Here is a 57,671-nt window from a genome sequence, read left to right as displayed (position 1 = left end):
GGCTCTCAAGTCGCTTAATTTACCCTTTCACGTATCACTGTCACATGCTAAGGCATACTTACGCAACGCACATGCTGAAAGGAATGTTAGAGCATAAAAGCAGTAAGTTTGAACCCTTGATGTACCTACAAGCTCGGCTTGGACATTCGAGTATCACAACCACGATGAAATATTTGCACTTGGTTAATGATTTAGTCGATGACCTGTCAATTGAGTATCAGCAACAAATTGATGCGATTGTGTAGGTGAAGCATGGCGAAACACCGAAAAAATCTGACAGTTAACAAAGATAAACTCAAGAAAACATCTGTAGTTGAACAAACAATTGACGCAACTCAGAGCCAAGAGATTATCCGTCCAATCAACCCTGTTGTGAACTATCCCAATATTGGCTCAAAAGGTGGTAATGGTTCTAACGTTAATTTTTCTCGTTTCTATGGCAAAGGTTATGACGACATAACAAATCGAGTGTACTACACCGCAAAAGCTCTGCTGAAAAACACCGATGCCCTTAGCGAGGAAACTCAAAAAAGTTATTTTAAAAATGGTTTTTACCATTTCGCTGAATACCTTAAATTATTTAGGCATTCAGCGGGTGAGGACTTAACACAAGCAGATATTACGCCAGAGTTGATCGAGCAGTATTTGCTGCACCTTAAAGGTTGTGAGTTAGGGTATAACACCCAAAAAGGTTACTACACTCATCTCAAGTCAATGCTGATACATATGAAAGACAAGGGCTATTGGTCAGTCATTGGTGATATCAACCTAAACAGTGATTTCTTTCCTAAGAACCCATTTCCAAATTCAAGCAAACGAGTGAAGGGTGAGAAACCACTTACTCCCCATGAAAAAAGGCAGGTGGTGGTTGCGCTAAAACAAGCGATTAAGCCGATTTATCAAAAGACCGAACCATTGACAGGTTATGAATTAGTGGTTTGCTTATTAGCTGTGGCAATCCAAACGGGCATCAATACATCTCCACTTCTCAATATGACTACCGACTCATTGAGTGACCACCCACTTAAAGATTGCCGCAAGCTGTTAACCGTATTCAAAAAAAGAGGCAGCTCAACGCAATTGCACAATTTGCGAAAATCAGAGGAACTTGAAGTGGTGCAAGGGATAAAGCTTGATGTGGCTTATCTTATTGAGGCTATCATTGAACGCAATACCCAAGAGAGAAAGTCTATCGACACAGACTTGGTATTTGTCTATGAGCCTATAATAGCTCGCAAAGGTGCAGAGAGAGGTGCGGCCACCTCTCTATCAGAGAGGCTGCTTCAATATAACATCAAAAATTTCATCAAAGAGTACGACCTAAGAGATGAAGATGGTCGCACGATAAAACTTAATGTAAGCCGTTTTCGCAAGACGTTTATTAATGACATCTACGAGCTAAGTGGTGAGAGTTTGCTGATTGCCGCGCAGCAAGCCAAACACAACGGGACGGGAACGCTTGACCATTATTTACAAGCCCCTGAGCAATCAAAGCGTAATTTAGGCTTGATGGGCGAGATACGAGTTAAAGAGCTAACGAGTACAGAGTCAAGCGTCCCTGTAGGGCATTGTAAAGACCCTAAAAATGGTGATAAAGCACCGAAAAATGGCACATTCTGTAATGACTTTTTAGGTTGCTTCCGTTGTAAGAGCTTCGTTATTACAGGTGATGATTTGTATAAACTCTTTAGTTTTTATTGGGCAATTATTCGCAACCGTGATGAGTTTGGTCGCAAAGACTGGAAGCGTCATTTAAAGAATGTTCTAAGAATCGTGGATGAAGAAGTTATCCCTGAATTTGCAAAGCTTGATCAGTTGCAGCGTGTAGAGGCTGAAAAAGAGCGAGCAAGAACCAATCCACATCCGTACTGGCAAAATCTTGATATGTTAAAGGTGACGCAATGAGTTCAATTGAGTTAATACTCTCGCAAGCTGAGTTTGCGATTCAGCAATGCCCAAAGCCAAGCACCAGTGCGCTTGAGCAAGTCATTGGTGGCTCTCTAACGGGTATCGTGACCTACATTAAACTCGCCAATGGTGAATACCAAACGCTATCTCGATTTGAGGAAGATGTATGGGTGTTTCCTGCTAGTAAAGGTACGAAAGCAACTATAGCAAGTGCATTAAACCTTACTTTTTCCACCATTTCGGACACTCAAATGAAACGCATGGCAAAGTGGGTAATCTGGAGTAAAATGAAAAAGGGTTTAGCGCTTGGCTCTTTGGGAAAAATACTGGCCAAGTTGAAAATTTATTTTCAGTGGGTTTTAAGGTCAGATACTACAGCGACACATGGGCTTACGGCTTTTACCTCAAATGCCTACGTTAGGCACGTAAACACTCTGCTCTCAAAACGAAAAGGCGAAACTAAACCACTGACAGCAATCACTAAAGTGGATAGATTTCGCATTCTAGAAGACCTTTATTACCACTGCAAAGAGTTTGATTTTGTCAAAGAGCATCCCTGGTCTGAATCAAGCGCTAATGAGCAAGCTGGGTATGTTGGTGAAGTGTATCGGGAAGCCATTATCAAAGGCAAGACCCCCATTATTCCAGATAAAGTGCTAATTCCGCTGTGTCAGCTTACTAAATCATGCCTAGATAGAGCTGATGAAATTCTGGCATCATCAAAAAAGAAAGAAACATTACTACTGCGAGATAGCTGTATCTTCTGGCTGCTACTCACAACGGGTATGCGTATCCATGAAATATTAGGCATTAAGCGTGATGCGTATCGCTCTGAAACGAAAGATGACACCACTTACTACTACATCGAAACTGTCTCTGAGAAAACACATACTGGGTTAGCTGAGTGGATTGCGCCAAAGATAGCCACTGAAGCGATTGATATTCTTGGTCGTTTTAGTGCTTCACTTCAAGAGCAGCTTGAGTGTGATTTACTAAAAGCGAAAGCAAGCAATGACCATGTGGAAGTACATCGACTTGAGGAAATCTCAGACCACATTTGTCTATCGAAAAACCTCGGAAAAGGAAACGCAATTTACCTATTGTCAGGGGTGGCCATAACTAACACTAGGTTGCCAAACTTATGTAAACAGATAGCGAATGATTGGAACCTATCAGCGCACCAATTCAGACGTACCTTTGCTAATTATGCGGTTCATTCTGAATTAGGCGACTTGAGAGCATTGAAAGACCACTTTAAACATTGGTCTATTACCATGACCGCTTTGTATGCCTTTAATGATGATTTTGATGCGGAATTGTTTGAAGAAATGCTCCGAGAGAAATATCTGGTTGAAGAAGAAATTAAGCAAGATTGGTTTGAACTAGATGTGCCTATCACGGGTGGTGATATAGCTCAAAACATCAAGAAAGTCCGTGAGGATAAAGAGTTAATCAAATTTTTTGGCTCTCTTAGTGCTATGGCAGAGGCATACTCTAGCTCCATACCAATTCGCTCAACAGGTATTGGGTGGTGTACCAATGATGATGAGTGTAAGTGTGGTAAGCCTGATAGCTGTGAAAGTGGCATTGTAGATAAGCGACACCTGCCTTATTGGGAGGGAATGCTAGTGCAGCAAATGAAACTGATGCAATTAGATGATATTGGTGAAGCTGGTAGAGCGGCGGTCAAAAAAGGCATGAAGCGCTGTGAAAAGGTTCTGGCGGCATTGGGGATTGATGTTGAAGCTATGAAGCAAGAGATTAACGAAAGAGAGCATATCGAGGTGATAAATGTCTAACCAGAAAGAAAAAGCGACACACAAAGCGGTTCGACTTGCCATTATTCGTATCGAAAAGGGTCGCCCTAATGTTGTCTCTTATAAACGCAAAATGAGTGTCGCTGCTGTTGCCGAAGAAGCTGGCGTAAGTCGAGCATTGATTCACCGTGATTGCCCTGACCTATTAGAACGCATTAAAGGCGGTGTAAATAAGGGCATTCGACAGCAACGTGATGCAAAACAAACTGAACTTAATGAATACAAAGACCGCAATCGAGAGCTGCGGTCTGAGGTGGCGGAATTAAAAGCTATGCTCGCTAAAGTTCAATCACAAAATGCTACGTTAATACGAAAAAACATGGCGCTGAGTAATGCTCATGCGGATAATAGCAATGTAACGCAATTAATATATAGCTAATTATCTGAATTTAAAGGCAATAAATTAAAATTAAGGTTGTTTTTGAGATGGTTAAAAGCATCCAAAAGTGCAACCTTAAAGAAGGTTATATAAAACAGAAGGTTAGCTACAGTTACATGTAACAAACTATTTATAATTATTGTTCGCTGACACTTTTGTCATGGTAGAAAACCTTTTTCTTATCTCATGTTGATTTCTTTTGTATACATCAATGACCAATTCTATGAAGGAAAATGAAAATAAAAGAGTTGTTCAAGTTAGGAAACTGAAAATGCCAAGGGTAAAGTGTCTTTTTAGAAAAAAAAGGCCCCGCTCCAATGCAGGGCAACTTTTATTATTGTTAAGTCGAAGCCTATCCCCAGGTTATCCGACTTTTCACCACACGTAACTGTCACCACACAGCACGCCAAAGAAGACTGAGGCAATCTGCTTAGGTGTGCTGTGTGACGGTTGCTACACGCGATGAGGGATCAGTGAAAAATACATTTTCAATAAATTCAGTCGAGGACTGGTATGATCAACGGGACATATCACCCGACTAATAAGGGAACTACCGGATAGTGGCAGAGAACTTAGAAGATTTTGAGAACTGAAGTAATTATAATAATGGTGTGTGGTTTTGTATAGTTTATATGCAAACCGGCTGGCTTAACTTTGAACTTGGTGGAGCCGCTGGTGGTTGGCTTGTGGCACAATAACGACAGGCTATAGCAATATAGTGACTAGCTTGTGGCACTATAAGTAAAAAAAACCCCCGAAGAACGGGGGAGTATGTGTGGTGATTTCGTAGTTATGCCTTACTACTTATAGTTAGTCTGCTCCACTCCCTCCTTGGAGTGACTTTGCAGGGCCATACGAGTAAATACCTCCACACCAATATACGATGCTTCCTATTTACTAACTGCCTGCCTATTAGTTTGGTTTACCAGTTGGCTATACTGAAGGTTCACTTCTTCGATCATCTGTTGACGACTGATTAGGCCCCCAAACTTTTTTTCACCAATATAAAAAGTTGGAGTTCCAGTAAGTTTCAGATCTCTAAAAAGTGTATTATTTTTATTTAAAATAGCACTTACTTGTGACGAATTCGCAGTCTTTTTGATAAGCGTACTGTCTAGCCCCATCAGTTCAGCAAGCTCGTATGCCTTCTGTGGGATGGACTGCTGCATTGAAAGAAGCTCTTTGTGGAATGCTGGATACGCATTGGGAGAGATCTGATTTACAGCAATGGCTATCTTTGCTAATTCAGTGGAATTAGCACCTAAAATGGACACATCTTTATACACGAATCGGATGCGTTTGTCTTTACCTAAAAGGGGAGCCAACTCCGTTGCACCCCTTTTACATACTCCACATGCGTAGTCAAAAAACTCCACCACAGTGATCTCTCCAGCTTCATTAAGAACCGGCGTATCTTCATCATAATACAAAGATTTTGAAAACATTTGTTTATGCTTCATTGTTTGGTATGTCCTCACGGATTCCACTCCTGCGATTAAGAGTTCAGGGTTTGATTGGAACGCTTTCATAAGCATCGAGTTGAATTGTTGTTGTGACATTTCAACTTCAGAAGCTGATGCGGTAGCTGCAGAACCAATTGCCAAAATTGTAAATAAAGTCGTCGCTGTCTTCTTGAACAAAGGTGCCATCATTAGATTCCTCGATTTGAGTGGTCGTAACATAGTGCTCGATGAACAACGTTATGTTTTCAATTAAGAGAACTTTTTTTCGAGATAGATTGAAACGGGGGGAGAAAATTGACGCGATGATCGGGGAAAACCATAATGAGTTTACCCACCCCAGTTATGAAAAAATGTATGGAGCGTTACTATGGACCCGATCAGTAGAATGAATTCCCTCATCACAGAAAGCTTTAATTCTGTAAAAGAATCGCAATCAGAAGTGCTTGAAACATTGGCCACTACAACAAGGAAGGTGTTCAAAGAAATTACTCAAACAACACCGAATTGGAGGCAGAAGCTTTCAGAAATTGCCAATGATGCAACTTGCGCCAATTATGTTGGCCACGTTGTCTCTAACAAACACACTCCAGCAGAGCTACTTCAGTCACAGGCAACTGACGACTTTGTTCTTAACGAATTACAAGTGACAGCGTTCGTGGTTTACGAAATGGTGGAACGAGGTTGCCCTGAGCCGACTCAGCTCAAAGATCTGAATACTGCTATCCAGAACGTAACGCTGAAGTCATTAAACAGTTTACGCAAGTTACTACGCCGCCATAACTATGATATCGACTATCTTTCAGATCGTGTACAAGAGGCTGCCTTGGAAACGATTCGTGCTGCACGCTGCTATAAGCATACGGGTATAGCGAGCTTTGATACTTACGCGAGCGCTCGCGTTAAGACCGTTGTATCAAGAAAAGAGCTCCACCATACACTGATGGTGAAAGTATCAGACCGGGACATTTCAGGCGCTTATTCAAAAGCAATTGAAATTAATTCCGAGAAAACCAACAACAAGCTGACCCCAGGTTCCAGTGCATCATCGTACTTACCCAAACCATTGTATGACTTTGATCAAGGTTCGAACGACAATCGATATGGGGTAACTAGTGGATGTAACGACAATGTGGTGTCGGATTTGACGCATCTTAAGTTGAGACAGCACTTGATTGCCCAGTTAAAGACCCTCAATGCGAACGAGAAAATTGTGATCATGAATGAGATGGGATTAGTAGCCGGTACATTGAATCGAAACGACTTGGTTGAATCTCTCGGTTTCTCCTCGTCTCGATATACCCAAGTTAAGACAAGCGCCTTACAAAAGCTAGGCGCACATAAGTCACTTTCTAAGTCATGGGAACGTGCGCTTGCTTAGTTGATGAACTCAATTCCACTCCCATTGGGACTGTTGTTTGGCAGAGTATCGTTAGTTTCGGTATTCTGCTTTTTGTTGTCGGTCCTTTGGTATTGATCAGCAATAGGTGACGCAGCTGGTGGTGCGCTTTGCGTGTAATTGAAGGAATCTTTAATTTGAGCGTATTTTCCAATGAAGGTTGTTTTTGCAGAGCCTATAGCTGATTTACGAGCTTTGCTAATAATCAAATGAGCGACACCAGGTTCATTTTGAGGATCATACATTTCCGGTCGATAAATAAAGCAGATGATATCCGCATCTTGCTCTAGCGAACCTGACTCTCGTAAGTCGGAATTCACTGGGCGTTTATCAGCACGCTTCTCGATATCGCGAGACAATTGGGATAGTGCTATAACAGGTACTTGTAACTCTTTCCCCAACGCTTTGAGCTGTCGTGATATTTCTGAGACTTCTAAGTTTCTATTATCAGTTTTGTATTTTTCACTGGTTAGCAACTGAATGTAGTCCACACCAATACCAGAAATCTTTCCATTATGCTGCCGATAAAAGCGACGTGCGCGACGACACAACTCCTCGACGGTCATTGAACCGTCATCCATCTCAATATTGTAATCACCGGATCTACCTAGCGCAGATGAACAATCAGCCCATTGAGTATCACTCATGCTGGCGTTTCGAATATTACTCAGTGGTACGCTTGCCAAGTTAGATAGCAAATTCTCTCCAATCGATTCAGAGCTCATTTCAAGGGAGAAAAATAAGAATGGTGCATCGTTTTGATAACTTGAGTTTTTGATAACGTTCAGGAGTAAGGTGGTTTTGCCATGAGATGGACGGCCTGCAAGGATGATGAAATCTGCAGGTCGGAATCCACCAAGTGCTTCAAAGCATGCAAAGCCCGACTTAAATGCATTAAATTCCCCTTTGCTTCTGCGCTCCATGTTGTCCAGCGTTGCAGCAAAGGCATCTTTCAATGAAATTGGGCCTTGCTCATTGTCCTTTTCCACTTCGTCATAAGACTCAACAACAGAATGCATCGAACCTATGATTTCATCGGTCGTCTTGTTTGACGAACATTGTGTTAATAGCTTTTGAAGCTCCACCTGAAGTGTTCGTTTGTTGTTAGTGTCGTTGATTTGCGAAACATAGTCAGAAAGAGCATTTATGTTTGCTGGTTGCGCTAGTGACTCCATGGCAACTGTAGTAATCGCGTCGACTCCCTCTTGCCCATACTCAGCGTATACACGCGCTTTAATCGTGTTTAAATCGATTGATTGTTTATCTTCATGCAATTTGAAGCAGGTATCGATGAGAACCCGTGTCGCTGTATCACTGACAACGTTAGTTTCTAGGTCGAGTTCGTCAATAACGCCATCATGGGAGAGGATGAGGTTAATCACAGGGTGGTATAAATTAAACTTTAACATGGTAATGCCCATCGGATACTAGGACATAGTTGATACAACTTTTGAGAGTGAATTTAGAGAATTGAGTGGGGGAGGTGGTAGGGAAACCCAAAAAGTTAACAACGGAGTGGGTTCAATCGCAACAATCAAACGATTGGATTTTTGGGTTTCCCAAATTACTAAAGCGAGGCGTCGATGCCTCCCTCATAATCAAATTCGACGGACTCTGTGGGAGAGCTAATCCATGCGTCGATGATGTTATTGCGTCGTGTCGTGTGGTATTTGCCTGACGGAAGTTTTTGCATAAATCCATCGGTGACCTGGTTGATGTCCAACGAGTAGCCCAGCTTCGAAATCTCGCCATGAAGTTTAAACATCACGTTATCCGAGATGTAGTGATAAGCGGTACTGCGCGAGATGTTGGCGTAGGTTCGATAGAGCTCTTCACATGGTTCCATTTTGAACTCATCTTCCAAAAGACTTGAGCTGCATTGAGAAAATAACAAGTTTACTCGTGCATCTAAGTAATCGGTGCGGCTGGGTGTGAGCATATACACGGCCAAACACGCGAAGGCGACAATTAAGCACGCAGCGGTTCTGACAGGGACACACTTAGTATTCATTTCCATAACGTTTTCCAGTTCCATTCATCTAGACAACCCAATATCAGAAATATGGCATAGACAGTCATGCCGAAATGAAATTAGTGGAACGATTTTTAGTGTTTCCCCCGTTTTGAATAGAAAACAGTGACCTCCTCTCGTTTAAGACGATGCCTAATGATGTGATGGAATCGAGTTCCTTTGTCAAATAAGGGGCTTAAATGGACTCGCTAATTCGTAAACCCAAGTGATTAGACGTGTATAACTGACCGTCAGAGTCTAAATCTTTTTTGACTTGGGGATTTTTTAATGAAAGTCATCGAGAATAACACCCTGCGCGAGTGTGTAGTCTGTAAACAACCCACACTAACAATGGTAGAAAATGGACACCAGGCAAAACGATACTCTTTATGTGAGAAGCACCACTCACAAATTGAGTACGTGAGAGTTATACAAGTAATACAGCAATCTAAATTCAAGCGAGATGGAAAAACTCGAAAAAATGTCAAAATTGTAGATCCAAGAAAGAGCTTGGTTCGCTTTGATTTTTATTTTCGAGAATTAGCAGTGGAAGATTGTGGTAATTATATCTGGCTAGGCGCTAAAAATGGGCCATCTGTACAGGCTGTTCATGTGTACCCTGACAAAAGTGATGTTACCGACTACTTACTGGCAAACCCACCTTTTAACGCAAAAGGAATCCAGTACCGAACAATACGCAAGATAAACGTATGGGATCGAGGGGATAGAAACGAAATCCACTTATCCAACATACCAGAACATCACTACACGAAGAAAGGCATGTCTCTCAACGATGCATACGCACTACTTGTGAAACGTAAGACTGTAGTAATTCAGAAAGTTGGAGCAAAAAAAGTAGTGACCAAATCAGCGTAATAGAATTGAACGGAGAAGCTAAATGGATTGGTTTGAACGATTAAGCTTGGATTGGTTTGAACGATTAAGCTACGGGCCACAGGTTGATGATCTTGTGGTCAGCTTTTTTAATGGATGGGTTACTTGGGTGCATGGCCTTAGTCTGAATCAGCGTTTGGCTTTTGCTATGTCAACTATAGTGGCTCTCTTTGTCGTTAATTGGCTGTTTAAAATGATATTTCGTATTTTTGTAACCGTTAGGCGATGGCTGCGTAGAAGGTGTATCCCCAAAAAAATCAACCTTCATCTAGATAGGGAGCAAGATCAGCACATAGAGACGGATAAGCTTTTATTGGGCGGCTTTCGTGGTCTATTAGTGACGCTCTTATTTATTGGGATAGTAGGAGGTGTAGGTGTCAAAATAATGAAGAGTGATAGTATCAATGACAAGCCTGATATCGGTACAGGTGTTTTGCACCGCGACATTGTTAAGCATTATGACCAAAACACATTAACTGTCGAGCAAATAGAAAAGTGCTTGGCTATAAGGCACTATCAAGACCAAAATCAGTCGCAAGCATTCGATTTACGCGCTCAGTTAGAAGAAAGGAAGCTCTACATCCAAAGCATAGATCACCCTACAAACTCAGATGTTCAAGCTTACAACGTCCTAATTGAACAATACCAAATTCTTGCTGAGAAGCTTGATGCGGTAAGCCTTGAATGGAACAGTATCTGTGCTAATAAGCGTTACTATTTAGAAGATTATAATCATAGCCAATTCACAAATACCGATACCGTAGATATGTAAGCCACTTAAGAGGCAAAGCTTTGTGTCGAGTCTCAATGCTTAAAGCTAAGAAATGCGCCTTCGCTAGTCGAAACAGCAAGGTAGGATTGCACTTTCTCGGGTAATTTCCTCATCAACAATTTCCGCTCAACGAATGAAGAATAAAGATGAAGAGAAAAGGTGTATCACCACAGGAACATACTTAGTCAGCACTTATGAAAAGCGTGTTTGCACTGACTTTCAATCATTGGCCACGAAAAGGAGAATCACCATGTTTTTCTTGCCAGATATCCATGACACCAAATTAGATACTGTTGCTTTATCAAACGCGAGTAGATGCAGCATTGTTGCTGAAGTCGCAGGAGAGAAGTATGTCCCGAGAGACTTTCTTAACTTACTTGTGGTTGGCGAGGGGGGCAAAATCGGCAGTAAAGTAAAAAATACTAACGATTCCTATGACTTGGGTCCCGCTCAGGTGAATACAATCCATTCCAAATACATCTTACGAAACTACCCTAATAAGTCTTGGGTAGATGTTGCCACTGACCCTGTTCTCAATATCCGTATCAGTGCAGATATATTCAAAGGATGCCTTACCTACGCTAAGGGTCATGTTTGGGAAGCCGTCGGTTGCTATAACTCAAAGACAGTCAACATCAAGACCAATTATCTAATCAGAACAATGAAAACTTGGGATTACATTCTGAAACGACCATCATTGAACTGCTCGGAGTATTGGTATCAGGATTAGAGCTAACTTCGACTCCCCAAATATCAAATAGCAGCTCAAATTCCCCTCGCTATTTAGCAAAATCGACTTCTACCACAAGTAATATGGGGTTCTCATGTTTATAGGAATTCATTATGTCGATACGTATAAATCGAAAGACACTGACCCTATGTGGCGTACTCGTACTGTCTGGTGTTCTGGTTCTAAAGTTCTCTTCTGTTTTCTTCGATGATTCTCATGCCTATGTTGGCCAGTGGAGCTCTGTATCGTCAGACGGCGCTGCAGAATTCAACGTCGGAGCTGACTACATTGAGGCGTTTGGGAAACGATTACCCGTTGACGTGATTGTTAATGATGACGGCTCTGTTTTGGCTCAGTCTCCAAACCAAAACTTTAGAATAACCAAAACCACCAGCGGTGTTGAGTTAACTGTTACACGTAGGTACATCGAAGAACCGGTCGAGAAGGTTTATGAGCTGACTCTAAAGCAGTAAGCGTTCGTAAAGACGTTCTAAATCAACTTCATATTACTGAGAGCCATCGTAACTAAATGATAGTGCTCAGACGTGTATAACTACTGCATTATTGAATCAGAATGAAACGCGAGAATGCTGGATATAAAGTACATCAAAGACACATTTAAAGTTCCTGTTTGGCAAGTGTTGTTGCGGTTACCTGAATCGTTTGTGGACACGAGACAAGTGGTGTCTGACTTTTCCTATCTTACGGACAGTGACTGTGTGGTTATTCAAGGGACAGTGACTTCTATTTCTGAATCATACAATCGAACGACTGTCATTAATGGCAGCATTGTTGACTCCCGAAACGTCGCTCAACGTTTTTCTCATTTTGCCAAATTAGACAGTGAATACGGCCAACAATTGGCAAGTCGACTTAATGATCGAGGTTATTACTTGTGCAAAGTGAAACAAGTCGGAACCGCGCTGTTTATCAACCACCCGCAGCCATTGAATGAAAAATTCATTGGTAAAATCACTCCGGTCTATAAAGTCAAAAGTAAGCAACTCAAAGGGTTGAAGTATGCTGAGTTTTTGGAGCAGCATATTGATGAACTGATCCCATTGACGGCAAGAAAGATACGAGAAGAATTAGCGAAATTAAATCTAAGCAACGGGAAAATTAGACGGTTGTTAGAAGCGCACTCGCTGTGTTTAGAAGAGGTTTTGAGATTTGTGCATTTCCCAAATTCATTGGAAGAAAGTGAACAATGCAACGCTATACTACAAAGAATAGCAGCTACTTTGTTGTTCTCAGAAGTGGAAGGCGAACCAAATTTAACTCACCCATTTCAGCTCGACAAAGACGATACCTATTTCAATGATGTCGTCCCGTTTCAACTGACGGATGAACAATTGGATGCCGTGAGCGGTATCAAAGCCGCGATTAACAACAGAGCCCCACGAAGTGTCTTATTCGGGGATGTGGGGACGGGGAAAACCGTCATTGGCGCGATACTGACACGTCATGTTGTTGATGCTGGTGGTTGTGTCGTCATTATGGTTCCCAACCTAATATTAGGAGCCCAAATCTATAAAGAGATCGACAACTGCTGGCCAGATATTGGCATCGAGTTTTTATTGTCTGAGAGTGAGCATGACAACTTCGTAGGTAAAGGCTATCGATGCATCAACGAGATGACAGAAGACACCCGTGTCGTGATTGGTACGACGGCTTTGCTCCATCATCACAACAATATGCCTATCGACCTACTGTGGATCGACGAAGAGCAAAAAATGGGGCTTGAACAAAAAGAATCCACATTAATAACTCATGGCCGGACACATCTGTTGTTGTCGAGTGCGACGTGCATTCCTAGAACGCAAGCGATGATGAGTTTTGGCATGCTGCCGTACTTCAAATTAACCAAGTACCACACACCTAGAGAAGTGATCACTACCCGTTACGAGCATACCCAAATCGATGAGGTTATCTGTCGAGTTGAAGAACGCATCAATCGTGGTGACAAGGTGTTAATCATTAGCACCATGAAAGGTGAATCCAAAGCTCAAGCTGTTTCACACAGAGCCAGTGCTGAACAACTCTTTGATGACTGGAAAGCGATGTATGGTGACATCGTTAAATTGTCCCATGGTGGGTTGTCTAAACAAGACAATGAGACTGCCATAAATGCAATGAAGTCGGGTGAGGGGAAAATATTGATTGCGACCACATTGATTGAGGTTGGGATCACAATACCAAAACTGAACTATGTCGTTGTGCTGAACCCTGAAAATCTTGGTGTGGTTACGCTGCACCAGATCCGAGGTCGCGTAGCGCGGGAAGGAGGTATCGGGCATTGTGACCTACTGCCTACTACCCAACTCAAAACGCCATCCATAGACCGACTGGATTTGTTGGTCAATCACTCTGATGGGTTCAGTTTGGCAGAGGCTGACTTGCAATTACGGGGTATGGGGGACTTAAAGAATGGCAACAATCAGTCAGGAACGTCGAAATGCATCTTGGTCGACCAACAATTATCGCTTGGTCTGCTAACCGATACCTTAGAAAGACTGACAGGAAAGGGATCAGAAACCTAAACGAATTAATTTCTGAAACTGACATCACGCTCAATAAATGACAGTCAGGCATGAGCAATTTACGGAGAGCACCATTATGCTAATTAAATACAAAAATTATTCTGATCTGGATGATTCTACTTTAGAGCATATGGATAAATTGAAGTACTCTGATTTATTCCATCAATTGAAAATTCAATTTGAAACAATGTGCGGATCTACTTACAGTTTCGGGGATATTTTCAATACACAAATTAATCAAACTGAGATTGTAGAACATAACTGGATGGTTTCAATACCAATTCAAAACCAACTATTCACTCTTGATAGTGTAAGAGAGTCGATACCGGAAAGCGAGAAAGGGATTAATGTACGTTGTTTTCTTGACCCGAATCTCTATGAGCTCATTTTCTTTGTCGACCCTAGAAACCCAAAAGAATTGATCGGGTTTTGCAGCTTAAGTAAGTTTGAACATAACGATGATGGGTACTATTCGATTAGAGTCGTTTTGGAAATGGTCTACGTTAAGCCCAAGTATAGAAATGGCATTCGAGGTCAGATAATGGCCTATGAAACGGGTCGCTTGATATCTAGGCAAAAAGTGTTTGATGAATTTAACAACGAATATCGATATGTGGACGTCGAAGTTGCTGGTCAAGGAACTAACGCAGGAGGTCGAGCATGTTTAGAGCGGTTTTACCTCGGAATCAATTTCCACCTCGGCGGCATAAGTATTGAAGATAAAGATGGTTGTGACATTGAAATACCATCTAACGTTATTTTGTGCGATGAATATTAGCGATTTGTTCTTGCTTTAATACAAGCTCTAAAGGCGGAGTTAAACAACACTATACCTTGCGATAGTTAGTTGTGGGAAAGTGAACCTCATCCCCTGATTATCGTTAATTTAAATACCTTTTCTGATGTAACACTTCACCTTTGTCACCAATAAAATTCAATTAAGCCGTGAAATAAGGCTCACTAATTTAAATTATGCAGATCTAAGTTTGGCAAACTCTTGGTACTAACTAGGAGTGTTGCTATGAAATGGTCAAACAAAATTCAAGGTATGTTGGGCTTAGGGTTGCTTGCCAGCCTTCAAGTCGCAGCTGAACCCCCAACGCAAGATTTCCTCAATGCCGACATCAATGTGGTTTCAAGTTATGAAATTGAAACCGACAAGCTAATTATGATGGAGCTGGATACCGGTGAAATGTTACTGGCCACCGGTGATGGAAAATTTCTTATCAAGGGCGGTTCATTATTCTCAACCGTTCACACCAAATTCGTAAACTCCCCACAAGAGCTTTACGCGGCATCCCATGTCGACTTGAAGAAAATGAAAATCAACCCAGAAGAAGATTTTGCGGGGTTTAACTTAAACCCATTAGCCAAAGTTTTTGGTGGGACCCTCTTTATTGCACCAACGGGTTGTAAGCATTGCGGTGACTTCGTAGAGATCCTTGAGAAGCAGCACCCTGATAAAAGATTCCGCATAGCAATCGTGCCTGTCTTCGATGATAAGGAGTATGAAAATACGTTGTTAGCCCAATGTTCCGATGATCCGGACAAAGCGCTGCACGCCTTATATGAAGGCACTTGGTCTGAAGCTAAATACCCCCGCCCACCAAATAGCCAGTGTAAAGAAGCCATTACCAAAGTGAATTCAACTTACGCGTCTCTACAGATAATGAGTCCGGGCCGTGTTGGGCTTCCTGCATTTTTCAACAACAAAACATCTTCCATTATCGGGCTGCCAACGAGTAAGGCTCAACTCACGTCCATTATCGTAGAAGGAATCGACCTATGATTAAACAATCCATATTTATCTCATTTGCGCTGCTTACTTTAGCCGGTTGTTCTGTCGTAGGCGAAGAAGAGGGCGTGTGTCCAGGCGCGAAAAGTGGTGTAGCGTGTGCGTCCGTCCGAGAAGTTTATGAGCTAACCAATGTCTATAACAATGCTGAAGACTATGCGAAGGCGACAGGTGACGAACGTGTCATGGTCACAGACGAAGATGGCGAAACCATCACAGGGAAAGAATACAAAGAAAAATACGGAACGGACATTGAGGCTGACTCAGCATCAGTGAATGAAACCCAACAACACGCAAACTTTTCTCAAGCTCCAGCGTTAGCTTCACCCGAAGCGGCATATCAGCATTTACTTCTTCCGGCTCCAGAACCCCTAGCCATGCGAAAGCCTGCCGATATTGTTCGTACATTGGTGCGTCCATATACAGACAAAGAAACCTTACAGATCCCTGGTTATGGATTCATCGAAGCAACACAGCGAACTTGGGTCGTCGATAGAAGCGCTAAGACCAATGATTCTCAATACGTCAACTTCCATGTCAGAAAGGAAAGCCAAGAGCAAAACTACGATGTGAATGATGATGGTCAGATTGGCGTCGAGTCACGCAATGCAAGACCGGCTATCAGCGACTCTGAGTTAAGAGAGAATGCGAGAAGTAATGCGAACTCGCTAATCGATCAACTGCGTCAATAAGGGGGCATATATCATGGGTGCGATTTCACGATTTTTTAAGCAATTCGAAAACTCCAAATTTGGCGATCTTCTCCCTGTCTTGGACTACAACCGAAAGCACAAATATTTCGAGCTCGAAGACAGTTACATTGGCTTAATGTACAAGATTGAAACGGTGCCAGCCGTTAACGATGAGTTACAGGAGCTATTAGAACAAATCTATAAGGCCGATTGGCCGGAAGACACGTTTATTCAGGTCTTGTTTTGGGCGAATGATAATTTAAGCCCTTTCACCAATAGCTTTTCTATGTACCACGGAGGTCGACAAACAGGTGAGGCAAACGACAGACTGAATTCGATTTCAAAGGGGCTGATTAACCACTTCCAGCAATCATCACAATCAGGGTTTGGTGATAGCGACTGTCGAGCTCGCATGTTTGATTGTTACTTCGTAGTGAAGGTTCCAATCAAAGGCAACTTTGGCGTGCCTACCAAAAAGGAACTTAAACACTTCAATAATCTACGTACTGATACAGAAGAGTCATTGAACAAGGTCGGCTTGTTCTGTACCCCGATGGATCAGTGGGGCTGGCTACACTTCATGCAAAGGCTCATGAACAGAAAGGACTCGTCAACTTGGCGCAAAGGAGACGTTAATAAAAACGAAGCCTACATGCCCCGAGATCAAGTTCAGGAGCAGGGCGGTAAAATCGAGTTTACCGATTCGAAGGTCATCATTGATGAGCGGCCTATATCGATGCTTACTCCCAAAGAATACCCAAAAACACTGGGCTTTGGTGACATGCTGAATGTCTTTAGTGATTGGCGATATGGGCATTCTACAGCATGGTCGAACTTCATGATTGTATTGAATGTCCATTACCCTAACTCTAAAAAAGAAGAGGGTAAGATTAAGCGTCGCCGTAAATACATGACAATGCAGGCAAACAACAAATTAGTAAATTGGAATGATACTGTTCGTTGGCAGCGAGCTGACTTTGATGAAGCTTTTACCAAAATTGAGCAAAAGAAGTCGAAGATGGTGAATGCGTATCTTCAGTTTATGATTTTTGGTGATGATGAGGAGCATTTAGAGACGGAGATTGCACGCTTCAAGAAAGTAGCTTCAACCCCTGCAGGATTCGAATTGGAAGAAGACAAGTACATGACTCCACCTATGTTCCTGCATTCATTACCTTTCGCACCAGACCCTGTGACTCGCAAAAGATTAGACCGCTATAACTTAGTACCGTCTGATGTCTGCGCGTTCATGAGCCCGATAATTTCCAGTTCATCTGGCAACTCACCAAGTAAACCTGTGATCCCCTTTGTAACCAGAGACATGTCGATGTTTGGGTTTAATCCTTTTGAAACCGATGGCTCAATGAACGGTATCGTTGTCGCGGAGTCGGGCTCGGGCAAGTCGGTTCTCGTCCAATACATTGTGACGTGCATATTGGGGTCAGGCAAGATGCCAAGCCAGCATCTATGGAACATGATGAATTTACCCAAGTCAGAAATCGATAAGCTGATGAAGACCGCTCAACATATTGCTGAAGCCAAGCGCGATGGTGGTATGGCAATGATTATCGATGTGGGTCGAAGCTACTACCGTTTGTGTGAAGCGTTGAATGGTCAATTTATCAGTTTCGGTCAAGATATGAAGTTCTCACTCAACCCTTTCCCGTCCATTGTTGAGTTCAGTGGTAAGGAAGGGCAGGCTGGTATGATTTTGGAAATGCTGTCGGTGATGGCAGAGCCCAATGGTACGCTCACGACGTTGCAGAAGCGTGGTATGACGACCATTTTGAAATTGATGTGGGATAAGCATGGTCGCGACTCAAGTGTCACGATCTTCGCTGATATGTGTTCTGCGAGCTCTCGTCAAGAGCTGAATGACATTGGTGAACAGTTAAAACCATTCCGTGAAGGCGAAATGTTTGGCGATATGTTTACGGTCAATAAGCCGCCCCCAACGCTGGACAACCCATTCATTGTCTGTGAATTAGAAGAGCTGAAGTCGCAACCGGAATTGCAGGTAATTGCCTTAATGCAGATCATCAACCTGTGTTACCAACATTTCTTCTTGGGTGATGCTCAAGCCGGTTCTCAGCGTCGTTCGAAAGCCTTCATTGTGGATGAGTGTTGGGAGTTCCTTCAAGAAAAGCAAGGGTCCACAGGTGCTAACCCAGTATCATCGTTCCTTGAGAGTGCCTTTAGGCGTTTTAGGAAGGTGGATGCTAGTGCTTGGATTATCACCCAATTGTTGAGTGACTTGTATGGTTCATCTGTAGGTAAAGCCATAGCCGCCAACTGTGTATATCGTTGCTTCCTGTATCAGAAATCAGACACGATTAATCAAGTTAAAAATGACAAGCTGGTGGCATTGTCAGACCAAGAATTCGAAATTCTCAAATCGATTAGGACCCGTAAAAATAGGTACTCAGAAATCTTCTTCCAAATTGGTGATGACATCAAAGAGGTTGTGCGTTTTTACGCGCCTCCTGCAATGCTGCTGATGTACTCCACGGACCCGAAAGACAAAATGGAATTAGCGGCTCTGATGGAACGGGGGTACACCCAAGACCAAGCCATCGATAAAATTTTAGAGACGCGTCGGGTCGAGTCATTTGCGACTGACATGGATGACTTGGAAAATGAAGACGAAGAACAAGTCGAAAACGCCGCATAACAATGTCCTTTCTTTGAAAGAAAATAAGTTATGCAAATGATCTCCCAAATAGGCAAGCAGGCTCCAAAACCTGCTTGTCAATTTAAAGTCCAAATTACCTTCCTTGTTTGAAAAACTTATTTCTACCGCTCCTTACAATGAAAATCACACCCCAACAATGGTCACTATGCAATGAAAATTCTAACTATGGTTTTAAGCACTTTGGTCTTCATGAGTTCAGCTATGGCTAACACCAGTGACGACATAATCAGTCGTTACAAAGAAGCGTGTGGAACGGAGTGTGGGGACACCATCGCCTATTTGTCACGCTATGCTTCCGCCCAATGTAACATTCCTTATGATTCAGTCGTAGAAACGTCTGTGGAGCTTACTGGGCTTCAATTTGTGGCGATCTCCATTGCAGTCCAACACCCACTTGCTCACTCATTGCAAAATTATGCTTTGAAGAGTCTTGATTGTTCGGACTTACATAAGTGGTCTAAGTCCATCGAAGACTATTCGTTCGTGCTAGAGGCAAACAACGGACTCCAAGGCTCCAATGTCTCAAGTAGCAATTAGAATGAGTGAGGTTATGGATGTTGAGTACTAACCAATGTAATGAAAAATCAGGCAAAAACGTGAAGGTGACATGGCTTCTGGTGTGTGGACTTGTGGCCTTAATCACTATTGTTACCGTGATGATGTGGACAACGAGAGCGAATCGATTCAGTGATTACACGATGATGGAAAAATCATCACGCGAGTATATTTTAAACCTGTATGCAATGGACAACTCAACACTAGATTCAAAGGCGATTCAGTGGCCTGATTTTGCTGTCGCTCATGGTGGGGTGCAGTCAGTGAATTTGGTAACAAAAGTTTGTAAGTCTGAGGCGTCAAATGCCACCTGCTTTTTTGCGTATCAAACTTCCTTTAAAGACCAAAGCCATACCATGACATATGGAGTCAGGGCGACAAATGATGAAAGTGAACCGCTGAATATTGAATTGCTCAATGCAACTGGGGGGCGGTTGTTGCTTTCCATGCCAGATCCCTTTGTGAATAGTCCTGTGGTGGAGGTATTGGAATGAAGACGCTAAATTTTCTTGTTGGATACATCTCTCTTCAATTGGGGATAATTGTCTTTTTGACAAACCCATTGAATAGCATGTCACTCACAATAATTTGCTTTTTACTGGTGGCGGTATGCTACTGTCTTGTCTCCCCGTTTATCAAATGTCGTCTACAAGAACTCATGCATTTTGATAAATTTGTCTTTGAGATTTATCAGTCAAATCGACGTCATCCATTGTCTGAAAAGTTTGGAACGGAAATATCTAAACACCTGTCTAAAAATGCACAATCTTCTTCTGATAAAAAGAAAGACATCGGCGCATATGTAGCCACGGACTTATACTTGTCCTTATTCACGTTCGGTATCGCGGTCGCGCCAGGTTTATTAATCCATATATTTTTACCATAAGTCTTCATTCTCATTCAGCCCCTTCATAGTCGTGAAGGGGTAACAATCCAAATCCCTCCTTTACAATGAATGCCGCGAGAAAAACTTTAATCTTCAAAAATAGGCTTGTTAATTTCAAAAATTGCTCTCGACCTTATTTAACCTATCCCAATGAAATTGCGTTTGGAGTTGAAGAGCACTATGAACAAGTTAATCAAAATTCTTATTAGTTGTTCACTAACAGTTATAGGGACTGCTGCTGTTGCGAAATCAGTGTACATCATCGGTTCCATAACGAGTGTGCCGCCAAAAGTAGAGTTTACTTACCCTGATGAAATCTATCGTGGCGTGAAAGAGTATTCAGCCTTAGCTAAAGAAGCCGCAGCATCTGGTTGTAGATTAGAAACAGTGCGAGAAGAAGCGTATACGTCTGACAGTAGCAATCTAAAGTGTTTCTTCGAATGGACAGGTGATACCGACCCGAGCTGGAATGCGAATGGATTAGCGCTCGATGGTCGACCTACCGCAGCTGCAGGAGAGCATTACCGTTCATATCGCATTTCTTACTTCAATGGTATTGAGAAAGAACGCATCACATTGATTGAAGACAGCGTGGCCTACACTATCCTTGAACCCGTTCCGCCTGTGATTGTAAATGTCACCACGGACACTACTTCAGCTCAATATCAAGGCTTGAGCTTCATTACGCACGATAAGAATGAAAAACTTCGCAAAATTACTGTTGAGGTCGAGCCTCGTCCATTTGATCAGGTGGTGGCCTTAACTCAGTTTGGTGAATCGTGTGAGGTGCCTGAAGGCCAAGATTCATGCGTGGTCGCCATTTCTGCCTTTCATCTATCTGGTGACGATTCACTGACAGGGCAACTTACCACAGCATTAAAAGTCTCGGATAAATACGATGTCGTATCAGCCCCGAACAGTCAGATCCAATACGCGTGGGATTACAGACCGCCCGTTATTGAGCAGTATGCTGTCAAAGCTGTCGGAGATACCACTAGCAATGATATTTCGATTGATGTTGGTGGAGAAACGGTGGTTGTCCAAAACAATGAAGCTGTAGTCGTTCTCAGTTCGCCGCACAGTACCGATACAGCAAATAAGTGGTGGTTACCATCCAAGGTTAGTTTGAGCTTTGAAGAGCATACAGATCATGTCGGTGTATCCGATTTTGTTACGCTAGAGGGTAGGGATATAGGCGATTTATTCAGAAATGAATACGTTACCTATACCGAGAAGACAGTAGACAGCTTTGGTATCCCTCAACAGATTGGCAACAAGTTTGTCTATCGAATTCCGCTCAGTTCAGTGGTAGATGGATTTTATCAAGGCAACATAAAAGCCTTAGATAGATTTGCAAACATAGGTGACAAGGAAGTGACTGCAATGCAGTTAGACCGTTTACCTCCTGAGATTCGTCTGTACAACAATGACACGCTGTTTAGTACTGGTGATGAAATCAACTTCATGGAGCATATGATTTTCACCGTGCAAGATGAAACCAGTATTGAGAATGAAATCACTGATATTTTGCTTGATGGCGTACCCGTTGAGCATATTGGTGAATTCAAGATGGCTCGTGCGATCAAAATGGAAACCCCATGGGAGTCTAATACCGTTCATAAAGTCATTGTGCGTGGTAAGGACGGGAACAACAACGTAGTTCAAAGAGAGTATTCCATTTCATTCTTACCTTTAGACTTCGAATACGACAACATCAGTGACCGCAAAGTGGCACTTGTGCAGAACCAAGACATCACATTCGCACAAACGAAAGGTCGAGCTTGTAGAATGTTCAAGTCAGAGCATGAGGCGGTACAAGGGATCAAAAACCCGACTCAAATGACTTGTTCCGTGAACTGGACAGTCATCCCTCAAGGTTTGGAAGAAGCATGGGATACTGCGAGCCCTGAGCTGATTGGTGTATTTGAAAATACGGGTCCTGCGACAGTGGAAGCTGAGATTTATATCCATGACTCTGAAGGCCGAAAAAACTTAATCAAAGTCGACGATACAAGCCTAATCGTTCATACCCCAGATACTCCAGAGATCATCTTCGACGACGACGGTATGTTTGAAGATGGCATATATGCGGTTGAGATGGGGCAATCTAGAATCGGGAGATATCGAGTTAAATCAGCGGCGTCGCCTATTTACATTACGCTCCTTAAAAATGGTGAAACCTTAGAAAGCCAATACATCAAACAGTCCAACCGATACACCGAGCACACTATCACTAAGGTAATCACAGACAGAAACAGTGCAAACCACCGAGATTTGTGGCAGATGGATGATTATGCCGTTCAAGTTCATTACGCCCGTTTACCAGAACAAGTAGTTGAGAGTGCGGTGAAGACTTATGCGGTTCCTTCTACACGAGCAAGGCTCAAGGTTGAGCAAACTTCTCGTGAAACGTCCACCGTTGACACATTCAAGGTTAAATCGAAATTTGGGCTGTATAGTAGTTTTTACCGAGATGTCGTATACAAATCTGAAGAGCTTGGTGATTGGTCTGTTCGAATTGCTGTCATGGACAAAGAGAAGAACCTACATGGCCTGACGGATTGGCAAGATATGAACGAATCAGGTGTGAATGACTTTGATGTAAACTTCTCATCAGATGACATCGGTGACCTTCGATTCTATGCACAAGCGAAACTAAAATCGCCAAATGAAAATTATGTTTCAATGGTTCGCTCTCAACGCGGGACATTGAAAATCATGAAAGGAACGGCAATCGAAGGTGAACTGCGTACACTGCGTATAACGGGTTCTGTACCGATGAATGCGGCAATTCAATATCAACATCTTACCCGTGATGACAAAGACGCCTCTGGTGAAGTGTCATGGTACATATCGGAAGACAATGGCAGTACGTGGAATCTATATGGAGAACCTGGTAAGCGCTTTTCTTTCAGTACCGCAGTAGAAGGTATTTGGTTGGTGAAAGGTCATGTTCCAAATCGCTTCACAGGGGAGATAGCAGAAACGGACGTCGTACAAATCATGGCGTACCGAGTGCCACAAACTGAACTAGTTGGGGCAGCAAACCTGATCACCGGTATGACAAGAACGTACACGCTTCTTGATCAAGGTGAAGAGGCGGATGCCGGTAATATGCTTATTAAATGGTCTATTGATGGTGGAGTCACGTTCACTGAAGGCGGTAGTACACTCGAATACACTGCAACAGGTGAAGGCAGCAACAAGATTATCGCAAAAGCGGCGTATCTTGGTTATGAAACCGATGAACACAGCTGGGCAACAGAATACCGCTCAGTACGTTCTCAGCGAGCGAAACCTGTTCGAGTAAGAGTGAAAGGGGATACTGATGTTGAAACCACCGATACGTTAACTTTGGTTGGAGATGTCGATACACCGTATTCCAATATGGACTCCGAACTTGAAATTGAATGGGTAAGACCAGACGGAACCATTGTTGATTCGAATGTTGTGGACTTTACTCCAACGAATGATGATTTGGACCGAGCTGACTTTCATACATTCACACTGCGTGCGTGGGTTAAAGATGCCAAGGCGTTAACGTATGCGGAATTCGATCATAAGGTTCGTGTATGGGAGTATCAGTTCCCACAATTCGACGTGGCGTATAAACAGCGTGTGCTCGTTGCACCTTCAGTGATTGAGATCTGGTTACGACGTCCAATTGGTGCGAATTTACGCGAGTACTATTTGTATGAGTGGAACGGACAAGGCCGACTGGAGTTGACGAAAGATTACGGACATCGAGCGCGATTTACCGCAAAACAACCGGGTATATACCCAATTTCGGTTACGGTAGAAGATGATCGCGGTAACTACGACACCTTTACTGAATATGTGGAGGTATTGGAACCTGAGCCGATCACTGTGGATTTAACTGCACGGTATAGTAACAGTTATCAACGTTCGCCACTTGATGTTAATGTCCGTCCGACAATTCGAGGTGGTCACCCATCAGACCGAGTGGCAGACTATCAATGGTATGTCGATGGTGAGTTACAACCTGAGTTAGAGAAGTCATCAGCAAATATTGAGAACCTATTAACGGGTGACCATGAATTGAAATTGAAAATTCTCACTAACTACGGTCAAGAAGCGGAAGCGATCATTCCAATTGAAGTGGTGCCAAACCAACCACCGACGTGCTCTATCGATTACCGTATGTACTCGAAGACCGCCCGTATCGAAGCAAAATGTAAAGACTTAGATGGTAAAATGGTCAAATACGATTGGACAGTTGGTGATAACGAGCGTCGCAATATCGGTAAACGGATTTCAGAGTTAAGACAACCGGGCGAATCAGAGTTAGTGACGGTTGTTGGTTATGATGATTCTGGGGATACCGCCACAGCGCAAATGGTCGTGCGTTGGTAAGACTATGACCTCGATATAAGAACGTCCTTGTGTCGTTATTGGTGCATTTAGACTCTTCAGTTTAGATGCACCTTTTTTATTGGATGGGTATAGCCAGGTTGTCCACGTTTTCATTGAATGAAATGCAGTACAAGCACTGAACTGTCGCCCCATCCAAGTCATCTTCATCAAACAAACTGTCATCAGACAACCATTCGTTTTGCATCGCTTCTGTTATCTCTTTGGCCATAAACACAGCGAGAGTGGCGTTAGGGTATTCCGAAGCAAGGTAAGCCTTAATATGATGCTCTAGCATAGGTTCAATGGAGTGAAGCCATAGGGATTCATTACTTGAATGAGCCATAGTTATAGCAAGTCGAGCTTGAGTCATTGCAGACGGGCAGCGATAGGCTTGTAAATTCAGTTCCATAATCTCTCTCCTTAGCGTTTATTCCAAAGGCTAAATTTCATCACACGGGTAGATACCACAGACTTTGCACAGACGTCGGCCCATCAGTTTCTCTGAACCTTTTTGCATTCTGTATTTCGGCTCTTTAGCATTGTCTAACTGTAGCTTTTGCACAACGCCTGCTTGAGTCCACCAGCTGTCTTTCATGTTGAGTAACGGAAGTGCTTTTAAGCGCTCTAGAGCAGTCCAGTCTGGTGCCGTACCATTAGACATACCTTCTTCGATGATGGAGCGACAAACCCACGCGCATCCGTAGAAATAAATAGCTTTGCTATACATAGGGTCATTCTCAGGATCGCTTTCACCAATTGGCATAGCGTTTAGTACGCTCGTAAGCGCAGGCTTGAGCATGTTGAACAACTGATCTGCCATTTCAGGGTTCTTGGTGAGTAATGCATTTATTTTCGCAGCTGTGGAAGCACTGGCAATGTTTAAGAAATCTTGAAGCTGCTTTAAGATGAAAAGTTGGCCGTTGGTGAGTTTTCCACTTACCGAGATCAGGTCCCATAAGGTGAATTGGTTTACTTCTAAATCCAGAAATCGACGTAATAACCGGCTGTAAGGTTTGCTGCTGTCGAAGTAGAGGTTTTGACTCGTTGTTGGTTTTCTCTGATTGTAGTGATAATCACTGAATAGTTGCTTTATTTGCTCTGTCACTGGCTCCAGTGTGTCGGTATCTGAGACAAGGAATTTCACGCTCAGGGTTTGCGTTGCAAGCTCAGGCATTTCGGTCAATAAAACTTGAAATAGCTCATTGCGGTTTTGACCGTCTGCGATATGCCGATCACAGTCGGCAGGGATCACGGCTTTAATCATCTTACGGTTACCTACAATGATTTCTTCTTCATCCTTAAGGTGGCTTAAACAAATCGCCAGTCCGGGCAATACGGTATTATCGCGGGTTCGAAAGTAGTCTTGGAGCGGTTCGCTGCGTGACTTTTCGAGATCACGTTGACGTTTTAAGTGGGCAGGTATCTTGTCTGAACCTTCTTCATTTTTGAAATGGTCGGCTAACTCTTTGGTCAACAGAATGCCTTCGAGCGTACGAAAGCCATACTTGTTGATCCCTTCTTCACCGACAAAGAACACCACTTCTAGGTCCTTGCCATTGAGCGCATGATTGGGTGTGTATGGTACTTTGAAATCTGTCTTCGCGTTCATAATGTTGTCCTCACTGGATTTATTTTCAGTCTATGTAGAACAACTATCCCTGTGTATAAAATGAAAGAAAAAACTCCCATAAAACGGGGGGATAAACTTTCATTATTATCTATGCACGTTATAGTTAAGGTATTCAAGATGACTTAGGGAATCGGACATGACTTTATTAGTATCGACAGCACAAGACGCATTAAGCAGTCAATTGTATGCCCTGCATATGGGGATTATTGATCGCTTCAATGACACGGTGAGAGAAACGCGTAGCCTGATCGAAGCTGATGAGAAGTATATTTGTCATGAAGGCTTAAGTATGGGGAAAGACAGCACATTGGTCGCACTGTGCTTGATTGAAGCTTACAAACAGAGCATTGCGGAAGGAAAAATCGAACCCTCACGTCCACTGATGATAAGCACCGTTAATCCTGGTGTAAAAAGCATTGCCTATGCAGATGTACAGCGAGTATGCGGCTCCGTTCTTGAAAGCCTATGCGAAGGAGTGTGGCATTAACCTTTTCTATGATGGTGTGGCTCCTGACTTTCATGAAGAGTACGCCAATCGTTACTTGTCGGCACAAAAAGTGATTCAGAATGCGTCTATGTCCGGCGACTGCACTGTAATTTTGAAGCTGATCCCTTCCGAGAAGTACATTAAAACCATGTTGAATCGATTTGAAGGTATGGAAGGCATGGAGCAGTACGCGTCATCACCGGTTATCTCTTTTTCGGGCTCACGCGTAAAAGATGAAAGCACTCGTCGTACTCGTAATATGAAGAAGCAGGGTACTGCAAACAAGACCATCGATGCACTCAAGGCGGAGCTGGTGGAACAAACTGATGTCAGTAAATTCCAACTGTACCAGTACGCACCTATCCGCGATTGGTTAACGGATGAAGTCTTCACGGCCTTAGAGTTAGCCGGAAAGAAGCCTTTGACGAAGAACCTCCCTGGTATTCAAAATGCTATTCCTGCATTCATGCCCGACTTTGCTTTGTTGTTGGCCATCTATGGAAATGCCGCGCAAGAAGCATGTGAGATTTCAGTCGGACAAAAACATGGTGCTGGGTGTTCAGGTAAAGCTCGATATGGGTGCTTGATCTGTACTCAAGTTGGCAGCATTGATAAAACTCAAACAAGTTTGGCTAAACAAGACCGATGGAATATCCTCGGTCAAGAGGAAGCCTTACGTTTGCGTGATTACATGTTCCGCTTATCTGCGAACATGAGAGCTCGTGCTCTACATGCCAAAGGATATGACAGTGTAGGCTATGGCAGAATTGCGCTTCAACCCAACGTCTTAAAGCCGCGCTACTTGGAGAAGTTAGTCAGACTTTTTGCCCAATTATCAATTCTTTCACAGCAAAGGGCTGCAGAATTTCGTCAACTTGTGGCCGAAGGCAAAGAGCACACACATCCCGGCATCATAGAAATCCAAAATGATGTGACATTGAATGCGAAAGCGAGACGTGGTTATTTGGCTATGTATAAAGCTCAAGCGGTGAATCCACAAATCAAACTATTCTCTGAACGTCACGCAGTGTACCTAAGCTATCGCTGGGGCATTGACGGTATAGCAAGCCTTCCGTTTAGACCACTTGCTATCTGGCGTGATCTTCACTTAAGACCTGAGTCATGGATTCCGTTTCCGAAAACCAATGCAGAGTGGGAAGCGGAAACGGGGAAGACCATCAAGTTAGTTGACCCGCAATATCCTCTCCCTGAAGCAGTAATGATGCCTGTGTTCAAAAAAGAGGAACCGAACCATTATGTGGCCAACCACCGTGCGCTGCTGTCGTATTGGCGACGCCCGATTGATACCTCGGATATCACTAACGAAGCAGGCTTCAACAATTGCACGCTTGAGCGTTATCCCCAACACAATACGCCAGTCAAAGTGGAAATGTCGGTTTCACATTCATTCAATGACACGCAAGTTGACGATGGCCAGTATCAGCTGAGTGCAAACATCAAAGGTGAAGTGCATCTGGTCGATATCGGGTCTGTTACCTTTGGTACGCCCGAAATGGGGAAGGTACGCATTGACGGAAAATTGGTATCGAAGTCTTTTGAGTCAGAGTATCTATCTACCACGTTCACTGAGTTGGCCACTAATCGCATCAACAATGTAATGGAAGCGATCTCCGATAAATTAGTTCAACGTGAGTTCGTAAGCTTACAATCTGCCCAGCAATTCGTGAACAAAGCCCTCGCTACTGAGTTTCCTTCAAAGAAACCGACTTTACTTACTCATTCTATCCCGTATTTAAAAAGTGCGGTGCTAGGTGTGGCGTATAACGAGAAACCGAGAAAGGTGTCAGCAAAAGCCCATTTCACAAAGCGAGTAGTACGAACTCAAAATGGTAAGCTTACGAAATCGAATACCCGCGTTAAATTCTATCCATTGTCAGTAGATTCGCGCTTACATCTTGCCCATGCCAATAAGTTAAATGGCCTTAATGTTGACTTTGGGTATGCATATGAAAAAGAAGTTAGCGTGCAAACTGAGCTCATTAACTGCCATGGAGAGCTGGTGGATGGTGCAAAAATCGCCGTCACCGAACAGTCCATAGAGATGTTTAAGAGACTGGGTGGCTTTGAACGTGCATTGGATGTACATGATTCACATTTAGCTCGTGCGCTCCGTCATCGTGGCCCAGTAAGAAAGTTTATATCAACGTGTCCAGCTGAAATGTTGAATACGATGGGGGGCGTGGTCGTGTCACCTTCATATATCGCTAAGTACCGTGAACTTCTCAAGCGTACTCAATTGTTCGCAGAACTCGGCGCTTTGGACTATCAATCAATGTCTGTTGAGGAAATCCAAAAACAGCCTTGGGCTATTACCATGAAGCAACACAGGATGGATAAAGTGGGTGTACTTCGTGTTGTGCGTGAACTAAGAAATAAGCAAAGGAAGCAGGTAAAGGCGGCTTTGCATGCGGGAACGCCACATCAAGAGTCACTGCTTCAGGTTCAACAGTTGTTTAATCTTGCTCACCAATATGTGGAAGAAGGGTTTGATACGTTATCTACATCGATATTTAACGTCCAGTTTAATACTCACGAGATTAGTCACACTCAAAGGGCAGCGGCATACAAAGCATGGTTACTGCTCAATCAAGATGCGCTGTCTTCATTTAATGAATTGCAACGCATGGCGCTGACCCCATCGCAAAGAAACCAAATTTCACTGGATGCGTCTTCTTTATCCCACCTTGCTCGTGTTACTGAAAAAGCCATGAGCGATCTCAGCACTACGGCTACAGCTGCTATTCAAAAGTGGAGCCCTATGGTTCAGGCTGTTCAGTCAATACGTGAGCAAATTGAACTCGCAGAGAAATCAGGTCAAGATGAAGCACAAATTCGCGATCATCAAATTGGCTTGTATAAGTTAGCTATTGAGCAATATCACCCACAGACAGCTGGTGCATTGTTTGAACCGTCTGCGTCTCACCTACGACCTAATCTGACGAATTTCAAGTTGATGCTGGATAAGCAGCTTGAGATAATGAGCAAGGCAATCGAGTGGTTTACTGACTTAGCAAAAGGCATTTCAGCTGAAGGGTCGACATTGAAGAGCAAAGCAGTAGCAAAAGTCGATCTCTCAACGCGTCTTAGTTACTGTGCTAATTTACCAAACACTTCACAGAAGGTGCCTGTTCCGGCGTCACTAGAACTGCCAGTAATCGTGCATGAGGACTTAATATTGGAAAGTAAGTCGGAGTCAAAGCAAAAGACTAAAAAGACCGCAAAGAGAACGAACACGTTAGAAAGCATGCTTGCATATCAAGCTAAACAAGAGGACTTCGAACATGTCTAACTATCAAATGGAAAACGACATCGCCTTAGTTGCGAATGTCTGCCATGTATCGATTACTCGTCTGAAAAATTGGTGCAAGACTTCACCTGAAAAAGCCATGCTGTTTGATACAGCGTGTACAGCTATTGAGTTACAACCGGAGACATATAAAGCGGTTCTGCAAAACGCGGTGAGTCTATCAATATCGAACCACCATGAGACTCATAGCCTTTTAGGGATACCATACAAGGTTGAGCGTCTGAGTGGGTTTGCTGTGCCTGTTAATACGCTAAGACGTTGGATGAGTGACAATCCGCATACATATATAGCCGCAGTTATCGGCATGCAGCAATTGATAATCCGCCAGCATTGCGATGCTTCTGTCTCCAAAAAGCTGTACCAAAAAATCGGTTTATGCTACTCAGAACAGTGCAGCCTCTTCGTGGCCAATGCTGACGCGGTTGGTAAACTCATTAAAGGACTAAAACTATAACGTCAACTGGCTTTATCGGTTTAGCTAACTATTTAAAGGCGAGGGTCCATCATTATCTTGGCAAGGTTTTTTGGCCACCAGCCACCAATCGAATTTACAAAACCCTCCCAGAAAACCAGAGACATTGTGGATACTTAACGTTAATATGTGATATAAATCACACTTATCGTATAATCTTAGACTTGTTTTAAGACGATATCCCTTTGATTTTCCCTAAACTATACCTAGAACCGCTCTGAATCGCTTTCTAACGTACAACGATGGTTCGGGTTAATTCCGCGATGCCATTACTGCTACTGTTGCACTAAACGCTACCTGCGCAACATATGGGCATGAGTGGTGTGATATTAATCATTATGGGCTGATTGTTAGCAATATTGAATGGTTGTAATCTGGCCTTGGACATGGATAATTCCCGTCCCGTGAAATGAGCTAGGTTTATCACCTCTCTATAATTACTCCTATAATGTTTTTGAGGTCACAATGAAGAAGAGGCTAATTATGAGTGCAAGTATTCTTGCTGCGCTCGGTGGCAATGCCAGTGCGTCAATGGGCGATACTGTTGCTAAAGCTATGGATCTTCGTCTAGAGACAATTGAGTGTAAAGATGACCAACGCCAAGTTTCGGCTGAAAGCTTAGAAATGGCTGTGTCTATTATTGCAAAACTCAACACTCAAACTAAACAGCTTAGAGAAGTTTACAGTGAGATTGAGCAATCAGATGTACCTGAGAGCTATTTTGATAAAGTAACTATCGATGAGCTGGTGGTCGCAGACGGTTATATCCGTGGTTTTGAGATGATTCTTAAAGCGCAACACGAAAGCCTAAGTCGTCGTGCAACGGCATATGAGCAACCAGCGGTTGAAACAGCAAAACAAATTCGTAAGGCTACAGCGAAGCTACGCCGTGCCGTTGGTGATTTAATGTCGATCGAACGCCAACTCCAAGTGGCTTCGATTGGTAAATATGAGACTAGCTTTGAGATGACTTCTGATAAAGTTGCAAAACTCAAAGCGGCGACACAAGCGACTGTCTCTAATTATCACTAGGGGAACGCATGAAAAACGTCACCCCATCCCCTCGATTTGAACAAGAAATCAAAGCACAAGGTTTCAATGACGTTGAAGCTTTGTGCAAAGATATCGCCCTTCACTTAAGTTACGACGATGATCTATCGGTTCAATATCTTGGCCGTGTTGCAAGTCTAGCCTATCCGACAGACGCTGAAGATGCAGGGTTGGGGCATATCCACTTGTGGGACCCGAGCAGTCCATGGTTTGACAGCGCCAAACAAGGCAAATGGAATCGAGCACGACGTCAATTCGATAGAACGAGTGACACTTGCATTGTGTATTCTAGTCATTGGGAAAATGAAGACGAAATCCTTTTACTTGGTGTAGCAAATCCTTGCCACACAGATAAGGCGAAAGGTAAATTCTCAAAGCTTTTTGATAACAATTTCATGGAATATTTTCTAGAGGAAGGGTTGAAGTTCAACGACCTGTAATCCCCCTGCCAGCTCAACATCAGCTGGCATTCATTCTATTTGGTATACCACCAATCCTTCGTGTTCATTGAACAACAAAGAGCGCCCCCTTGTTAGTTATACTTCGATTTTCAATTGTTTGTTGCGGTTCCTAGCTTTGAAATTAACCGTTTCAGAGATTTCAATAACGACCTCATCACAACGTTCATTGTGAAGTCTTGCTGGTGGAAATTTGATGGGCTTTCCTATGTTCTCAAGATACTGAAATGTATCATTTTTTATCTCAATCGCCTGTTCTGCAATAGAAGGTGAATGAACCACACCGTTACGTAGAATTTCTTCCGTTTCGCAAACCCCCAAATCAAAAGCCTCTATCAACATGCTTGCTGTTTCCCATGTTATTTCTCCGACTTCTGCCGCAGCAATCCAAGTCGAGTGATATCGAAGTATAGTTTTTTTCATATTGAGTAAAGTACTTGGTCAATCTTCCATACTGACAACGATGGAGATGGAATATATTCCTGTAGTACTGTCTGTCATTGTCGGAATTAATGTCTTTATGTTTATCCTAAAGTTTGAGCGTAAGCCTATAGACTCACAAACTACTGGGTCAAAGCCCGTTACCAGTACGACGACTGACACTGACTGATCTCGAAGCCCATCCGATTAAGTTAAACGTACAATACACCTTCTCTACCTCGAAAATGAATGGCGAGACTGACGGCGTTGGTCTTTCTTGTCATTCATTTAACCAAGCCTAGCGCGGTAGCCAATCTTCTCCCTTTACCTTCAGTTACGTAAAACAATCACTGAAAATCATGCCATTAATTGGAATTTCTATGTACCACAGAAGATAACATCGGTGAGATGGCCGATGCCTTTGTTTCGACCATAGACCGCATGGCTGACTTTGAAAGGTACAGAGAAAATGAAGACCACACTAAAGCTCTCCTTAATGACAATGATTTTAGGGCTAACGAATGTTCCAATCGCTTCGGCTGCGCTAGAACAAGTTTCATTTACCGATACGAGTGGCAACCCTAAAAGCGTCGATGGCCGTGAATTGAACATGGTCAACATAAGAGACACGCTGACCCTTAAGATTTCATCTGGTTTGGATAGAAAAATTCAGGTTCGACTGCAACATGGTTCAGGTCTAGTTGAAAGTCAGTTGACCGCTGTCATAAATATCCATGATCGACTGAACATAGACGGCAAGGATTTCTACGGTAAGGAAGTGGTTCTCAGCAAGGTGCCTCAAAACGAAGGGGAGTACACCGTTGTTGTGGAATACCTAGATTTATCCAATGCAGTCGTCTCAACGGAATCTTATACATTTGTGCAAGACACGATTAAGCCGGTGATCAGTGGGCAGTTCGTTCACATTCTCAATGCATATTATGGTCACATCGATAATTTTGGGAACACAGGGACAACGAAGCAGCTTGAAGTGAGTGACATTAGTGACAACAACGGCATCTCACGAGCCAGATATTGGGTTAAGCAACCAGATGGTTCCAAGAAATACAAAGACGTTGAATATAATCTAGAAAGAAAAACTGTGATTGTGGCGGGGTCTATCGCGGCCACCACTGGTGCGGGACTTGTCCCTGCGCCCGGATATTACCAATTTGGAATCGATGTTTATGATACATCAGGTAATGTAAGTACCCTTGCTCGATCGTCACATATGGACTTTACTTGCCCAGCCACCAGCTCCAATAAGATTGAAGTACGTAACGCGCAATCTGGCGTTTGGGAATCGTACTACTCAGGTATGACGATATACAGCAACCCAGTCTCGATTAGATATGGCCGCTTACTCTCACAATTTGCTACTAATGACTCCCCTTATGGTTGGAAGAAACTCAATCATATGGTCAGCAACACAGACTCTACGTATGCGTATTACCAGCCGACCATTAACTACCCTCAAATGTACAGCTACTTCCATTTTTATACGGAATCGGGTCATTACTGTTCGACTTATCGATATCGTGATTTGAATTTCAACCTCGCTGCGGGGGTTGATATGGCACCGAAATTTACGGGGGTGTGGCACAAAACCAATTTATCAAGTGAGTGGATCACCAATGACAGACCGAAAACGAATGTTCCCTATACAATCAATGCCGTGCGAGTATTCGTTGAGCCACGTAGTTATCGACAAAAGCTCACCATAACCGCTGGCGGCTCATGCTACGTGAACCCCGGCGCGACATCATGCGATATCAGTACGAACTATATTTACGCCACAGGGCGCGGTTATATCCCATATTCTATCTATACCGCTAAAGAAGACGGCTCGATGAACATTCACGGCGGTTACTTATATACATATTGGGATTTCAATCCAATCGCCATTCGCTCTATTCATTATGACGGAGCCGCACAAAACATTACGATGCAAACGTATGATGCCGATACTGTTTTTGATTGGCGGTCTTCCATGTGGCGATATAGCTCCATTTCGGCAACGGCCAACATTGGAGCCGGTCCACAAGACATCCCTGTCTCTCATACAAATCAGATCGACTTGCAGACATACGATTTCAGCTTCGATGTGTCTGCTCTAGATGTTGAAATGAATGTGCCTTTTGTATTTAAAGTCATTGACTCGTATGGCAACGAAACCAACCGCGTTGAAACGTTCACGATTGATACTGTGAAGCCCAAGATACAGGTTATGTATTCAGGCGAAGCATTACCCGAGGTGTTGAGTGATATACGTGATCTTGAAATCCATTTGGAAGATTTCAGTGAGGCTGTGCCGACTAGTGTGCAACTGTTGGGATCTGATGCTGAAGAGAATGTCTATCTGGCGGTGCTATCTCATGGTGATGGGCTGTTTCGTGTAGCGAAGCCCAAAATATTCCCCACGCTCAATTATGAGGAAGGAGAAAGGTACAAGCTAATTATTACCGCTGAAGATGAGCAGAAGAACGTACAAAACAAAGAAATATCCTTTGGATATGAGCCAGATAACCTGATTGTTGTTGAGGCACAACCTTACGTACCTGCAAACCAAGCTTTGTATGATGTTTCATCAAATGCACTGGCTCGAATTTACACCGAAGATCCGCTCATAATTGAAGGTGGGCAACGTGCAACTGGTCCACAAACAGCGGAAATCAGTAACCGTAAGGATTCGGACTTCGCTATCTCGATTGTGGCGGATACGGGTATTGTGAATGTGTTACCAGGCGAAACCAAAGCGGTGATGGTAGATCTTGGGCCTGCAGGTGACCTCTTGGAAGTTGAAGTGTTTCCGTCTGAGCGAATGGAAGGTACGGCTCAATTTATGTTCTCTATACCGTCCCTCAGTACTATTTACTGACGATTAACAGGGCGAAGCGATTAGATATTCTCACGCGCCTTTACCGCCCCTGTTCATGCTTATGTGAACAGGGGCTTCTTCGTAATAACCGTTGATGATTTATGTTTCTGAGATATGCCTAAATGTGGGAGAGTACTAATGTCTCATACCAAGCAGAAATTATCCGAAATCAAAAAAGCGGATATCACTGCTGTAAGGTGAACTATGTAATCTCGCCCTCTTATTTAAAATGTTGTATTCTCACGGCAACTATATGATTTGTATATTAATAAACCTGTCAATAATTGATGGACAACGTTTTGAGGTCTATTCGTGTTATCTATCGCGAACTATAAATTTACAACTGTTGAACCTTTAGGCGAAGGCGGTTTTGGCTTTGTCGAAAAAATCGAGCTTGTCAGAAACTACAAAGAAGGTGAACAACCTAATCAATATGCGCGTAAGGTTTTGGCTCCAAAGAACGATCTTAAAATGTTTAAAGAACGATTTAAGCGTGAGGTTTTCAGTCAGAATAAATGTGAACACAAGTATGTCGTTGATATCTACCTCGCAGATCTAGACTGTGATTCACCTTACTTTATTATGGAACTTGCAGATTGTGACTTGGCGGATCTCATTAAAGCAAATGAACTAAGTGAGCAAGACAAACTCGATGTCATGATTATGACGTGTAAAGGTTTACAACATATTCATAGTAAAGGTTACCTACATAGAGACATCAAGCCATTTAATATTCTGAAGTTTTCACATGATAAGTACATACAATTGAACGGTGAGGTAACACCAGATGTCTTCTATAAGATTTCAGACTTTGGTTTAATTCGAAAAACCGATCCTGACCCAACATCTGAGGTTCTAACTTCTTTCGGAACCATTCTTGGTACTACGAGATACTGTGCTCCAGAATTGATGTACTCAGGCATCTACACGCATCAAACGGATATTTTTGCTTTAGGTAGAGTGTTTGAAGAGTTGGACGTTCAAGATAAACATTTGCAGAAAATAATTGCAAAATGTGCTGATTTCCAAGCACGCACTCGATATACGAATATTGATCTCGTTTTGGAAGATATAACCAACGTTGTTGAGGTTGTCGAATAATGCTAAAGCTAAAGGAATGTAGTAGTTTCACTCATGCTAAATCTGATAAAAGAGTAAACCAAGATTCGATCCTTACCCCCACTAGGTGTGATGATGGTTTTCTTTTTGCAGTGGCCGATGGAGTTGGTTCTTACAAGGGCTCTGATTTAGCTTCAATGGCTGCTGTTGAGTATTTAGAGAAGTCTCATCTGTCCAAGGCTCGTTTACTTTCTCCAGATTTATTCGAAGGTATCTTAACGAACGTTAAAGTGCTGTCTAACTATGACCCTGAATATGAAGTGGCTTCAACAACACTCACTTATGCATACGTAAATTCAACCGAAATAATAATTGGTCATATTGGCGATTGTCGAGCTTACGTAAAGCAAGGAAACAAGTTGGTCCAACTAACTAAAGATCATACTCAGCATCAAATGTTGATCGATCAGAAGTTATATACGAAGGCCCAATTGAAAAACGCAACAGGGAAAAACCTAATCACAACAGCTATATCTCAAGTTGTACCAATGAAACCTGAGTTTTTCAGCTTTAAAGTTTCTGATTACGTTGATGACCTACAGAATTTAACTATTTATCTGATGAGTGATGGCGCACATGCGTACTGGGAGGAAAACCCTAGATTCTCACCGAACACCATGAAAAATGTCACAAAATTATCTAACAGCTTATTACGTCGTATTGAACGGAAAGGCGCAAAAGACGATTATACGCTCGTTGCATGTACATTTTCTGTTTAGTTAAACAATTAAAGGAGCGTCAAGCTCCTTTTTTATTACGAACGTACTGCTCTGGACGCACCAGTACCTCAATCGATATACGCTGAACTGAGTTGCGGCAAATTAAACAGAAAATCGGCTTGTCCATTGTTGTTATCTGAAACCGGATAGACTTCGACATATAGGGGGTCACCATTGCCTAAGTCGATTACGATGTCCTTCGTTTCTCCCGGAGTGACTTCAACCCAACCGTTTTTAGTTTGAATTCGAATAGGGAAGTCCGAGGAGGCATTGTTGGTGATTTCACCCTGCTGGTCACCCGTGGCCAACATACTGTTTTCGAGTGTGAGTGCTCGCTCTGTCAGGATGATCGCCATTGGTTTACCATTTGATAAATACAGCGGTGTATTACTTTGCGACGCTAAATAGTCAATGGTGTCCATGACAATCAAGTTTTCGGGCTTGTAACTGAAACTTCTGAGTATTGAGTTGGTATTACTAAATTCGTCTGCAGCAACGACCGATAACGAATAGATTTCATTTTCATCAAGCGTGGGGAAGAGTTTAGGTAATTCGAGTTGATAGGTTTGGCTGTTTACTGTTTCTTCAATAAGTGAGTATCCAAGCTGATAGTCAATGTCATAACGAGAACCACGTAATGAGACAGTAATGTCATTGATGCTAGAGCTGTCAGAAACGGTAAAGGTCACTTTTCTCAAATCGGTCACCTGATCTGATAAAGTGCTTCCATCATAACCCATGAGTATCGATGGAGCGGTCTTGTCACTGACGTAAGTGACGGCATGTTTACGAGTGTCTGGACCGTGGCGCTCTCTTGCATAGACGTAGACTTCATGAGTCCCCTCTGGTAGCTCGGTTAGATTATATTGGCCTTCAAAAGTCGTGCTGTTGACCGTTGAGTTAAATCGCGAGACATTGAGCTTGTTTCCATCGGCATCTTGCAGTTCATATCTATCCATGTAAATCCTATTTTGGTAGCACGTATGGCATGTAAGCTCGACGCGAACCGATAAGACCTTGGTATCTTCATTAAATGAGGTTTCCTCTACAGATGGATAGTACCTATCATTGTATGATCCAACGGGGTACGTAGGGTTACTCGATAAAGTCTGGTCTTCACTACGTACAGTGAAGCTACTGTGATAATAAGCCGATCCACCAGCTGTCATTGTCCAAGGTGAGCTTAGGATAACATCACATACATCTTGCCCTGTCGGAACCGAACATGAATGCCCTGCGTGATAGGCAATTTGAGGATAACTTCTAGCATTTACAAAAAGTCGTATGCGTTCGATCTGTACTGGCAGTTCATCATTGTACACACGTCGACTCCATGACCCCCAATCTTGTGTATCCGAATAATAGTATTGCCCATATCTCGGGACAGGAGTTTGTCGGGCGCTATCTGAGAGTGTTACACTATAAAGACTTGGCCCAGTCACATTCCGGTAATGCGCTTGGTTTCGCCATGATATACCGATGGCTCCAGCGGGTGAGGTATCGACAAAATATATAAACCCGTCACCTCTGTCTGTGTATACGGCGTTAGCTCCAGAAGCCCAGATTCCCCCCGCATTGTCGAAGCTCCCAGAATCATCGCGAAAATTCCAATCTGCTACACGGTATAAGACCGTTACGGGATTGGTATCTACCTCCATGTCGCGCACATAAGGTTGAAACCCGGTTAATCCGCCAATTACATTGCTACTCCCTGGAACCAAGACACCAACAGCCTCTAGTGTGTCCGTTCGTAACGAGTCCCAATACACATCTTGATAGGCGGTATAGGTGACATTACCGGCCTTGTCCGAAATCTTTGTTCGCGTTTGGAATCGATCAATCGCATTACCAACTGGGAATAGAGTAGAGTTCGCTGAAAGGTTTATTTCAGCAGATAGTTTTGACTCAGTGTAGGCAAGGCTCTTCGATTTATATGGAATACGATTGTCTTCGGCGTCGAAGGTGAAGGTTTCCATCTCAATGTTATCAATGCCCGATGTATCGGAGACATTTTTGACTTCAACGATGGTTGAGGTATAGGAACCCATTTGAGCTGATAAATACCAGCTTCCGGCAGGCAGCATTGAGTTTACATAGCCGCCATACATGTATTTTACTGACATATCATCAGAGGCTGGTGGCGTGACATCCCTAATGATGTTCGTGGTTTCTGAATTAACCACCTCTCCATCTAGTGACAGCGTTTGCGCCTGAACGGTAAAACTGCCTTCTGAGGGAATAGAAACGTTAAGTAATGAACCGAAATACTCACTATTGAATGGAGACTGTGAATCATTGACCGTGATCACGTTACCCGTGCTGTTGGTCACAGCAACGCCGTTCTGAAGAATATTGACTCGGATGCGACGATCTAATCCCGCACTAACATGAACCCCTAATTGGCCGACGTTATTAATTAACGTGGATTCGGCAGTGTTCGTTTTTACAAGCTTGGATATGCCGAGTGTATCGGTGAACTCGAACCCCTCGATTGCTGAATGCGCTAACCCAGAAGCGGTAAGACAAATTGAAAGAAAACATAATCGAAATTTCATACTTGACCTATTTAAATCAAAGTGAATTAGATTGATGTTATCAAGAGTGACTTAACAGGAATTCAAATAAAGGAAGAAATTACGGTGATTGATTGACGATGGTGCTTTAAAAAAAAGAAAAGGGCTCGTAATGAGCCCATTCTCGCTCTTGAAACCCCTTCCAAGAGACTTGTGCTCGCAAGACCTCTCCTGCAAGACTTCAATCCGAGGATTGACCTTCTGGAACCCCTTCCAGTCGGATTTGTATGGAGGAACTAAGAATAAACTTATGTCATTCACTCGTTCAAAATTAGTATACACCAGAAAGATTAAATGTTTAGAAAAACAAACCTACTTAAAAAGTCAAAATCGCGTCGTTATTTGAAATAAAGTGTGGATCGCCCAATTAGAATGACTCTGTAACTTTACTCAAAGGACGATCCAATGAACCAATCTCCCCATCTATTCAGTTGTCTTATTGCGAGCGTCTTCGTTATTACTGGTTGTTCAAGTGAACCCGAAGATGCTGCGTATTGTCCCCCCGTAAATACTAACCACAGTCCATCTCACAAAGTTGATGGTGCCAGTGAGTATTTCAAAGCGGCGACGCCAGTGTCATTGAATGAATTTAACCTTAAGTCATACGAAGCTCCGATCATTGATGGTGAAATCCACTTGACTGATCCCAAACGCATATCGAGTCGGTACGTCTTAATGAATTTGAATCATGGGAAGGAGTCACTGTATGTCATAAGGCATGCGGCGATGGACTATTCAAGGTTAAGTGGATACGACTACGCGTTCTTAGCGGAGCATAAAGAGCATGCAACCGTAGTAACAAGTGGTGAGAAGGTGACGGTCGTTGCGTCTTCTGGGAAACCGAACTCATTCAACTACATTGAAGCGCCAATTTATAAAGAGGGATATGAGGGGCGGGTCGAATGGAAGACACAAGAGTACCTATATGGGTTGGCCACTCAATTTGATGAACTCTATATCGACACAGCGATTTCTATTGATAACAAGCCTTATGTTCTGGGTTTCGCCAAAACAAAGACAACCACAGGTGAACGGGTGGGCGTCGTTTTGTTCGACTTGAGCGATAAGGGTTCTTATAAGTACACAAGGGTTATTGAATATAAAGGTGAGAAAACGCTGACCGGCAATGCGATGTATGTGTATCAGCACGACAACGTTGTCATGGTCAGCGTGTTTGATAAAACGTTTAAGGTCGCCCATCCAAAATCATGATCCTGGTTCGTTTCCGATAGTTAACTAGCACTCTCCCCTGAAGCTCCGCGAGGAGCTTTTGTGCATAATTACCGTTGATTTTATACCTTGTCTTTAATCTCCAGTGTCTGTTGCGATATGTACATTCCGCACATACTGGAAATTGAGTTCAGTACTGTATTGGAATCCACTCCCGGAAAGTTTCTGCAGTAGACCTCTAGGGCCATTAATCCAATATGCATACTTTGTGGAAGGCTTACTGGTACGGGTCTGACCGATTTGTCCTTCTGACCTACTTGGAAAAAGACTTTCGTACCTTGGTGTTCTACGCCAAAGAATTTCGATGATTTCTCACCGCCGACACCATGATTGCTGAAACTTATCTTTTGGTAATAACCCAAACATACACCAATGAACAATGGCAGTTCGATGTCTGTGAGTTGAATCGCGACCTTATCTTTCCAGTTGTATGAGCGATCAGTTGAGTTATTACTAAGGGCAGCTTCTAAACGAATGGTATAGAAAATATTTTGCTCGCCATTTTCATCAACAATACCCTGTTGGCTCGACTTCAGCTTTTCGTCCGGCTTCACTTCTAACGCTGCTTTACCGCCATGAACTTTGTAACCATGTGCTCGGATCTGGCGCAGCGAATTCGAATCAGGCGCAGGGTTATTTGCTTTGAATGGATTGTGTTTGTTTCCTTCCTGTTGCGGGTTATTTGCTGGTGGTACAGATCGCGCTAACGCTTGGTTGTTCTGAGGTTGGTTCTGAGGTTGGTTCTGAGGTTGGTTTTGGCTTGGTCCGTTTGCAGGCATCGAATGTACGTTAGCAGTCGATGGACCATTGTTATTTTGAGGCTTCTGAATTGGACGATTGTTTGGTGAAAATGTTGACGTGTTCATAAAAGGAATCCCTGCATGACATTTAACAGGGTTATACAACTTCGCACTCGCTATTTAGATTTTGGCGAGCTTTGTTCGATGTGTGTTTCGATATCCGATAGCAATTGTTTCGTATGGACGCACAAGCGGTAGTAAACGGTGGGGGACTCATCAGCATAGGGGCTTAAAAACGTATCTGCTGAGTATCCGGTATTTTGATAGTAAGCACTACGTATGCCTTCAGTCAGAATGCGCAGAGGGATGACAGGGTAAGGGTCAATCAATGTTTGGTTGGCTTCTAATGACGACTGTAGAGCGAGTTCAGATTGCAACAGTGCTTGCTTTAATACGGCTGTTAAGTCGACCAGAGCGTTATGGGTTAAGGTTGAGTCAATCAACGTTAAAGAGTTTGTGTTTTTCATACCATCGAGTGTCTTTGATGCGTTCGATTTCATATATTAGCATTTCTTGATGTGTTGTACTTATCATTCCCAATTTTTTTAAAAGCACAGCAAATAGATCAAATAGTCATCAATATTTGGCTGCCTATTTGGATTTTATGACTAAATAAAGTGTGAAGATTACGTATATCCAGTTTATCAATGTTTCGATAATGGCGGCGTATGAACATTACACAGTACACATATATCAAAATATTCGGCACGCTCGTTGGCTTAGTGTTGGCCGTATTGTTACTTAGTGGTCGGTATCAGATTTCATTGGTCCCAACAGCATTGGGTTGTTTACCTATCAAGGCCGCTGTCATCGACTCTAAGAATCATTTCCCCAAGCGTGGGCAACTCATGTCCTTCCTGTCGCTTAACGCACAACCTTATTTCGCACATGGCACCAATTTCTTGAAAATAGCAGCTGGTGTTGCTGGCGATACCGTGACCTTTGACTTGGATGGAGTCACCGTGACCACCAAAGATGGGGAGGTCATTCGTTATGCGGCTGATGCTCGTCGAATGATTAATTATGCCCAAATCGACTTCGATACCCTCAATAAAACTTTCGTTGTCCCTGAAGGTCAATATTTCGCTCTTGGCACGCTACCTACCTCTTTTGATTCAAGATACTGGGGTTTAGTTGAACACTCTCAAATTATCGGAGTTGGCTATGCATTTCTCTAAGGCACACAACGTCTTGTTACTAACTTCATTCATTGCGACTTACGCGTTGGCTAACGGACAACTCACTCAAGAAGATCTGGACAATGTACAACGAAGTAACGACATCATATCCAACGCCCATGAAGTTGAAGGTACTCAAGCAGTTTTAGATGCAAGTAACTTGAACCCTAAAATGATGAAAGAACTGAAACAAATGGCGGATCACGCCAAGTTGTTGAACAGTACTATTTCTGACCAATCGGACTCTCTTATCGAATATCGCAAGGACGATACGCCAGATATCAATTTCAGAGCCCTTCAAGATGTTATCGATGATAACCAAACTCAGTATCAAGCCAATTCCATTGTCAATGAAGGACAACCAAAACCCTTAGCATTCGATCCCTCCACATTGACAATTGATAATCTCGATTCGATAAGCATTGAGCAGCCTAACCCTTCGTCTCCAAGTCAAAAAGTAGACAACAAATACGACGATGAAGAAGCGAACACTGTTTTTTGGATATTCGTGTCGAGTTCAATGCCTGATCACCAAATGAAAGAGGTGCTAGAGCTCGCTGCAGAGTGGGGAGGCCGTGTTGTGTTTAACGGCTTACGACCTGGCGACGTGGGCGTACCAGATATGATTAAAGGTTTGTGGCAATTAAAGGTCAAACTGGCTAATGCTCAAGATGACATACGCACGCATGCCGAGAACCCAGACAAACTGAAACGAATCAATAAAGCCGCTGTTTACATGGATCCAATGGCATTCGAGCGTTTCAACATTGAACAAGTTCCAACGATGGTTTATGAGCGCAAATTATCCGATAACACAAAACTCGTCGGGAAAGTGAAAGGTCTAATCAGCGCAAGCTACTTACAGAACGAGACGGAAAGCGCGGCAGCAAACCCTGATTATGACGGCTCCGAGGTATTCCTTGGTGAAATGGGGTCCATATTTCCTATCGCAGAAAAAAGCTTCATTGAAGAGTCAAAAAATAGAATGAGGGCCGTGGATTGGGAAACGGAACAAAAACAAGCAATAGCACGCCATTGGCATAACCGCAGTTTTCATACTCTTCCACCAGCCGCGAAAGACCGTGAGTTCGACTTTGACCCAACAGTAATAGCCACTGCTGATGTGAAAGCGGTGAATGGTCTTATTCTGGCCAAGAAAGGAGAGTTAATAAATCCCCTCAAGCCGCTTAAAAACCACGACATAGTACCTGCACATTTAACCATGTTTATCTTTGATGCGACCGACGAACAGGAAGTGGAGTTTGTAAAGTACATGTCTCTCAATGAATCTCGCGGGAAAGTGAAACTCATTTCTACACGTATCGACAAGGATAGGGGGTTTGACCACATATCTGAGTTAAATAAGAAGTTCACCTATGACGTGACCATCCTGACTAAAGAAGTCATCGATCGATTTGATTTGGAAGTGACCCCGACTCGGTTAATTAGTACCGATGAGGGTATGTTCCAGATAAATGAGTATTCAGCGCAAACAGTCACTCAGGTCAACCTACAAGTAGCTGACGGTGGCCAACCTACACCGTTCAATCAATCCAAAACAAACTAGTTAAGGAAAACACAACATGATTAAGAATCTCGTACTTATTGGTTTCGGCGTCGCTCTCGGTGTGTGGTTGGCTGATACACAGCCCAATCTAGCCAACTCTGTGAGGGACATTACTGAATCAAGCATTGATGCTGCAGATCAGCTAATGAAAGATAACCCAAACTTCTCGAATTCCGTGAACAACATTAAAGAACAAGGTATTGACGCTGCTGGTGTTGTGATAGAGCAAGTGAATAAGAACTAAAGGGAGGAACATATGATTAGGTTCTTTTTGATTGGTTTGATGTCCACAATGATAAGCATGGCGAGCTTATATTCTGTGGCTGCGGATAACGACAAAGCAGGCGACTTATGTCCCGATGCCAACATCTTGAGTACAGTCATCGACGGTATGTGTTGGAGCTGTTTACTTCCAATTCGACTAGCCGGTATTGGTGGGGACGCGCCTAAAGGTGCCGCTTCGAGCAAGCCTTTTTGCATGTGTGCTGATGAGCTAGGTGTCCCTGAATGGGGTATACCGCTCGGATTCTTCCAACCATCAAGGATCGTATCTTTTTCACCAACGCCATACTGCATGCCTTCATTCGGTGTTCGTTTGGCAGACGATAGTACCCGTGCTGGACAAGGCCGAACAGAAACAGCGATTGACGATACAGAAACTTCTTTTTTTCACTATAAATATTGGGTTTACCCAGTAATGCAAATGATTGAAATGTTTGCCAATGCGGATTGTACCTATGATGGGGCGACAACATTGGATTTGGCGTACTTTTCCGAAGCCGACCCGTTGTATCAAGATGATTTGTTGGCGTTCGTGATGTTTCCGGAAACCGTTATCTTTTCGAACCCAATAGCGACGTCTATCTGTACAGCCGATTGCGCTCAAATACTGGCTGGTGGAGAGGTGGTTGAAAACTATTTTTGTGCTGGGTGTTCAGGGAACCTTTACCCAATGACTGGTAATAATCAGTACAGTGACGATCCGGTACGTGGCACTTCGTTGTTAACCACGCGTTTGATGGCCACTCTACACCGACGTGGGCAAGCACAGCTGACAATGGGTAATCATATGATTCAAGACAGTTGTGAACCGAACTACGCGCCAATGTTGCCAAAAACACAATATCGTTCATCCATGCTTTACCCAGTAAGAGAGGCGAGCTCGCAACCTAAAGGTGGGGGAGGATCTTCAATTCCACTATCAACAGGTTGTTGTCATAAACTCGGTGACAGCGTTCTTAAGTGGGGGAACGGGCGATTGGTCCCTGGTCGGGAAGCGTTCGTTTATCTTTTGTATTCTTGGAATGATTGCTGCTTAAGGTAACTTTAGAGAGCCACCCTAACGGGTGGTTTTTTGTATTCGTTTAACAAAAACTCAAAATGCCCTCGCTATTTGAAATTTTTTAAGTGTTACGGGATTAACCTGATCTTGTTTTGAGAAAAAGGCAGGGCGTTATGTTTAATCGAATACTGACTCACTTTAGCTTGTTCGCGTTTCTGGTTCAGATCTTTCATGTTTCTTTTATCGGTGTGCTGTATGCATCTACCTCAACGGTGACCTACGCACAGGATATGTCACTTGATGAGATATACGGAAACTTTCAAACACCTACTTACAGCGGTGGTAATGCTACTGTAGGTGGTAACTCGCTAGGCAACTCAGAATTGTTTGGATTGGATGTTGAGCGTGTTGGATCAGAAGGGCAATTCGACGCTTACCAAGCCTATCAAAATGAAAACAAACTCAGAGATTCAGGGCAAGGTGTCTCTGATAGATTTTCTAGCAACACAGTTGGCAGTGAGTCAGATTATGACGCTAAGGCATACAACACCTTAAAACTGAACTATAACGACAATTACCAAAAGCTAGAGTCCGATGACGCTATCATGGTCGATGCTGACAACATCTTTAAAGACTTAGCCAATAACCTCGAAGATTCAGATTCTGACTTTTATAGTGCCTGTACCACTGAAACAAACACGTATTCAGTAAACAGGGAGTATGTCGGAAAAGTGCAAAATGAATGCATGGAACCCGATCGTTCGAACTTAATGAAGTGTGAACTGACGCGACACACAACTTACCCTTTGAAAAAGCGTTCGGGGAGTGGTGATGTAGAAATTCTGGATTCTCATACCTTCAGGTTGACGGTAGGTGACCCTACAAATAACGGCACAAATGACCACGGAATGGGGTGTTACCACAAAATTAACTTTGTTGAATTTGAACTCGAAGACGATGTGCGTATCAGCTCCGTGACCTTTGAACGCGTGTGGGTGGATGATGTCATTCAGTTTACTCTTAATGACGAAATCGTTTATCAATACGTTCCTACCAAGTCGTATTGGTTTGGCAATAGCGGTTCTACATACCCTGATTATGATGAAAACGGCAATTGGGCGCACCCATATGTAGACGAAACTGGCTTTCCATACCAGCATACCAATTGTGAATTCAGCTCTAGCCGAGTCTTTACAACGAATACCAATATAACAGGCCAATTTGAAGCCGCTCGCGCTTCTAATCGCGGTATTGTCAAATTCAAAATGCGCCTCGGTGTTGGTGGTGGAGGGGAAGGTAAAGCCACCATCCTAGTTCGTACCGTGGATCCAATCGACCCACGAGAATTCATAGAACAATCGCCTGTAGGTTGTGCTGCTGAACTTGGGTGGATTCAAGACCCATCAACGTGTGGTGTGTTCGGTAATGAAGGCGACGAAATATACATTAACCCAGATTGTAGCAACCCTTTGAATCAAAGTGGTGGACAACAAGGCATGATGTGTAGCTATGGTGGTTGGGAGTGCGTCGATACAGAAGCCGCGCATATAGACGATTACGATCCGTTTTTGATTGGCTTGCCGATAAATGTTCCTCGTGCTGGCCAAACGAGCGATGGTAAAGAGTGTCTAAAGGCCAACGCCGTCAACTATGAATGTAACCCCTTACCTGATCAGCAAATTTGTGGCCAACCTTATTGGCCTGAAAGCAATGAGCGGGTTTGTACTTCTTTCACTGAATTTAATGCCAATATTCCGGACCGATGCGAGCCATACAGAAACAGTGCTGATTGTGCGTTAATTGAACAAAATCCAGCCTTTGTTGACCCGATAACGGGTCGAGCCTACGTTCAAGAGTCAGTCTACGAATGTAATACCTACACAAACGGAAACTACTCGTACACGATGGAGGAAGACATCTGCACGGGTGAAATGCAGTGTGTGGGTGGAGATTGCCGCTATTCCGAGCTAGAGATGAATGATGATTTTGCAGAAGCGATGGCAACGTTCAAAATGCTCGAAGACATCAAATCGAACATGGAATGTGAAAATCCAGATGATGTCTCTACCTGCAAAGTTTTCAATGGTGAAGTGTCATATTGCGGTATCGAGCAAACAGGACTTGGCTTCAATTGCTGCACGCTATCCGCAGGCCAAACTAATATCTTCGATTATATCAAAGGGGTCTATCATCACTACGCAATGGAGCAATCATTGGCTGGATTGGCTAGTTCGGGTGCGGGATTCGGTTCGTGGGCGTCGAGTTACCCGACTCCTGTCACCGACACAGTAACTTATGTAACCGATGCCGTGAGCGCTGGATGGGATTTTGCAGTTCGTAATGTCACGGGTGAAGTTGGAGAGGCCGCAGCGGAGGCCGCCACAGAGAGCTTGTTAGACGAAATCAAAGGTGAATTGATGAAAAAGGTCGCGGATTTGATCCCAGATGCAATTCGAGATGCCATCTTTGATACCGTGACTGAGGGGACGGGTTCAACAGCCACTACCACAGTGTCACTCAACCCAGCTGTCTCTGGTGCATTTGCAACAATTATGGCCGTGTATGCCGCGTATCAGCTGATTAAATTGGGCGCAATGATGATTTCGGAGTGCGACGACCTCGAAATGGGCATGGGTATGAAGCTTGACCAACAACAATGTATATATGCCTCTACCAGTTGCCATAAAGATACCCCTTTCGGCTGTCTGATAAAACGGAAGCACTATTGCTGCTACCCAAGTCCATTGGGGCGTATCATCATGGAGCAGGCTGCGCCTCAACTGAATATCAGCCTAGATCCTAGAAATGGACAATGTTCTGGTATGACGCTTGAACAAGTCAGTGAGTTGGATTGGGACGCCATAGATTTAACCGAATGGGAAAACTTGATCATGGCCTCTGGGTTAGCCGTTGAACATGATGACTTAAATATCGATACACTGTCGAGCCAAGCTTGGATGCCGAACAATGATGATGCATTGAATCCTGTGGACCTTAACCAAGCGCGATTCGAGTCAACTGACGCTGATGCAAACTTGAAAGAAACGCATGATGCGGCAATGCCTGGTAACTTAGATTGCTCGGTTTACCCTAGACCACCAGTGTGTGACTCTCCGTTATCGATTTTGGACGACTAGATTTCATTTATAAAGGACAAATGGCATGAATCAACTCACTGAATTACAAGCTGGGTTAGCAGTACTACAAAGTCACTGTACAAGGGGTAAAGTTATCGTGGAGGCGAATACAGGGGGAACGGGTATCAACGTTACCCTTCGTGCGCCAAAGAGTGAACAAAATGGTCTACTTGAGAAATTACGTTCTGTCGCCCCATTCCAAGGCAAAGAACAGCTGATTTCTCTGTGGGTCGATGACCTTAATTTCTATGAGTGCCGCCTAGAGAAGTACATGGCGTATATCACGGATAACTAGCCATCAATGATACTGCTGACTTCGAAACATGAAAAAGGGCTTACAATGTAAGCCCTTTGTATTCATATTGACTATTTAGCTGTCTGCTTCTAGTTGCTCAACACGACTGATTTCGTCGTCGCACGAGATAGCGGTTATTTCAACATCTTCATACTTCGAATCCGCGCAGAACGCTTGTGTCAACTTCTTGGGTAAGGACGCCCCCTCTTTAAACTTAAAAACCACTGTCATGAATTGTTCCATATTCGGGCTCCTTACTGCGTAGAAACTTTTGTATGCGAGTTTTTGTTTTTGGCGCGTTCAAGAATCTCAGTGACCGTCGAGTGATACTCCGACAACTTTTGAGTGAACTGCTGTCCATCAACCGGCTTAACGAAATAGTACACCGTGTCATTGTTACGCACTGCATTGATGTTAGGAATGTACTGAGAATCAGCGATATATTCCTTCATCGGTAAACTCATAAAAGTAGCGGTCGGGAGCTTAATAGAAGGGCTGGTGGATAAGCCATTGGCATTTACAAAGCCTGTTGTTTCAGCGTCGCTGTATTGCATGTGTGCTATCAGGCTACTGTAATAAGTAAATCTGACCGCGATGACATTTGTATCTGGGATCTGCTTTTTAAGGTCAGCATCGAACACGTCTGTACTGAAAGGTTCCGAAATAGACCGTACACCGACTCTCGTCCCTAAGAAGGCAGTGTCCACTCCTCTGAAATATATCGCTGCGTGGGAGTCCACGTTTGAATCAAGTGGATACCCTTCAACACAAAGGCTTTCACCACCATTGTATCTTTCATCGTAAAACTTCGAATCTGGCGACAATGGTTTTTTGGTAAAGGATTGAAGTGTGTCGAATGAAGGAACCATTACCTCATCCATTTTAGACATGACAACCTTACACATTTCATACTCGTCTAAGCCACTATAAGTATCAGCATCCAAGTACATAACTAGGTTTCTTCGATCCCAACCGTACTTTTGATCCGCTAGGATGGCCAATCCGAAACCCGTTGCCATAGAGCCCAATGGTAGCCCTAATAACGTAGACCCCACATAGCCACCGATTCCCACATCCGAAATTGCACCTTTAGGTAAGGTTTGGTCTTCGATGATCGTTCCACTTCCTGCTGAACGGGTAACTTGGAGTGCGATACTTGATGTGCCTAATTCCGGTACTTCGTATTTTGCACTATTGGACGCACATGCATTCAAGAGTAAAGCGGCGGTAATGACTGATGCTGTTTTGAATAGGTCCATAATTCTGTCTTCCTTAGCCAAGTGAAACTGTATGAGTATTTATTAAATCTACTTACATTTATACATCATGAGCCGAAAAATACACAAAACCAGCCAATGAAAACGGGGGGAAATGGGGGGAAGCTTCGGATTATTTTCAAAATTAGTGACGGATGTCGAAACGATGTAACAAAGTGAATTTCCTTCGTTAATTGAACTTTGTAGCTAAATAATCTCCTACTCTGATGTACATATTCAAATCCATGAAGCAGTACGAGTCACGTATATGTTAAATCCAGATCAACATCTTTGCGTTAATGCGGAAGGCCATATCATGGTTGTTGCATTGCCCGGTTCAGGTAAAACTGAAGTGTCAGTGCGTTATGCTGAAAGGGTGCTTACCGATTCTGAGCAACACGCAATTGCCATGCTGACGTTCACAGATGCAGCGGCTACCAACTTAAAACGTAGGCTTAAGTCGACAATGCCAAGAAGTCAGACTCTTCGTGTATTTCCAAGTACTTTTCATTCTATGGCTGTGCAGCTTTGGCGTCAGACGAACTCATATAAAACGATTGTTATGGGTGGACACTTAAACATCTATATTGAGCGAGCGATGCGTGCTTGTCATGTGGCGATGAGTTATGAGGAAGCAGAGAAAACGATAAGTACGATCGGACAGTATTTAACTATACCTCGCTCAGAATTCTCATCTATCAAACTGAAACTTTTTGCAGCTTATGAAAGCATCATGCGAAAAGAGGGCAAAGTCGACCTAAATCAGATATCTCGCGACGTTATTCATGGTCTGCGAGATGGAACAATTCGACCGCTGTCAGAAACTTTAGGCGTTACTCACATATGTGCTGATGAGTTTCAGGATTCCGACGATCTCCAATATATGTTTCTTTACGAGCACGCTAAACGAGGTTGTTGCATCATGGTTGTTGGAGACGATGACCAATCAATCTATGCCTTTCGAAATGCAAGAGGGGTCGATAACTTCCGTAACATGCAAGCTGATCTAAACGCGAAAGCCTACAGCTTAAAAATTTGTTATCGATGTCCACCAGCAATACTGAATGTGGCCAACAACCTAATTCAACACAATGTAGAACGAATTCCCAAAGAATTAAGGTCACACGTAGAGGAGGGCGGTGTTGTCGATTGTCATGGTTTTAAGGATGAAGACCATCAAGTTGAAAGTGTTGTTGAAGGTATCCTTGCCGATCAAGGCGGGTGGGCGGTACTGGCTAGAACCAATAAAGAAATCGATACAGTTGAGCTGGAGTTGTCCAAACATAAAGTGAAAGTTAAGCGCCTCGGCGGTAAGAGCTTCTTTGAGTCAGCCGATGTAATTTGTTATATCAAGTTGATGTGGATGCTGACACACCGTAACAGTCGGTATCTACAAGATTTCTTAGCTTACATGCATGAAGATGAGGTGATGATTGATATGGCGAAAAGTGCTAAATCAAATGGAATCGACTTTATTGGGACGGTAACCACCTTAACCCAAAGCCAATCATTGCTAATCCACACCCAATCAATTTTTGAAATGTTCATGCATGAAGGTGTCCCAAAAGAGCCAAGCAAAACGGTCAACGCCGAGTATCAACGAAAGATCATTTCAATGGTGATGGCGCAACGAAATATGAACTCTCCTGCGGCTCTTGGAGCGATGGCTGACATCCTAACCAAAACAGCTGCGTCACTTGGCAGTTTGGCTAAGGCCGCAGATCAGTTTCATGACCGGATAACCAAAATAAACGCTAAAAAGGCTGAAAAGATTGGTACAGATGAGGTAGTGATCGCTACGTTGCATGGCTCTAAAGGACTAGAGTTTCCGAAAGTCGCGATATTGAGCTGTCAAGATGAAAGAATTCCGCAACCAGATAAAGATGGTTTAGGCGAAAAGCATTGGGAGGAAGAGCGTCGCTTGTTGTATGTGGGGATAACAAGAGCTGAGAAGTACTTGCGACTGTGTTTCTTCAAAGAGCAGTTGTCATTTTTGAGAGAGGCGGTTCCAGATCGAATTGAGTTGGCCGTACAACAGCGAAATGAAGAGCCAGATTCGGCAGCTCAGGCAGAAAAACTGCAACAGCTAAAAAATGAGTTTTTGAACGCTTCTTAGCTTACGGAAAAGTTAAACACTAAAAAAGCTGCGCTTAATTTACAAAAGTCTCCCGTTCTTGGGGTTTACTATAGGTGATTTACCCGAGAAATTTTTTCACTTTTTTAAAGTGATACTTTTCTCCCTTAGTTGGAGAGCTAATAGCAATTCTCCCATAGATTTATTCTATGTCCCCAGTGACTTTTTTAAGTCATAAACCTGACCCTAAAGTGGGCTATAGATATCCCACTAGGGGATTACTCTATCTATAGTTCCACGTTATTTTATTAATGAGGAATTAATTATGAAACCTTTCCGTTCAAACAATGGCCTTATCGCATTCGTAGTTACTGGTTCTCAAATTGAGAATGGCAACACGACCATCTGGGCCGATCAAGTTACCTCTTGGGTAGACGGTCAAAACCAAATGCAGTCACGTACTAACCAGATTCAACTTTTTGCCCATGGGCAATTAGAGTTTCCAGTCGGTGTTGGTTATGTGTGTAAAGTATCTCTTAAGACGTGTAAATTCACTGGTAACAATAACAGCGAACTTACGCATACTTATTATGAACTTCATAATGTGTTAGGCGAAATTGATGGCAATTCTGTTAATCAATTTGGACTACCTTCATTGTGTAACTTTACGCTTGGCGGCAATGTTGGTTCGATTGAACAGAAAAATGCAAATGGCAGTACTTGGTACAATGTTTCAATTGCATTAACTCGTTCATTTAAAGATGAGCAACAAAATTGGCAAGATGAAACCCACTGGGCTCGCCTGTCAATTTCACAAAAAACTTTTGATCAGAACTTCAAACAAGGTTTAGACAAAGGTGATTCTTTAATGGTCGAAACTGAACTCTCTACTAACGATTACACCGACAAAAACGGCAATAATGTCACTGGACATGAATTCCGCGTTAGTCGTGTTCTTGGTATGGTTAAGAAGTTCGAACTTCAAAGCTTAAAAGCTGCGAATCAAGCCCCACAAAACAATGGATCTGCGTACAACAACGCACCACAGCAAAACGCTCCACAGCAAAATGCTCCTGCGTATAACAACGCACCGCAGCAAAATGCTCCTGCGTACAATAACGCTCCACAGAATGGTCCAGCGTATAATGCTCTACAGCAGAATGCTCCACAGCAGAATGCCAATAATGCACAACAACCTGACTCTACACAGCGTCAATTCCGCCCACAAGCAGGCAACGGAAATTTCCGTCAGCGTGCTTATAACCAGCAATAATTCGAGGTACGCGGATATGAATTTTTCTCACCAGAAAAATGTATCTGCAGCACGAAAAAGGCGCGCTCTGCGCCTTCTTCGAAAGGCTCAGGTACTGAATAACCCCAAACTTCTTCATAAAGCAGAAATGCTACTTGAAGATGCTAATAAAGCTTTCTTTCTCAAGACAGCTTAACCCCTTAATTAACTACCCATATTAATTTAACCCCACACTTTATTCCTGGAGGAATTAACTATGTCTAATGCTAACCCTGTGACTACTGTAGACACGAATAACCAACCAACTTCTACTGTTGAAGAAATTGATTATTCAGAGATGATTACTGTTCGTATGGCCGACGTGTTCAAACCGTTTGTCCCAGCAGCAGTAACGGCAGTTATTCAGATCCCTAAACACCGTCATCCAGATGTACCTCGCGAAATCGCAGGTTATATTCCAGATGAAAAACAACTTTCCCAAGTTATATCTTGGTTTTGCTCACCTCAACGACCTAACTTCATGCATATGGTTGGTCCTACGGGGTCTGGTAAAACTGATTTCATGCTTTGGCTTTGTGCTCGCCTTAATTGGCCAACTGTGCTGGTGTCTGTTAACCCGACATTACGCCCTGAGAAGATGCAAGGCCGCTGGGTGTTGTCAAACGGTCAAACGGAATATGTTTATGGACCTATCGCTGACGCTATGAAACACGGAAAATGTGTTTTGCTTGATGAATGTGATAAAGGGTCTTTAGATTTTATTGCCAAACTTCACCTTCCTTCTGAGATGACGAAACCTTGGTCTATTGAAGACACAGGAGAAATCATCTATCCACACCAGAACTATCGTTTTGTAACGTTAGGTAATACTTCTGGAGAAGGGGACATTTCTGGTTTGTATCCATCGTCTCGACGTTGGGATACGGCTTTTCGAAATCGTTCATTCGTTGTGCCTTTTCCGTATTTACGCACGGAAGTAGAAGAGAAAGTGGTAATTGGTAAATTTCCGTTCTTACGCGACCACAAGAAGTTACTTAAGAAGTTAATCCAGTTTGCTAATGCTATGCGTGATGCAATGTTAGGTCCTAATCGAGATCGAACAACCAAATCTGGTATTGGAACGGCTTTTTCAACTCGTGTGGTTTTGTCTTGGTGCTACTACATTCAAATTAATGGTGATAGAGCTCCACTGCGTGCTTCGTTTAATAATGTATTTTGGAATGGCTGCGACACTCGTGACAAAGCTGATATCGAAAAGATTATTGATCAAGTGTTCAAAGATAAGAATGGTCATATTCTCGATCAACCGTATACCTGGTTGAAAGAGCAATCAAAAAAGTAACAAGCAATGATTCAGAGTGTGATGATGCTGATTTGCCAAGATCGGATTTAGACGGTCTAGATATCAGTACAATCAAGTTCAAAATGTATCATTGCAATGACAATGGAAGTAATAAGCTTTGGGGATATACGTGCCTTGGTGCCGACACACTGGTTGTTTACGGAGCCAAAGGCCAAAAGCTTAACTTCTATCGTAAAACCCATCAGTCTGAGTTACTAGCGCGTAACTACATCGACAAAAAAGTTAAAGAGAAAATGAAGAAGCAATATCAGTTTACACAGATTAATTGTTTCAGCAAAAACGAACTTAGGTTCGCTACTCCTTAACAAACCTACCTAACCCCTTCAGGGACTAGATTCCCTGACCGGGATCAGTCCCTCCAATTTTTATTCCTTGGAGGAATTATGAAAGACATCAACGATACCCAAACTCTCGATATCGATACAGTAGCTCAAAATCAACTTGACCAAGTGGCTCAACAAGATGGCGAATTTGCTAATCGACTCGAAAATGGGCTTGTGATTATCGATGTAACTACTTCTGGCCGTGATGGAGAGAAAACGTTAGCGAATGCTAAAACTCTCTTAGACGAAAAGGAAGTGAATTCAAAGATTGCTCGTAAAGCCCGTATTGAGTGGTTTCCTCGTTCTGAGTTGCAGTTTAAGAACACATTGGAGACTAAGGCACGCCGCGCTATTGCAGCCCGAGGTGTCCGATATGGACGCGTTACCGCGATTCCAGTTGATGAACTTGACTCTCTACTCGTTGAACTCAAGGCAATTCAAGCTGAGTTTTATTCAGAAGTCGCTGACCGTGATAATCGCTATGACACCATAGTTGAAGAACACAAGAAAGCTAACCCTGATATGGCTGAAATTATTGAGTCATTGAAGACCCCTAAAGATGATTTCTTTAGACGTTTTCAATTCAACGTGTTGCCGCCGATGGCCTTCAAACCTTATTTCAATGATGACCAACAGGAAGCTGTTGATTACATCGTGGAAGGGATTTTGGATAACGTCGCGGAGCAAGCTGTTGTTGTTTATGAAAAAATTATTGGTAAAAGTTCAATGATTCAGCGAACTTTCAAGCCAATAAGAGCTATTCGTGATTACGTTTACTCAATGTCATTCCAACACACTGTGTTTGACCGATTGGTTGATGAACTTGATGAAGCGTTCGATACCTTACCCAAAACTGGGAACATCGAAGGCTCTGATATGACCTACGCGGTTAAATTGGTACATAACCTTACAGAACGTGGCTCCATCTTAAATGGCATTGTGCCGGTGATGGAAGTCGCAGATGAATCTGAACCGAGAATTATTGACGCGATTAAGGACTCAGTAGTTTCTACTGATACTGACAGCGGCAATAGTACTCCTACCTATGAAGAAGTCACTGGCGAAACGTCAACAACCGGCTTCTGGTTCGGCTAACCCCACCTACCTAACCTAATGAGCTCCCTTTGGGAGCTCTATCCTATTTTTTGGAGGAACACCTTATGGCTTCAATTCAAGAAGTTCAAAACACAATGCGAGTTATTACAGATATTCACGCACGATTTGACGTAAATATCTATTTTGACCGTCGAACTTGCTACACGAATGGCAGAGATATTTACATCAATGCTGGTGACCCCTCTGATGAAGTTTGGTCACGACTCGTTGAAGCAAAAATTACTCATGAAGCTGGTGGTCATTTACGATTCAGTGACTTCTCAGTCTTCGAGAAACACCTCAAGGGTAAATCAAGCACGTTCTTATCAATCAACAATATCATTGAAGATTGTCGCGTAGAGACTGCTTGTATGAAGGAGTTTTCTGGTGCCTACTGGGTATTTCAGAAAATGACTTATGACTTGCTCGAAGAGGGTTATTTTCAGGAACCAATAATAAGTAACGGCCCCGCTGGGTTGTTATTTGCTTGGTTATTGTATTCTGGTCGTGGTATTGCAATTGAGGGGCAATCTCACCTAAAGAAACTTGGTGATGATGCTCGACATCTACTGATGAAATTAGGCACTCCAAACTCTCCAATTTTTGATGAAATTGAAAAGCGGATGATTAATTGGGGTAAATTACCTTCAACAGTGGCTGCTATAGATGAAACCATCGAGGTTATGCTTTTATTAAAGCGTCTTTCTAAAGAGCAACCGCAACCACCACAGCAACAACAATCGGCTAATCAGAATTCAGAATCAGACGATGATTCAGATGG

General features: G+C 43.1%; 49 protein-coding genes (1 of these 49 running past the window's edge). 38 read left to right on the top strand and 11 right to left on the bottom strand.

Features of this window, described 5'->3' with window-relative positions:
- The 5 genes from AB4138_RS15050 to AB4138_RS15030 form a co-directional block, all read left to right on the top strand.
- Positions 1-97, top strand: partial view of a tyrosine-type recombinase/integrase gene (locus AB4138_RS15050; protein WP_372157279.1) — the end only. Its footprint begins 890 nt before the window's first position; only the last 97 of its 987 coding nucleotides appear in the window; the start codon falls outside the window, past its left edge; its stop codon occupies positions 95-97.
- Positions 84-245: a hypothetical protein gene (locus AB4138_RS15045; RefSeq protein ID WP_372157281.1), complete on the top strand. Its 162-nt coding sequence runs from the start codon at positions 84-86 to the stop codon at positions 243-245. The genes AB4138_RS15050 and AB4138_RS15045 overlap by 14 nt, the downstream gene beginning before the upstream one ends.
- 127 nt (positions 246-372) lie before the next feature.
- Positions 373-1,905 carry a phage integrase SAM-like domain-containing protein gene (locus AB4138_RS15040; protein WP_372306602.1) on the top strand — a complete coding sequence of 511 codons (1,533 nt, stop codon included), beginning with the start codon at positions 373-375 and terminating at the stop codon, positions 1,903-1,905.
- Positions 1,902-3,707 (top strand): site-specific integrase, encoded by a 1,806-nt coding sequence (locus tag AB4138_RS15035; protein ID WP_372157283.1) that lies wholly within the window; start codon positions 1,902-1,904, stop codon positions 3,705-3,707. Before AB4138_RS15040 ends, AB4138_RS15035 begins: the two co-directional genes overlap by 4 nt.
- Positions 3,700-4,104, top strand: coding sequence for a TetR family transcriptional regulator (locus AB4138_RS15030; protein ID WP_372128597.1), 405 nt, complete (start codon positions 3,700-3,702; stop codon positions 4,102-4,104). The genes AB4138_RS15035 and AB4138_RS15030 overlap by 8 nt, the downstream gene beginning before the upstream one ends.
- Positions 4,105-4,994: 890 nt before the next feature.
- Here AB4138_RS15030 and AB4138_RS15025 read toward each other — a convergent pair.
- Entirely contained in the window at positions 4,995-5,756 is a 762-nt protein-coding gene (locus AB4138_RS15025) for a DsbA family protein (protein WP_372157285.1), read from the bottom strand.
- 178 nt (positions 5,757-5,934) lie between these two features.
- Here AB4138_RS15025 and AB4138_RS15020 point away from each other — a divergent pair, with 178 nt between their 5' ends.
- Positions 5,935-6,945, top strand: coding sequence for a hypothetical protein (locus tag AB4138_RS15020; protein WP_372157287.1), 1,011 nt, complete (start codon positions 5,935-5,937; stop codon positions 6,943-6,945).
- Here AB4138_RS15020 and AB4138_RS15015 read toward each other — a convergent pair.
- Together AB4138_RS15015 and AB4138_RS15010 are read right to left on the bottom strand one after the other, a co-directional pair.
- Positions 6,942-8,372: a replicative DNA helicase gene (locus AB4138_RS15015; RefSeq protein ID WP_372050572.1), complete on the bottom strand. Its 1,431-nt coding sequence runs from the start codon at positions 8,370-8,372 to the stop codon at positions 6,942-6,944. The genes AB4138_RS15020 and AB4138_RS15015 overlap by 4 nt on opposite strands.
- A 158-nt stretch (positions 8,373-8,530) precedes the next feature.
- A complete protein-coding gene (locus tag AB4138_RS15010; protein WP_086714976.1) occupies positions 8,531-8,980 on the bottom strand; it encodes a hypothetical protein in 450 nt (149 codons plus the stop codon).
- Between the two features lie 282 nt (positions 8,981-9,262).
- On the opposite strand from AB4138_RS15010, the gene AB4138_RS15005 reads away from it, so the two are divergent.
- The 11 genes from AB4138_RS15005 to AB4138_RS14955 all read left to right on the top strand — a co-directional run bounded on the left by AB4138_RS15005 (position 9,263) and on the right by AB4138_RS14955 (position 24,904).
- Positions 9,263-9,850 carry a hypothetical protein gene (locus AB4138_RS15005; protein WP_086714975.1) on the top strand — a complete coding sequence of 196 codons (588 nt, stop codon included), beginning with the start codon at positions 9,263-9,265 and terminating at the stop codon, positions 9,848-9,850.
- 22 nt (positions 9,851-9,872) lie between these two features.
- The gene (locus AB4138_RS15000) at positions 9,873-10,640 is read left to right on the top strand and encodes a hypothetical protein (RefSeq protein ID WP_372157291.1); all 768 of its coding nucleotides are present in this window, start codon (positions 9,873-9,875) and stop codon (positions 10,638-10,640) included.
- A gap of 250 nt (positions 10,641-10,890) precedes the next feature.
- Positions 10,891-11,370, top strand: a complete 480-nt coding sequence (locus AB4138_RS14995) for a lytic transglycosylase domain-containing protein (RefSeq protein ID WP_146493234.1) — start codon at positions 10,891-10,893, stop codon at positions 11,368-11,370.
- Positions 11,371-11,483: 113 nt separating this feature from the next.
- Entirely contained in the window at positions 11,484-11,843 is a 360-nt protein-coding gene (locus AB4138_RS14990) for a hypothetical protein (protein ID WP_102305739.1), read from the top strand.
- A gap of 114 nt (positions 11,844-11,957) precedes the next feature.
- Positions 11,958-13,910 (top strand): helicase-related protein, encoded by a 1,953-nt coding sequence (locus tag AB4138_RS14985; RefSeq protein ID WP_136987035.1) that lies wholly within the window; start codon positions 11,958-11,960, stop codon positions 13,908-13,910.
- 76 nt (positions 13,911-13,986) lie between these two features.
- Positions 13,987-14,688, top strand: a complete 702-nt coding sequence (locus AB4138_RS14980) for a hypothetical protein (protein WP_102305741.1) — start codon at positions 13,987-13,989, stop codon at positions 14,686-14,688.
- 243 nt (positions 14,689-14,931) lie between these two features.
- On the top strand, positions 14,932-15,699 hold the full coding sequence (locus tag AB4138_RS14975) for a hypothetical protein (RefSeq protein WP_081230270.1): 768 nt from the start codon (positions 14,932-14,934) through the stop codon (positions 15,697-15,699).
- Positions 15,696-16,397: a TraV family lipoprotein gene (locus tag AB4138_RS14970; RefSeq protein WP_086714968.1), complete on the top strand. Its 702-nt coding sequence runs from the start codon at positions 15,696-15,698 to the stop codon at positions 16,395-16,397. The genes AB4138_RS14975 and AB4138_RS14970 overlap by 4 nt, the downstream gene beginning before the upstream one ends.
- Before the next feature lie 13 nt (positions 16,398-16,410).
- Positions 16,411-19,068 carry a TraC family protein gene (locus tag AB4138_RS14965; RefSeq protein ID WP_136987036.1) on the top strand — a complete coding sequence of 886 codons (2,658 nt, stop codon included), beginning with the start codon at positions 16,411-16,413 and terminating at the stop codon, positions 19,066-19,068.
- A gap of 575 nt (positions 19,069-19,643) precedes the next feature.
- Complete coding sequence (locus AB4138_RS14960; protein WP_372157293.1) at positions 19,644-20,138, top strand: hypothetical protein; 495 nt, start codon at positions 19,644-19,646, stop codon at positions 20,136-20,138.
- A gap of 572 nt (positions 20,139-20,710) precedes the next feature.
- Positions 20,711-24,904 (top strand): hypothetical protein, encoded by a 4,194-nt coding sequence (locus AB4138_RS14955; RefSeq protein WP_372157295.1) that lies wholly within the window; start codon positions 20,711-20,713, stop codon positions 24,902-24,904.
- Between the two features lie 76 nt (positions 24,905-24,980).
- Here AB4138_RS14955 and AB4138_RS14950 read toward each other — a convergent pair whose 3' ends face one another.
- Complete coding sequence (locus tag AB4138_RS14950) at positions 24,981-25,313, bottom strand: hypothetical protein (protein ID WP_081230277.1); 333 nt, start codon at positions 25,311-25,313, stop codon at positions 24,981-24,983.
- Between the two features lie 30 nt (positions 25,314-25,343).
- The gene (locus AB4138_RS14945; RefSeq protein WP_372157297.1) at positions 25,344-26,513 is read right to left on the bottom strand and encodes a DGQHR domain-containing protein; all 1,170 of its coding nucleotides are present in this window, start codon (positions 26,511-26,513) and stop codon (positions 25,344-25,346) included.
- 157 nt (positions 26,514-26,670) lie between these two features.
- Between AB4138_RS14945 and AB4138_RS14940 the strand changes: the two genes are divergently transcribed.
- From AB4138_RS14940 to AB4138_RS14920, 5 genes are all read left to right on the top strand, one after another.
- Positions 26,671-27,021: a hypothetical protein gene (locus tag AB4138_RS14940; protein ID WP_372306596.1), complete on the top strand. Its 351-nt coding sequence runs from the start codon at positions 26,671-26,673 to the stop codon at positions 27,019-27,021.
- Positions 26,957-30,331 carry a hypothetical protein gene (locus tag AB4138_RS14935; RefSeq protein ID WP_372306593.1) on the top strand — a complete coding sequence of 1,125 codons (3,375 nt, stop codon included), beginning with the start codon at positions 26,957-26,959 and terminating at the stop codon, positions 30,329-30,331. Before AB4138_RS14940 ends, AB4138_RS14935 begins: the two co-directional genes overlap by 65 nt.
- Positions 30,324-30,803 carry a hypothetical protein gene (locus AB4138_RS14930; protein WP_102558272.1) on the top strand — a complete coding sequence of 160 codons (480 nt, stop codon included), beginning with the start codon at positions 30,324-30,326 and terminating at the stop codon, positions 30,801-30,803. Before AB4138_RS14935 ends, AB4138_RS14930 begins: the two co-directional genes overlap by 8 nt.
- A 501-nt stretch (positions 30,804-31,304) precedes the next feature.
- Positions 31,305-31,853: a hypothetical protein gene (locus tag AB4138_RS14925; RefSeq protein WP_102558273.1), complete on the top strand. Its 549-nt coding sequence runs from the start codon at positions 31,305-31,307 to the stop codon at positions 31,851-31,853.
- 8 nt (positions 31,854-31,861) lie between these two features.
- Positions 31,862-32,311 carry a type II toxin-antitoxin system YafO family toxin gene (locus AB4138_RS14920; protein WP_102558274.1) on the top strand — a complete coding sequence of 150 codons (450 nt, stop codon included), beginning with the start codon at positions 31,862-31,864 and terminating at the stop codon, positions 32,309-32,311.
- A gap of 96 nt (positions 32,312-32,407) precedes the next feature.
- On the opposite strand, the gene AB4138_RS14915 is transcribed toward AB4138_RS14920, so the two are convergent.
- Positions 32,408-32,752 (bottom strand): hypothetical protein, encoded by a 345-nt coding sequence (locus AB4138_RS14915; RefSeq protein WP_136987070.1) that lies wholly within the window; start codon positions 32,750-32,752, stop codon positions 32,408-32,410.
- 466 nt (positions 32,753-33,218) lie between these two features.
- On the opposite strand from AB4138_RS14915, the gene AB4138_RS14910 reads away from it, so the two are divergent.
- The 3 genes from AB4138_RS14910 to AB4138_RS14900 all read left to right on the top strand — a co-directional run bounded on the left by AB4138_RS14910 (position 33,219) and on the right by AB4138_RS14900 (position 37,465).
- Positions 33,219-35,627 (top strand): Ig-like domain-containing protein, encoded by a 2,409-nt coding sequence (locus AB4138_RS14910; RefSeq protein ID WP_136987069.1) that lies wholly within the window; start codon positions 33,219-33,221, stop codon positions 35,625-35,627.
- A 312-nt stretch (positions 35,628-35,939) separates the two neighbouring features.
- Positions 35,940-36,728 (top strand): serine/threonine-protein kinase, encoded by a 789-nt coding sequence (locus tag AB4138_RS14905; protein WP_102305763.1) that lies wholly within the window; start codon positions 35,940-35,942, stop codon positions 36,726-36,728.
- Positions 36,728-37,465 (top strand): PP2C family serine/threonine-protein phosphatase, encoded by a 738-nt coding sequence (locus tag AB4138_RS14900; protein ID WP_102305764.1) that lies wholly within the window; start codon positions 36,728-36,730, stop codon positions 37,463-37,465. Before AB4138_RS14905 ends, AB4138_RS14900 begins: the two co-directional genes overlap by 1 nt.
- Before the next feature lie 68 nt (positions 37,466-37,533).
- Here the strand turns inward: AB4138_RS14900 and AB4138_RS14895 are convergent, their stop codons facing one another.
- Entirely contained in the window at positions 37,534-40,020 is a 2,487-nt protein-coding gene (locus AB4138_RS14895; protein WP_136987068.1) for an Ig-like domain-containing protein, read from the bottom strand.
- Positions 40,021-40,443: 423 nt separating this feature from the next.
- Between AB4138_RS14895 and AB4138_RS14890 the strand changes: the two genes are divergently transcribed.
- Positions 40,444-41,250, top strand: coding sequence for a hypothetical protein (locus AB4138_RS14890; protein WP_136987067.1), 807 nt, complete (start codon positions 40,444-40,446; stop codon positions 41,248-41,250).
- A gap of 80 nt (positions 41,251-41,330) precedes the next feature.
- Here AB4138_RS14890 and AB4138_RS14885 read toward each other — a convergent pair whose 3' ends face one another.
- Together AB4138_RS14885 and AB4138_RS14880 are read right to left on the bottom strand one after the other, a co-directional pair.
- Entirely contained in the window at positions 41,331-42,134 is an 804-nt protein-coding gene (locus tag AB4138_RS14885) for a hypothetical protein (RefSeq protein WP_136987066.1), read from the bottom strand.
- Positions 42,135-42,184: 50 nt separating this feature from the next.
- Positions 42,185-42,535 (bottom strand): hypothetical protein, encoded by a 351-nt coding sequence (locus AB4138_RS14880; protein ID WP_133150988.1) that lies wholly within the window; start codon positions 42,533-42,535, stop codon positions 42,185-42,187.
- Between the two features lie 201 nt (positions 42,536-42,736).
- Between AB4138_RS14880 and AB4138_RS14875 the strand changes: the two genes are divergently transcribed.
- The 6 genes from AB4138_RS14875 (at position 42,737) to AB4138_RS14850 (ending at position 49,527) form a co-directional block, all read left to right on the top strand.
- Positions 42,737-43,246, top strand: a complete 510-nt coding sequence (locus AB4138_RS14875) for a S26 family signal peptidase (RefSeq protein WP_086714935.1) — start codon at positions 42,737-42,739, stop codon at positions 43,244-43,246.
- The gene (locus AB4138_RS14870) at positions 43,233-44,813 is read left to right on the top strand and encodes a TrbC family F-type conjugative pilus assembly protein (protein ID WP_136987065.1); all 1,581 of its coding nucleotides are present in this window, start codon (positions 43,233-43,235) and stop codon (positions 44,811-44,813) included. The genes AB4138_RS14875 and AB4138_RS14870 overlap by 14 nt, the downstream gene beginning before the upstream one ends.
- Positions 44,814-44,829: 16 nt before the next feature.
- Entirely contained in the window at positions 44,830-45,057 is a 228-nt protein-coding gene (locus tag AB4138_RS14865) for a hypothetical protein (protein ID WP_081230308.1), read from the top strand.
- Positions 45,058-45,069: 12 nt separating this feature from the next.
- The gene (locus AB4138_RS14860; RefSeq protein WP_136987064.1) at positions 45,070-46,137 is read left to right on the top strand and encodes a TraU family protein; all 1,068 of its coding nucleotides are present in this window, start codon (positions 45,070-45,072) and stop codon (positions 46,135-46,137) included.
- Positions 46,138-46,268: 131 nt separating this feature from the next.
- Positions 46,269-49,232, top strand: a complete 2,964-nt coding sequence (gene traN / locus AB4138_RS14855; RefSeq protein WP_136987063.1) for a conjugal transfer protein TraN — start codon at positions 46,269-46,271, stop codon at positions 49,230-49,232.
- Positions 49,233-49,257: 25 nt separating this feature from the next.
- A complete protein-coding gene (locus tag AB4138_RS14850; RefSeq protein ID WP_136987062.1) occupies positions 49,258-49,527 on the top strand; it encodes a hypothetical protein in 270 nt (89 codons plus the stop codon).
- 75 nt (positions 49,528-49,602) lie between these two features.
- Here the strand turns inward: AB4138_RS14850 and AB4138_RS14845 are convergent, their stop codons facing one another.
- Positions 49,603-49,770, bottom strand: coding sequence for a hypothetical protein (locus tag AB4138_RS14845; RefSeq protein WP_165919345.1), 168 nt, complete (start codon positions 49,768-49,770; stop codon positions 49,603-49,605).
- A gap of 11 nt (positions 49,771-49,781) precedes the next feature.
- A complete protein-coding gene (locus tag AB4138_RS14840; RefSeq protein ID WP_136987061.1) occupies positions 49,782-50,786 on the bottom strand; it encodes a hypothetical protein in 1,005 nt (334 codons plus the stop codon).
- Positions 50,787-51,051: 265 nt separating this feature from the next.
- On the opposite strand from AB4138_RS14840, the gene AB4138_RS14835 reads away from it, so the two are divergent.
- From AB4138_RS14835 to AB4138_RS14810, 6 genes are all read left to right on the top strand, one after another.
- A complete protein-coding gene (locus AB4138_RS14835) occupies positions 51,052-52,899 on the top strand; it encodes an ATP-dependent helicase (protein ID WP_102367669.1) in 1,848 nt (615 codons plus the stop codon).
- A 283-nt stretch (positions 52,900-53,182) separates the two neighbouring features.
- On the top strand, positions 53,183-54,130 hold the full coding sequence (locus AB4138_RS14830) for a single-stranded DNA-binding protein (protein ID WP_372083463.1): 948 nt from the start codon (positions 53,183-53,185) through the stop codon (positions 54,128-54,130).
- A gap of 16 nt (positions 54,131-54,146) precedes the next feature.
- A complete protein-coding gene (locus AB4138_RS14825; RefSeq protein WP_154723760.1) occupies positions 54,147-54,305 on the top strand; it encodes a hypothetical protein in 159 nt (52 codons plus the stop codon).
- Positions 54,306-54,365: 60 nt separating this feature from the next.
- Complete coding sequence (locus tag AB4138_RS14820) at positions 54,366-55,451, top strand: AAA family ATPase (protein WP_081230315.1); 1,086 nt, start codon at positions 54,366-54,368, stop codon at positions 55,449-55,451.
- 404 nt (positions 55,452-55,855) lie between these two features.
- Positions 55,856-56,890, top strand: a complete 1,035-nt coding sequence (locus AB4138_RS14815; protein ID WP_081230317.1) for a DUF3150 domain-containing protein — start codon at positions 55,856-55,858, stop codon at positions 56,888-56,890.
- A 65-nt stretch (positions 56,891-56,955) separates the two neighbouring features.
- Positions 56,956-57,671: hypothetical protein (locus AB4138_RS14810; RefSeq protein WP_372306585.1), on the top strand; the 716-nt coding region annotated here is incomplete at its 3' end.

The sequence above is a fragment of the Vibrio sp. 10N.286.52.C3 genome (genome assembly GCF_041468865.1).
Lineage (GTDB): Bacteria > Pseudomonadota > Gammaproteobacteria > Enterobacterales > Vibrionaceae > Vibrio > Vibrio crassostreae_C.
This window is presented reverse-complemented; position numbering and strand designations above follow the sequence as displayed.

Excerpts from the sequence above, each read along its gene's own strand:
- AB4138_RS15045 (WP_372157281.1), top strand. The coding sequence starts at position 84 with ATGTTAGAGCATAAAAGCAGTAAGTTTGAACCCTTGATGTACCTACAA.
- AB4138_RS15035 (WP_372157283.1), top strand. The coding sequence starts at position 1,902 with ATGAGTTCAATTGAGTTAATACTCTCGCAAGCTGAGTTTGCGATTCAG.
- AB4138_RS15030 (WP_372128597.1), top strand. The coding sequence starts at position 3,700 with ATGTCTAACCAGAAAGAAAAAGCGACACACAAAGCGGTTCGACTTGCC.
- AB4138_RS15025 (WP_372157285.1), bottom strand. The coding sequence starts at position 5,756 with ATGATGGCACCTTTGTTCAAGAAGACAGCGACGACTTTATTTACAATT.
- AB4138_RS15020 (WP_372157287.1), top strand. The coding sequence starts at position 5,935 with ATGGACCCGATCAGTAGAATGAATTCCCTCATCACAGAAAGCTTTAAT.
- AB4138_RS15015 (WP_372050572.1), bottom strand. The coding sequence starts at position 8,372 with ATGTTAAAGTTTAATTTATACCACCCTGTGATTAACCTCATCCTCTCC.
- AB4138_RS15010 (WP_086714976.1), bottom strand. The coding sequence starts at position 8,980 with ATGGAAATGAATACTAAGTGTGTCCCTGTCAGAACCGCTGCGTGCTTA.
- AB4138_RS15005 (WP_086714975.1), top strand. The coding sequence starts at position 9,263 with ATGAAAGTCATCGAGAATAACACCCTGCGCGAGTGTGTAGTCTGTAAA.
- AB4138_RS15000 (WP_372157291.1), top strand. The coding sequence starts at position 9,873 with ATGGATTGGTTTGAACGATTAAGCTTGGATTGGTTTGAACGATTAAGC.
- AB4138_RS14995 (WP_146493234.1), top strand. The coding sequence starts at position 10,891 with ATGTTTTTCTTGCCAGATATCCATGACACCAAATTAGATACTGTTGCT.
- AB4138_RS14990 (WP_102305739.1), top strand. The coding sequence starts at position 11,484 with ATGTCGATACGTATAAATCGAAAGACACTGACCCTATGTGGCGTACTC.
- AB4138_RS14985 (WP_136987035.1), top strand. The coding sequence starts at position 11,958 with ATGCTGGATATAAAGTACATCAAAGACACATTTAAAGTTCCTGTTTGG.
- AB4138_RS14980 (WP_102305741.1), top strand. The coding sequence starts at position 13,987 with ATGCTAATTAAATACAAAAATTATTCTGATCTGGATGATTCTACTTTA.
- AB4138_RS14975 (WP_081230270.1), top strand. The coding sequence starts at position 14,932 with ATGAAATGGTCAAACAAAATTCAAGGTATGTTGGGCTTAGGGTTGCTT.
- AB4138_RS14970 (WP_086714968.1), top strand. The coding sequence starts at position 15,696 with ATGATTAAACAATCCATATTTATCTCATTTGCGCTGCTTACTTTAGCC.
- AB4138_RS14965 (WP_136987036.1), top strand. The coding sequence starts at position 16,411 with ATGGGTGCGATTTCACGATTTTTTAAGCAATTCGAAAACTCCAAATTT.
- AB4138_RS14960 (WP_372157293.1), top strand. The coding sequence starts at position 19,644 with ATGTTGAGTACTAACCAATGTAATGAAAAATCAGGCAAAAACGTGAAG.
- AB4138_RS14955 (WP_372157295.1), top strand. The coding sequence starts at position 20,711 with ATGAACAAGTTAATCAAAATTCTTATTAGTTGTTCACTAACAGTTATA.
- AB4138_RS14950 (WP_081230277.1), bottom strand. The coding sequence starts at position 25,313 with ATGGAACTGAATTTACAAGCCTATCGCTGCCCGTCTGCAATGACTCAA.
- AB4138_RS14945 (WP_372157297.1), bottom strand. The coding sequence starts at position 26,513 with ATGAACGCGAAGACAGATTTCAAAGTACCATACACACCCAATCATGCG.
- AB4138_RS14940 (WP_372306596.1), top strand. The coding sequence starts at position 26,671 with ATGACTTTATTAGTATCGACAGCACAAGACGCATTAAGCAGTCAATTG.
- AB4138_RS14935 (WP_372306593.1), top strand. The coding sequence starts at position 26,957 with ATGCAGATGTACAGCGAGTATGCGGCTCCGTTCTTGAAAGCCTATGCG.
- AB4138_RS14930 (WP_102558272.1), top strand. The coding sequence starts at position 30,324 with ATGTCTAACTATCAAATGGAAAACGACATCGCCTTAGTTGCGAATGTC.
- AB4138_RS14925 (WP_102558273.1), top strand. The coding sequence starts at position 31,305 with ATGAGTGCAAGTATTCTTGCTGCGCTCGGTGGCAATGCCAGTGCGTCA.
- AB4138_RS14920 (WP_102558274.1), top strand. The coding sequence starts at position 31,862 with ATGAAAAACGTCACCCCATCCCCTCGATTTGAACAAGAAATCAAAGCA.
- AB4138_RS14915 (WP_136987070.1), bottom strand. The coding sequence starts at position 32,752 with ATGAAAAAAACTATACTTCGATATCACTCGACTTGGATTGCTGCGGCA.
- AB4138_RS14910 (WP_136987069.1), top strand. The coding sequence starts at position 33,219 with ATGAAGACCACACTAAAGCTCTCCTTAATGACAATGATTTTAGGGCTA.
- AB4138_RS14900 (WP_102305764.1), top strand. The coding sequence starts at position 36,728 with ATGCTAAAGCTAAAGGAATGTAGTAGTTTCACTCATGCTAAATCTGAT.
- AB4138_RS14895 (WP_136987068.1), bottom strand. The coding sequence starts at position 40,020 with ATGAAATTTCGATTATGTTTTCTTTCAATTTGTCTTACCGCTTCTGGG.
- AB4138_RS14890 (WP_136987067.1), top strand. The coding sequence starts at position 40,444 with ATGAACCAATCTCCCCATCTATTCAGTTGTCTTATTGCGAGCGTCTTC.
- AB4138_RS14885 (WP_136987066.1), bottom strand. The coding sequence starts at position 42,134 with ATGAACACGTCAACATTTTCACCAAACAATCGTCCAATTCAGAAGCCT.
- AB4138_RS14880 (WP_133150988.1), bottom strand. The coding sequence starts at position 42,535 with ATGAAAAACACAAACTCTTTAACGTTGATTGACTCAACCTTAACCCAT.
- AB4138_RS14875 (WP_086714935.1), top strand. The coding sequence starts at position 42,737 with ATGAACATTACACAGTACACATATATCAAAATATTCGGCACGCTCGTT.
- AB4138_RS14870 (WP_136987065.1), top strand. The coding sequence starts at position 43,233 with ATGCATTTCTCTAAGGCACACAACGTCTTGTTACTAACTTCATTCATT.
- AB4138_RS14865 (WP_081230308.1), top strand. The coding sequence starts at position 44,830 with ATGATTAAGAATCTCGTACTTATTGGTTTCGGCGTCGCTCTCGGTGTG.
- AB4138_RS14860 (WP_136987064.1), top strand. The coding sequence starts at position 45,070 with ATGATTAGGTTCTTTTTGATTGGTTTGATGTCCACAATGATAAGCATG.
- traN (WP_136987063.1), top strand. The coding sequence starts at position 46,269 with ATGTTTAATCGAATACTGACTCACTTTAGCTTGTTCGCGTTTCTGGTT.
- AB4138_RS14850 (WP_136987062.1), top strand. The coding sequence starts at position 49,258 with ATGAATCAACTCACTGAATTACAAGCTGGGTTAGCAGTACTACAAAGT.
- AB4138_RS14845 (WP_165919345.1), bottom strand. The coding sequence starts at position 49,770 with ATGGAACAATTCATGACAGTGGTTTTTAAGTTTAAAGAGGGGGCGTCC.
- AB4138_RS14840 (WP_136987061.1), bottom strand. The coding sequence starts at position 50,786 with ATGGACCTATTCAAAACAGCATCAGTCATTACCGCCGCTTTACTCTTG.
- AB4138_RS14835 (WP_102367669.1), top strand. The coding sequence starts at position 51,052 with ATGTTAAATCCAGATCAACATCTTTGCGTTAATGCGGAAGGCCATATC.
- AB4138_RS14830 (WP_372083463.1), top strand. The coding sequence starts at position 53,183 with ATGAAACCTTTCCGTTCAAACAATGGCCTTATCGCATTCGTAGTTACT.
- AB4138_RS14825 (WP_154723760.1), top strand. The coding sequence starts at position 54,147 with ATGAATTTTTCTCACCAGAAAAATGTATCTGCAGCACGAAAAAGGCGC.
- AB4138_RS14820 (WP_081230315.1), top strand. The coding sequence starts at position 54,366 with ATGTCTAATGCTAACCCTGTGACTACTGTAGACACGAATAACCAACCA.
- AB4138_RS14815 (WP_081230317.1), top strand. The coding sequence starts at position 55,856 with ATGAAAGACATCAACGATACCCAAACTCTCGATATCGATACAGTAGCT.